Source organism: Micromonospora sp. R77, from assembly GCF_022747945.1.
In the GTDB taxonomy this organism is placed as follows: Bacteria; Actinomycetota; Actinomycetes; order Mycobacteriales; family Micromonosporaceae; genus Micromonospora.
Map to the genome: position 1 here is coordinate 5131403 of NZ_JALDST010000001.1, position 57671 is coordinate 5189073.

Consider the following 57671-nt stretch of genomic DNA (forward strand, 5'->3'; position numbering starts at 1 on the left):
ACCTGGCCCGGTTCAAGCGCGGCGTCGACCAGCGCTGGGGCGAGCTGGTCTACGACGGCCTCTGGTTCTCGCCGCTGAAGGACAGCCTGGACGCGTTCATCGACGACGCCCAGCGGCACGTCTCCGGCGAGGTGCGCCTCACCCTGCACGGCGGCCGGGCCACCGTCACCGGCCGGCGCTCCGAGGCCAGCCTGTACGACTTCGGCATGGCCACCTACGACACCGGAGACACCTTCGACCAGTCGCTGGCCAAGGGCTTCGTGCAGCTGTGGGGCCTGCCCAGCAAGATGGCCGCCGCTCGGGACGCCCGGTTGGGTGGCCACTGACCATGGGCACCACAATGGGCGGGGTGGACGACAAGAGCCTGACCGAGAACAGTGCCGCCGCCAACCGGACGAGCCTCTGGGGCGGCCGGTTCGCCGGCGGCCCCGCCGAGGCCCTCGCGCGGCTGTCGGTGAGCGTGCAGTTCGACTGGCGCCTCGCCCCGTACGACATCGCCGGCTCCCGGGCGCACGCCCGGGTGCTCGCGGGCGCCGGCCTGCTCGACCCCGAGGAGTTGGGGCGGATCCTGGCCGCGCTGGACGACCTGGAGGCGGCCTGCGCCTCCGGGCAGTTCCGGCCGACCATCGACGACGAGGACGTGCACACCGCCCTGGAGCGGGGCCTGCTGGAGCGGCTCGGCAGCCTCGGCGGCAAGCTGCGCGCCGGCCGGTCCCGCAACGACCAGGTCGCCACCGACCTGCGGCTCTATCTGCGGGACCACGCCCGGGGGGTGGCCGTCCGGCTGGTCGAGCTGGCCGAGGCGCTGGTCGAGCAGGCCGAACGGCACGTGGACACCGCCGCGCCCGGCATGACCCACCTGCAGCACGCCCAGCCGGTCACCTTCGGGCACTGGCTGCTGGCCCACGTGCAGCCGTTGCTGCGTGACCTGGAGCGGCTGCGGGACTGGGACGAGCGGGCGGCGGTCAGCCCGCTCGGTGCGGGCGCGCTGGCCGGTTCCGGGCTGCCGCTCGACCCGGTGGCGGTGGCCCGGGAGCTGGGCTTCCGCACCTCCTTCGCCAACTCGATGGACGCGGTGGCCGACCGGGACTTCGTCGCGGAGTTCCTCTTCGCCACCGCGCTGATCGGGGTGCACCTGTCCCGCCTCGGCGAGGAGGTGGTGCTCTGGACGTCGCACGAGTTCGGCTGGGTCGAGCTGGACGACGCCTTCGCCACCGGCTCGTCGATCATGCCGCAGAAGAAGAACGCGGACATCGCCGAGCTGGCCCGGGGCAAGTCCGGCCGCCTCGTGGGCGGACTGATGAGCGTGCTCACCATGCTCAAGGGCCTGCCGATGACCTACGACCGGGACATGCAGGAGGACAAGGAGCCGGCCTTCGACGCGGTCGACACCCTGGAGCTGCTGCTGCCGGCCCTGGCCGGGATGATCTCCACGATGACCGTCCGGGTGGACCGGCTCGTCGCCGCCGCGCCGGTCGGCTTCTCGCTCGCCACCGAGGTCGCCGACTGGCTGGTCCGCCGGGGGGTGCCGTTCCGCGACGCGCACGAGATCACCGGCAAGCTGGTCGCGCTCTGCGTGGCCCGCGACTGCGCCCTGGACGAGGTCTCCGACGCCGACCTGGCCACGGTGAGCGAGCACCTCGACCCGTCGGTGCGGGACGTGCTCTCGGTCCGCTCGGCGCTCGCCGCCCGGACCACGCCCGGCTCCACCGGGCCCGGCCCGGTCGCCGACCAGCTCGCGGCCGCCGCGGACCGGCTGGCCGGCTGGCGGGACTGGGCCACCGAGCGGGTCGTCCCGCGCTGAGCGCGTCGGGCCGGCGCGGGGGAGAGCCATCCGCGCCGGCCCTCAGGCCGTCGGCCGCTCGCGTTTCGGCAGCTTCGCCACCACCGCGTCGTACGACCCGTCGACGGCGTCGATCAGCTCGTCGTCGTCGATCGCGCCGTCGAGCCGCAGCGAGTTCCAGCCGGACCGGCCGAGGTACGCCAACGGCTTCGCGTCGGCCGGGAACCGGTGCAGCCACTCGTCGGCGACGTCCCGGTTCGGGCCGCACTTGACGCCCACCCGTGGCTCACCGTCGAGGGAGCCGAGGAACGCGAAGATCCGGCTGCCCACCTTCACCACCTCGTCGCCCTCCCAGGGCCGGTCCAGCCACGCCCCCGGCTTGTCCAGGCAGTACGCCCGCACCTCCGCCCGCCGCACAACCGCCTCCCCACCCCGCCGGCAGCCCCACGGCCTCGCCGATCTTGGACTTGTGGTGCCAGTTTCGTCAGTGATGTCCGCTTCGCGCGGCACCGCAACTCCTTGATCGCCGCGGGCTCGAGGGTCGCGGGGTCGCGGGGTCGCGGGGTCGCGCGGTCAGTCGGCGGTGCCGGTGCGGACGGCGAGGCGTTCGTAGCGCTGGCGGGCCGCCTGGGCGCTGCCCAGGCCCAGGCCGAAGGCGATCGCCTGCCAGGTCATGCCGCGCCCCCGTGCCGCCTGCAGCAGCCCCGCCTCCAGCGCGTCCACCTCGGCGCGGACGTGCGGGATCAGGGTCAGTGCGGCCATCAGGTCCGCCTGGTCGACCGGCTCCTCGCCGGGCGCCAGCTCCGCGCCGCCGGCCAGCGCCATCACCAGCGTCGCCGACTCGTACGCGTCCGGCACGTCCGGGTGCGCGTAACGGCGGCGTCGGGCGTCGCTGCCCGCGTGCCGTTCGGCGATCCGCAGCAGCGCCGCGTAGTTGCGGTGCGCCCGCGCCTGGGCAGCATCCGGAGCGGTGAACGGGTCGTTGTCCAAGGTGACCATGCGCTCCATCAGAACGCTTTGAACGACATTTTGTCAACACCCCGTTGAAAGCAAATCCTGCTCGTGCTCCGGCCGCCGGTTAGGGTCGGACCATGACCACCGTCGACCCGGCCACCGACGCCGAACTGGCCGACCTGCTCGCCGGCCAGGTGGTGCCCGCCGCGCGGGGCCTGCTCGGCTGCACCCTGACCGCCAACGACGTGACCGTCCGGATCACCGAGACCGAGGCGTACGCGGGCACGGCCGGTGACCCGGCCTCGCACGCCCACCGGGGGCGCACGCCCCGCAACGCGGTGATGTTCGGGCCGGCCGGGCACGCCTACGTCTACTTCACCTACGGCATGCACTGGTGCGTGAACGTGGTGACCGGCCCCGACGGCGAGGCGTCGGCGGTGCTGCTGCGCGCCGGTGCGGTGGTCGACGGGCTCGACGTCGCGCGGGCCCGGCGCCCGCCGTACGCCGGGACGTGGACCTGGCGCGCGGCCCGGCCCGGCTCTGCGCCACGCTCGGCATCGACCGCGCGGCCTACGGTGCCGACCTGCTGGCGGACGGTCCGGTACGGCTGCGCCCCGCTCCCGCCCCGGTGCCCAACCCGGCGGTCGAGGCCGGCCCCCGGGTGGGCGTGACCGGCGCGCACGACGTGCCGTGGCGGTTCTGGATCGCCGGCGACCCCACGGTGAGCGCCTACCGCCGGCACGTGCCCCGCACCCGGCGCCGACCGACCGCCCCGACGGAATAGTTGACTCGTCAAGTATGTTGTGGCGGGCGACCCGGACGCACCGGTCCGGGGAGTCACCCGAGGAGCGCGTCATGCAGTTCGGAGTCTTCACCGTCGGCGACGTCACGGTCGACCCGACCACCGGTCGGGCACCGACCGAGCATGAGCGGATCAAGGCCACGGTGGCCATCGCGCTCAAGGCCGAGGAGGTCGGCCTCGACGTGTTCGCCACCGGCGAGCACCACAACCCGCCCTTCGTGCCCTCGTCGCCCACCACGCTGCTCGGTCACCTCGCCGCGCGGACCGAGCGGCTGCTGCTGTCCACCTCGACCACGCTGATCACCACCAACGACCCGGTGAAGATCGCCGAGGACTACGCGACGCTCCAGCACCTGGCCGACGGCCGGGTCGACCTGATGCTGGGTCGCGGCAACACCGGGCCGGTCTACCCGTGGTTCGGCCAGGACATCCGCACCGGCATCCCGCTCGCCATCGAGAACTACGACCTGCTGCACCGGCTGTGGCGCGAGGACGTGGTGGACTGGAAGGGGCGCTTCCGCACCCCGCTGCAGTCGTTCACCTCGACGCCGCGACCGCTCGACGGCGTGCCCCCGTTCGTCTGGCACGGCTCCATCCGCAGCCCGGAGATCGCCGAGCAGGCCGCCTACTACGGCGACGGCTTCTTCGCCAACCACATCTTCTGGCCCAAGGAGCACACCGAGCGGATGGTCGGCCTCTACCGGGAGCGCTTCGCCCACTACGGGCACGGCACGCCGGAGCAGGCCATCGTCGGGCTCGGCGGGCAGGTCTTCGTCCGGCGCAACTCGCAGGACGCGGTCCGCGAGTTCCGGCCGTACTTCGACAACGCCCCGGTCTACGGGCACGGGCCGTCGCTGGAGGAGTTCAGCCGGGAGACCCCGCTGACCGTCGGCAGCCCGCAGCAGGTCATCGACCGCACGCTCGGCTTCCGCGAGTACGTCGGTGACTACCAGCGCCAGCTGTTCCTCGTGGACCACGCGGGCCTGCCGCTGAAGACCGTGCTGGAGCAGCTCGACCTGCTCGGCGAGGAGGTGATCCCGGTGCTGCGCAAGGAGTTCGACGCGAGACGACCGGCCGACGTGCCGGTGGCACCGACCCACGCGTCGCTGGTCGCCGCCCGGGAGGCGAGCCTGACCGGCGCGAAGGAGGAGCGATGACCCGCCGTACCCTCGCCGTGGTCTCGGCCGGTCTCGGCCAGCCCTCGTCGACCCGGCTGCTGGCCGACCGGCTCGCCGCGGCCACCCGCGACGAGCTGGTCCGGCGCGGCGCCGAGGTGGAGATCCGCCCGGTGGAGCTACGCGAGCACGCCCACGACGTGGTGAACCACCTGCTGACCGGATTCCCGTCGGCGGCGCTGCGGGAGGCGCTGGACACGGTGGCCGGCGCGGACGGCGTCATCGCCGTCACGCCGATCTTCAACGCCTCCTACAACGGCCTGTTCAAGTCCTTCTTCGACGTGCTGGACCCGGGTGCCCTCGGCGACCGGCCGGTGCTCATCGGCGCGACCGGCGGCACCGCCCGGCACTCCCTGGCGCTGGACCACGCGCTCCGGCCGATGTTCGGCTACCTGCGGGCGGTGGTCGTGCCCACGGCGGTGTTCGCCGCGCCGGAGGACTGGTCCGGCGAGGGCGCCGACGGCGCGCTGCGGGCCCGCATCCGCCGGGCCGGCGTCGAGCTGGCCGACCAGGTGGACCGGCGTCCGGCCGCCACCGGCCCGGCCGACCCGTTCGCCCTCACCACCACCTTCACCGACCTGCTCGCCGGTCGCGACCCGGCCTGACCGGGCCGCCCCGACACCCCGGCCCGCCGGCCGTTCCGCACCGGAGCGGCCGGCGGACCGCGCTCCGGCCCCGACCACCGATCCGGTACGCCCGGCGCCGCCGGCGGCCCGTGCTCGGTCGCCGGACGGTGCTCAGCCGGCCGGCTCGTGCGGGTGGGCGACCAGCACCGGGCAGTGCGCGTGCTGCACCACGGCCTGGCTGACCGAGCCGAGCAGCAGCCCGGCGAAGCCGCCCGGCCCCGCGAGCCGATCACCACCAGCGCCGCCTGCCCGCTCGCGGAGATCAGCTCCTGTTCCGGCTTCGCCGCCCGAGCCGTCCGTTCCTCGACGGCCAGCCCCGGGTGGTCGGAGCGGATCCGGGACGCCGTGCCGGCGAGCAGGTCGGCCGCCTCGGCGTGCCCGGCCGCCCCGGACTCGGCCACCTCGTCGGGCACCCCGTGCCCGTCCTCGGTGGGCAGGACGTGCACCAGCACCAGGGGAGTGCCGCGGCGGACCGCCTCGTCGGCGGCGAGCCGCGCGGCGAGCGCCGCCGACTCCGAACCGTCCACCCCGGCCAGCACCGGGCCGCCGACCGGGATCGGCTGCTCGGCGGGGCGGACCACCAGCGCCGGACAGTGCGCGTGCAGCGCCACCTGGGTGCTGACCGAGCCGAGCAGCAGCCCGGCGAAGCCGCCCACCCCCCGGCTGCCCACCACCACCAGGTCGGCCCGGCGGGACTCCTCCACCAGGGCGGCACCCGGGCCGCCGGCCACCTGACGCACCTGGACGGTCAGCCCGGGATGCCGCTCCACCAGGTCGGCGGCGGTCTGTTCGAGCATCTTCTGCGCCTCCTCGGTGGGCGCCGGCACCCCGAGGTCGTACGGGTTGAGCGGCACGCCGTAGCCGAGCGGGTGCAGGTAGCCGTGCACCAGGTGCAGCGGGCGGGAGCGCCGGTGCGCCGCCTGTGCCGCGTGCTCCGCGGCGACCAGGCTGGCCGGCGATCCGTCGACGCCCACCACGACAGGTCGGTTCATCAGACAACTCCCAGAGGTCGGTCAGGTCATTGTGGACGCCACCGCCGCCTCCGCCCCGCATTTGCGCCGCCACCGCCCGCCGGCCGCCTCCGCGAACTCCGGACACGGCCGTCCGCGTCGGCCTTCGGGCAGGTGGCCGACGCGGACGGGTGGGCAGGGGCAACGGTCAGGAGTCGCCGCCGTCCTTGCGGTGCCGGACGATGACCAGCGGGCTGCGGGCGTGGTGCAGGACCGCGTGGCTCACCGAGCCGAGCAGCAACCCGCCGAGGGCGCCCCGGCCGTGCGCGCCGACCACGGTCAGCTGCGCGTCGGTGGACTCCTCGACCAGCACCCGGGCCGGCGCGCCGGGCACCAGCCGGTGCCGTACGGGTACCTCGGGGTAGCGCTCGGACCAGCCGGAGAGGGACTCGACGAGCACCCGCTCCTCCTCGCCGCGCAGTTCCGCCACGTCGTACACCAGGGGCACGATGTCGCCGGGGCCGACCGGCGCCGGATAGAGCCAGGCGTGCACCGCGACCAGGGTGGTGCCGCGCTGTGCGGCCTCGGCGAAGGCGAACCCGATCGCCTCGTGCGACAGTGGCGAGCCGTCCACGCCCACCACCACCGGGCCGTCGGCGCGTGCCTCACCGCGTACCACCAGCACCGGGCAGTCGGCCCGGGCGGTCACCTGGATCGCCACCGAACCCACCAGCAGGTCGGCGAAGCCACCCAGTCCCCGGTGCCCGAGCACCAGCAGGGCGGCGTCCCGGCTCTCCCGGCGCAGCACGGCGGCCGGGGCGCCGTCGACCAGCTCACCGGTCACCGCCAGCTCGGCGGAGACCTTGCGGGCCTCGTCGACCGCCTCGTCGAGCAGGCTCTCGGCCTGCGGCCGGAGGCCGGAGTCGGGCAGGCCGCCGGGCACCGGCCCGAGCGGCGTGCCGAGCAACGGCCAGCTGAAGGCGTGCACCACCCGCAGCGGCCGGTGCCGGGCCGCCGCCTCCGCGCGGCCACCCGCACCGCGTCCAGAGCTGAGGGGGAACCGTCCACGCCCACCACGACGGGGCACCGGATCTGCTGGTCATGACGTCCTCCTTCTGGTTCCGTCTCCAGCCTGCGCCGGGGCCGCCGAACCGGGCAGGGCCGGCGGTCCCGGCGGTGCCGGGACCATCGTCCCGTCCTCAGCGCCACCGCCGGGTCAGTCGCAGCACGAGCCCGGGCAGCGCCGCGACGACCGCGCAGGCCAGCAGCTCCACCGCGCCGAGCGGGGCGGTGCCGAGCAGTGCCCGCAGCGGGCCGACGAGCACCCCGCCGACCTGGAGCAGCGCGGAGAGCGCCACCGCCACCAGCAGACCGGGGTTGCCCCGGCAGGCGTTCGCGGGGCGGCGGGCGCGGACCGCCAGGGCCACCCCGAGCTGGGCCAGCCCGAGCACCAGGAAGACCACCGACTGCCACGGCCGGTCGGCGTGCGCGGCGACCACCCCGGCGCCGAGCGTCACCGCGGCGATCAGGCCGCCGGTGAGCAGCACGTCCCGCCCCAGACCCGCGCCGAGCACCGACTCCTGCGGGGAGCGGGGCGGGCGGCGCAACGTGCCCGGCTCCGCCGGTTCCGCGCCGAGTGCCACCCCGGGCACTCCGTGGGTGAGCAGGTTGATCCAGAGGATCTGCGCCGGCAGCAGCGGCAGCGCCAGCCCGAACAGCGGGCCGGCCAGCATCACCACGATCTCCGCGACCCCACCGGCCAGGGCGTAACGCAGGAACCGGCGGATGTTGTCGTAGATCCGCCGCCCCTCGCCGATCGCGGCGGCCACCACGGCCAGGTCGTCGTCGACCAGCACCAGGTCGGCGGCCTGCCGGGCCACCTCGGTGCCGCCGCCCATCGCCACCCCGATGTCGGCGCGGCGCAGGGCCGGGGCGTCGTTGACGCCGTCGCCGGTCATCGCCACCACGTGCCCCCGGGCCTGGAGCCCGGCGACGATGTCCAGCTTCTGGTCCGGCTGGGTGCGGGCGAACACCCGGGCCGCCGGGTCCGCGCCGGCCGGGTCGCCGTCGTCGCCCCGGACCACCGGGTCGCCGTCGCGCCACAGGCCGAGCTGGCCGCCGATCGCGGCGGCGGTGGCCAGGTGGTCACCGGTGACCAGGAGCAGGCGTACGCCGGCCCGGTCGAAGCTGTCGGCGAGCTCGGCGGCCCCGGCGCGCAGCGGGTCGCCCACCGCGACCAGGCCCACCGGGCGCAGCCCCACCGGCGCGGCCGGGTCGGGTGCGGTGCCCACCAGCCCACCGGCCACGGCGAGCACCCGCAGCCCTTCCGCCGCCAGCCAGTGCGCCGGCTCGGTCAGCTCCGCCAGTTCCACGGCGGGCGCGTCGACCAGCGGTGCGACCAGCACGTTCTCCGGCGCGCCCTTGCAGACCACCAGCCAGCCCTGGTCGCAGCCGCGGTGCACCGTGGTCATCCGTCGGGTGTCCTGGTCGAACAGGGTGCTCGGCGACCCGGGGCCAGGCCGCGCGGGTGGCGTCCGGGTCCAGGCCGCACCGGGCCGCGAAGGCCACCAACGCCGCCTCCAGCGGGTCGCCGACGGCGGTCCACTCCGGCCGCCGGTCGTCCGGCGGCGCCAGCGCGGCGTCGTTGCAGAGCAGTCCGGCCCGCGCCAGGCGGCGCAGCTCGTCGGGTACGACGACCCGCTCGCCCCGCTGCCGCACCACGCCCTCGGGGGCGTAGCCGGTGCCGGTGACCGTGTAGCCGGCGCCGTCGACGGTGACCGCCCGCTGCACCGCCATCCGCCCCTGGGTGAGGGTGCCGGTCTTGTCCGACGCGATCACCGTCACCGAGCCGAGCGTCTCCACCGCGTGCAGCCGGCGGGGGATGGCCCGGGACCGGGCCATCCGCCGGGCGCCCAGCGCCAGGGCCAGGGTCACCACGGCGGGCAGCGACTCGGGCACCGCCGCCACCACCAGGCTGACCGCGGTGACCGCCATCTGCACCACCGGCCGCCCGCCGGCCACCCCGACGACGAAGACCAGCCCGGACAGCAGCACCGCCGCCAGCCCGAGGACCCGACCGAGGCCGGCCAGCCGGCGCTGCAGCGGGGTGGGGCCGGGCCGGGTCCCGGCGACCAGGCCGCTGATCCGGCCCAGCGCGCTGGCCGGACCGGTGCGCAGCACCACCCCGGTGCCCCGGCCGATGGCGACCACCGTGCCGGCGGAGAGTTCCTCGCCGGCGTCCCCTGCCACCGGCACCGCCTCGCCGGTCAGCGCCGACTCGTCCAGCCGCAGCCGGTTGGCCTCCGTCAGCAGCAGGTCCGCCGGTACGACGTCGCCCGCCTCGACCCGGACCAGGTCGTCGCGGACCACCTCGGCGGCGGGCAGGATCACGTCCTGTCCGTCGCGGACCACCCGGGCGGTCGGCGCGGCGAGCTGGTCCAGCGCCGCGATCGCCCGGTCGGCGCGCAGCTCCTGCACCACCCCGATGGCGGTGTTCACGGCGACCACCAGCAGGATCACCGCGGTGTCCGGATGGTCGCCGAGCACCGTGGTGACCACGGCGGCGGCGAGCAGCAGCGCGACCAGCGGGTCGGTGAGCTGGTGCAGGACCCGGACGGCCAGGTGCCGGCGGGGCGGCGCGGCGACCTGGTTCGGCCCCTCGGTACGCAGGCGCGCCTGCGCGGTGGCCGTGCTGAGGCCGGTCGCCGGTACCTCGACCACCCGGTCGGCGGTGTCCCCGGGGCGGCCGATCGTCGTACCGACTGTGCCCACCGCTGGCCTCCGTCCTGCGGGCGCGCGCCCGACGCGCACCGTCCCGCTCCACCGTCGTCCCCGGGAAGGCCAGGTGGCAGAGGCGTTGCGCCCGCGCGGCCCGGGACCATCGGCCCTGACGCCGGCGGCGGATCGGGAGTCGGATGGGACTCAGGACGATCGACAAGGAGGTCGGAGATGTCCACTTCCACCAAGTTCCGCGGCGGTGCCCTGGCGCCGTTCGACTGGACGAACCTGTCCTGGCTGCCGATGCTGGCGCCCACCATCCGGGTCGAGGACTACCTCGACGGCGACCGGTACGTCGTCCGCGCCGAACTGCCCGGCATCGACCCGACGAAGGACGTGCGGATCACCCGTACCGGCGACACCCTGCGGCTGGACGTGGTCCGCCGGGAGAGCCACACCGACAAGGTCCACTCCGAGTTCCACTACGGCTCCTTCTCCCGGCTGGTCCCGCTGCCGGCGGGAGTCCGGGAGGAGACCATCACCGCCCGGTACGCGAACGGCATCCTCGAGATCACCGCGACCGTCGGCCAGACCGAGCCGACCGCCCGCGAGATCCCGATCACCGTCGCGCCCGCCGTCAAGCCGGAACCGACTGCCAAGCCGGAACCGACTGCCAAGCCGGAACCGGCCGCCAAGCCGGAACCGACCGTCAAGGCGGCGCACGCCGGCCGGCGGTGACCCGACCCGAGGGGCCCGGCGGTACGCCGGGTCCCTCACCCGAGCACGGAGGCGCGAGTGCGATGACCCCGCTGGAGATGCTCCGCGTACATCCCTTCCTCGCCGGCCTGCCGCAGGAGTGGCTGCCCCGGCTGACCGGCTACGCCCGCCCGGTGGTCTGGCACCCCGGGCACCGGTTGTTCCGGGCCGGGCAGCCCGCGGAACGGTTCTGGCTGGTCCGCGGTGGCCAGGTGGCCCTCGATTTCCCGGTGCCCGGCCGGGGCGACGTGGGGATCGAGACGATCGGTGCGGGCGGCGTGCTCGGCTGGTCCTGGCTCTTCCCGCCGTACCGCTGGCAGTTCGGGGCGGTGGCCGTGCAGCGCAGCACCGCGGTGGAGTTCACCGCCGAGGGCGTACGCCGGATGATGGAGGCCGACGACCGGCTCGGCCGGCAGCTCACCACCCGGTTCATGAGCGTGGTGGTGGACCGGCTCCAGTCCTCCCGGGTCCGCCTGCTCGACCTGTACGGCTACCCGACCGCGCTGCCGCCGACCGGCTGACCGCCCGCCGCACCGCCGCCGGAGACCACCCCGGTCACCGGCGGCGGTTCAGTAGACGGTCAGTCCCCGTGCGGCGAACTGCCCGCGGACCCGGTCCAGCAGCTCGGCGCCCGGCGGCTCGGTCTCCGCCAGCGGGAACGTGATGCCCAACTCGGCGTACTTGTGTGCGCCCAACCGGTGGAACGGCAGCACCTCCACCCGTTGGACGGTGGCCAGCTCGGCGGCGAAGTCCGCCACCCCGGCCACGTTCGCCGCGTCGTCGGTGAGCCCGGGCACCAGCACGAACCGGATCCAGATCGGGACGCCCCGGTCGGCCAGCCGCCGGCCGAAGCGCAGCGTCGGGGCGACCTCGCCGGTCCGGGTCACCCGCCGGTACGTCGCCGGGTCCCGCGACTTGACGTCCAGCAGCACCAGGTCGGTGGCGTCCAGCAGCGCGTCGTCGGCGCGGACGCCGAGGAAGCCGGACGTGTCCAGCGCGGTGTGCAGCCCGAGGTCGTGGCAGCGGCGCAGCACCTCGCCGGTGAAGCGCGGTTGCAGCAGCGGTTCGCCCCCGCTGATCGTGACCCCGCCGCCGGCCACCGTGATGAACCGGCGGTACTTCGCCACCTCCGCCATCAGCTCGTCCACCGTACGGTGCCGGCCGCTGCGCCGGTACCAGGTGTCCGGGCTGTGGCAGAAGCGGCAGCGCAGCGGGCAGCCGGCGAGGAACGCCACGAACCGGGTGCCGGGCCCGTCCACCCCGACCGACAGGTCGTACGAGTGGACGGCCCCGGTCAGCGGCGTGCCGGTGCGCCCGGGCCGGACCGGCCCGGGCGTCGGCGTGTTCACAGCGACCCGTGGAACGTCCGGGACACCACGTCCCGCTGCTGTTCCGGGGTGAGGCGGACGAAGTTCACCGCGTACCCGGAGACCCGGACGGTGAGCTGCGGGTAGCGCTCCGGGTGGGCCATCGCGTCGACCAGGGTGGCCCGGTCGAGCACGTTGACGTTGAGGTGGAAACCGCCGGCGTCGGTGTAGCCGTCGAGCACCCCGGCCAGGTTGTCGATCCGCTCCTGCCGGGTGCGCCCCAGCCCGTCGGGGGTGACCGTGCCGGTCAGCGAGATGCCGTCCCGGGCGGCGGCGTACGGCAGCTTCGCCACCGACAGCGCGGCGGCGACCAGCCCGTGGGTGTCCCGGCCGTTCATCGGGTTCGCCCCGGGCGCGAAGGGCTCGCCGGCCCGCCGGCCGTCCGGGGTGTTGCCGGTGTGCCGGCCGTAGACCACGTTGGAGGTGATGGTCAGCACCGACATGGTCAGCTCGGCGCCGCGGTAGGTGGGCTGCCGGCGCAGCTTCGCGGCGAACGTCCCGGTCAGCCACACCGCGATCTCATCGGCCCGGTCGTCGTTGTTGCCGTACCTCGGAGGTTCCCCGTCGACCAGGTAGTCCACCGCCAGCCCGGTCTCGTCGCGCAGCACCTTGACGGTGCCGTAGCGGATCGCGGCGAGGCTGTCCACGGCGACGGAGAGCCCGGCGACGCCGGTGGCCATGAACCGGTGCACCGGGTGGTCGTGCAGCGCCATCTCCAGCCGCTCGTACGCGTACCGGTCGTGCTGGTGGTGGATCACGTTCAGCGCGTCCACGTACGTCTCGGCCAACCAGTCCAGCGTCCGGTCGTACGCGGCCAGCACCTGGTCGTAGTCGAGGACCTCGCCGTCGACGGGCGGGGTCGCCGGGGCGACCTGCTCGCCGGTCAGCTCGTCCCGTCCGCCGTTGACGGCGTAGAGCAGCGCCTTGGCCAGGTTCGCCCGCGCCCCGAAGAACTGCATGTCCTTGCCGACCCGCATGGCCGACACGCAGCAGGCGATCGCGGTGTCGTCGTCGTACGCGGGGCGGATCAGGTCGTCGTTCTCGTACTGGATGGCGCTGGTGTCCAGGGACACCTGGGCGCAGAACTTCTTGAACCCGTCGGGCAGCCGCGGCGACCAGAGCACGGTCAGGTTCGGCTCCGGCGCGGGGCCGAGGTTGTAGAGGGTCTGCAGGTAGCGGAAGCTGGTCCGGGTGACCAGCGGCCGGCCGTCCGCGCCGATGCCGCCGAGCGCCTCGGTGACCCAGGTCGGGTCGCCGGAGAAGAGCTGGTCGTACTCGGGGGTGCGGAGGAACCGGATGATCCGCAGCTTGATCACGAAGTCGTCGACCAGTTCCTGGGCGGTCATCTCGGTCAGCCGTCCCTCGGCGAGGTCCCGCCGCAGATAGACGTCGACGAAGTTCGCGGTGCGGCCGAGCGACATGGCCGCGCCGTTCTGTTCCTTGGTGGCGGCCAGGTAGGCGAAGTAGAGCCACTGGATGGCCTGCTGGCCGGTGGCGGCGGGGCGGGAGATGTCGTACCCGTACGAGGCGGCCATCTGCTTAAGCTCGCCCAGCGCGCGGATCTGCTCGGCCAACTCCTCCCGGTCCCGGATCACGTCGTCGGTGGACGGCCGGTCGTTTAGCGCGGCCTTGTGCGCCTTCCGCTCGGCGACCAGCCGGTCCACGCCGTAGAGCGCGACCCGCCGGTAGTCGCCGATGATCCGGCCCCGCCCGTACGCGTCGGGCAGCCCGGTGATGACGTGCGAGCGCCGCGCGGCGAGCACGTCGGCCGGGTACGCGTCGAAGACCGCGTCGTTGTGCGTCTTCCGGTAGCTGGTGAAGATCCGGTGCACGGTCGGGTCGGGGGTGTAGCCGTACGCCGCGAGCGAGGTCTCCACCATCCGCAGCCCGCCGGCCGGCATGATCGCCCGGCGCAGCGGCGCGTCGGTCTGCAGGCCGACGATCAGCTCCCGCTCCCGGTCGAGGTAGCCGGGGGCGTGCACGGTGATGGTGGACGGGGTGGCCGCGTCCACGTCGTACACGCCCTTGCGGCGTTCCTCGACGAACATCGCCCCCAACCGCCCCCACACCTCGAGGGTGCGGCAGGTCGGCCCGGTCAGGAACGCGGCGTCGCCGGTGTACGGCTCGTGGTGGCGCCGCAGGAAGTCGGCCACGTCGATCGTCTCGCGCCAGGGACCGTCGGTGAAGCCTCGCCACGGGTCCAGGACGTGCTGGTTGCCGGTCATGATCTGCTCCTGTCGAGCCGGTTCACCTTCCACCCCGAGCCTTCCGCGCCGCCGGGTGGCCGGGCAGAGCCGCAGGGACCGACGGGGCCGGGACTTCCGCCCCTGTCGACGGGCCGGTCGGCCCGCGCCCAGGACGGCTACCGGGCGCCGACCCCGGTGCAGGGGTCGACGCCCGGGGCGCGGCGGGTCAGCGTGCGGCGACCAGCCGCCGGGCCCGCAGCAGCCGCGCCCACCAGGGCCGGTCGGCGGGCCGCAGGGTCGGCGGGCGTACGCCGCGCAGGCTCACCCAGCCGCCCGGTCCCATGGTCACCGCGCCGATCGCCGGCGGCCGGCGGCGGGCCGTCACCGCGACGGCGGCGGTGAGCACGGCCACCGCGAACGCCCCGGCGGCCGCCGCGACGAGCTGGTCGGGGTCGACCACCCGCCGGTAGCGGACCCCCCTGCGAGAGGACGAACGCGCCGATCGGCCGGCCGGCGTGGGTCACCGGCACCAGCGCGGCGGGTGGCGTGCCGGGCAGTTCCAGCACCGGTCCGATCGGGGCGACCGGCTCGGCTGCGGTCGGGGCGGGGGCCGGCGCGGACGCCGGTCGGGGCAGGGGTGGGCCGACCGGGGCGAGTCCGGTGGGGTTGAAGATCGCGGTCATCGCAACTGCCCTCCTAACGGGAGTCGGACGTGCCGGTGGTGGAAGCGACGGCGGCCCGCCCGGCGGCCAGCCGGGCGATCGGCACCCGGTACGGCGAGCAGGAGACGTAGTCCAGGCCGGCATCGGCGAAGAACGCCACCGAGTCCGGGTCGCCGCCGTGTTCCCCGCACACCCCGACGGTCAGCCCGGGGCGGGTGGCCCGGCCCTCCTGGACGGCCAGCCGGATCAACCGGCCGACGCCCCGCGCGTCGATCGTCTCGAACGGCGACACCGGGAAGATGCCGCGCTCCAGGTAGGTGCTGAAGAACGAGCCCTCCACGTCGTCGCGGGAGAACGCCCACGCGGTCTGGGTGAGGTCGTTGGTGCCGAACGAGAAGAAGTGCGCCTCGGCGGCGATCTCCCCGGCGGTCAGCGCCGCCCGGGGCACCTCGATCATCGTGCCGATCGGGATCTCCGGCGCCCCGTCGACGGTGGCGAGGACGCGTTCCGCCTCGTCCCGCACCGCAACCAGTTCCCGCACGTCACCGACGAGCGGGACCATGATCTCCGGTCGGGGGTCGCCGCCGGCCCGGATCCGCTGCGCCGCCGCCTCGGCGACCGCCCGGACCTGCATGGCGAACAGTCCGGGCACCACCAGGCCGAGCCGCACCCCGCGCAGCCCCAGCATCGGGTTGGCCTCGTGCATCCGGCGCACCGCCGCCAGCAGCGTCGCGTCCCGGCCGGGGTCCTGACCGAGCGCCTCGGCGCGGGCCACCCGGGCGGTCAGCTCCTCAAGCGGCGGCAGGAACTCGTGCAGCGGCGGGTCGAGCAGCCGAATCGTCACCGGCAGCCCGTCCATCGCGGCGAGGATGCCGACGAAGTCGGTCCGCTGCAACGGCAGCAGCGCGTCCAGCGCGGCGGTCAGCTCGTCCGGACCGTCGGCCAGGATCAGCCGCTCCACCAGCTCCCGCCGTTCGCCGAGGAACATGTGCTCGGTGCGGCACAGCCCGATGCCGGTGGCACCGAACCGGTACGCCCGCCGGGCGTCGTCGGGGGTGTCCGCGTTCGCCCGGACCCCCAGCTTGCGCACCTGGTCGGCGTGACCGAGCAGCCGGTGCACGGCGGCGACCAGCGGGTCCGCCTCTCCGCTCAGCTCGCCGGCCAGGTAGCGGGCCACCGGGGAGGGCTGCACCGGCACCTCGCCGGGATAGATCCGGCCGGTGGTCCCGTCGATCGAGATGACGTCGCCGGCCCGGACCACCCGGTCGCCGACGGTGAACTCGCCGCGGTCGGGGTCGATGTCGAGCGCGTCCGCGCCGCAGACGCAGGTCCGGCCCATGCCCCGGGCCACCACGGCGGCGTGCGAGGTCTTCCCGCCGCGCGAGGTGAGCACCCCCTGCGCGGCGATCATGCCGGGCAGGTCGTCCGGGTTGGTCTCCCGGCGGACCAGGATCACCGGGTCGGTGGCCGCCGCGGCGGCGGCCGAGTCGAAGACCACCCGCCCGACGGCGGCACCCGGCGAGGCGGCGACCCCGACCGCGAGCGGCGCCGGCGCGGCGGCCGGGTCGAAGGCGGGGAACATCAGCTGCGCGAGCTGCCCGCCGGTGACCCGCAGCAGCGCCTCGTCGAGCGTGATCAGTCCCTCGTCGACCAGCTGCGCGGCGATCACGAACGCCGCCGCGGCGGTGCGCTTGCCGACCCGGGTCTGCAGCATCCACAGCTTCCCGCGTTCGATGGTGAACTCGATGTCGCACAGGTCGCGGTAGTGCCGCTCCAGGATGGCCATGATCTCCAGCAGCCGGCGGAAGCTGGCCGGGTCGAGGTGTTCCAGCTCGGGCAGCGGGACGGTGTTGCGGATGCCGGCCACCACGTCCTCGCCCTGGGCGTCGGCCAGGTAGTCGCCGTACACGCCGGGCACGCCGGTGGCCGGGTCGCGGGTGAAGGCGACCCCGGTGCCGGAGTCCGGGCCCAGGTTGCCGAAGACCATCGCCATCACGTTCACCGCGGTGCCCAGGTCGTCCGGGATGTGCTCCTGCCGCCGGTACAGCCGGGCCCGCTCGGAGTTCCACGACTCGAAGACCGCCCGCACCGCCAGGAAGAGCTGTTCGTGCGGGGCCTGCGGGAAGTCGTGCCCGACGTGCCGGGCAAAGATCTTCTTGTACGTCTCGACCAGGTCCCGCAGCTGCCCGGCGCTCGGCCCGCCGGCCCCCGCCGTGGCCCGCAGGGCGGCCAGTTCCCGCTCGAACTCGTCGCTCGGCATCCCGTACACCGTCCGGCCGAACATCTGGATCAGCCGCCGGTACGAGTCCCAGGCGAACCGCTCGTCGCCGAGACGCGCGGCCAGCCCGCCGACGGTGGCGTCGTTGAGCCCGATGTCGAGGATCGTCTCCATCATCCCCGGCATCGAGTAGCGCCCGCCGGAGCGGACCGCCAGCAGCAGCGGGTCGTACGGGTCGCCGAGCCGCCGGTCCAGCCGGACCTCGACCTCCCGCAGGTGCGCGTTCACCTCCTCGAAGAGCCCGGCCGGCGGTGACCCGGTGGCCAGGAACGCCCGGCAGGCGTCTGTGCTGACGGTGAAGCCGGGCGGGACGGGCAGCCCCAGCCGGGTCATCTCGGCCAGGTTCGCACCCTTGCCGCCGAGCAGGTCCGCCCTGCTCCGGTCACCCTCGATGAAGTCGTAGACGTACCTGGGCATGGTCCCGGCCCTCCACTGTCGCTACCGCTCGACCCCCCGTCCCCTTGTTGGTAGCAACCGGCGGGCACCGACCGGCAGGGCCGGACGGGACACCGCCCGGGCCAGAGGTCCCGATCGTGTCGGTGCCGCCGCGTATCCTCCCGCCGTGACCAGTGAGCTGCGGCTGCGCCCGGTACGCGACGACGACCTGCCCGCCTTCTTCGCCCACCAGCAGGACCCGGAGGCGAACTGGATGGCCGCCTTCGGTCCCGCCGACCCGGCCGACCGGGCCGCCTTCGACGCGCACTGGGCGCGGATCCGCGCCGACCCGCGCATCGTCAACCGCACCGCCGAGGTCGACGGCGCGGCGGTCGGTTACGTAGCGGCCTTCCCGGTCGACGACCAGACCGAGGTCAGCTACTGGATCGACCCGCGCCGTTGGGGGCGCGGCCACGCCACCGCCGCCCTGGCCGCGCTGCTGCGCGAGCTGCCGCCCGGGCCGGTGCACGCCCGCGCCGCCAAGGACAACCGCGCCTCCCTCGCCGTGCTGCGCAAGTGTGGCTTCGTCGTGGTCGGCGAGGACTCCGGATACGCCGCCGGCCGCGGCACCGAGGTGCAGGAGTGGGTGCTCCGGCGGCCCGCCGAGCCGGCTGACCAGCGCGACCACTAGTCTCCCCGGGGTGAACTGGCTGGAACTCGTCGGCTGGGCCGGCTCCGCGCTGCTGGTCTGGTCCCTGCTGCAGACGCGCATCCTGCGGCTGCGCGCGCTCAACCTGGTCGGCTGCCTGATCCTGATCGGCTACAACGCCGCCGTGCACGTCTGGCCGATGGTCGGGCTCAACGTGGTGCTCGCCGTGATCAACGTCTGGTACCTGCGCGGCATGCTGGCCACCCGGCACGACGAGGAGACCTACCAGGTCGTCGAGGTGGGCACCGACGACGCCTTCCTCGCCCACACCCTGCGGGTGCACGCGGCCGACATCGCCCGCTTCAACCCGGACTTCCGCTGGGAGCCCGCCGACGGGCACCGGTCGGCGTTCCTGGTGGTCCGCGCCGACGAGGTGGTGGGGGTGGTGGTGTCGCACGCCGAGGCCGGCGGCATCGCCCAGATCGACCTGGACTACGTCACCCAGCGGTTCCGCGACTTCACCCCCGGCGAGTTCGTCTACCGGCGCAGCAGCCTCTTCACCGACCGCGGATTCCGCCGGGTGGTGAGCCCGCCCGGCATGGTCGCCCCCTACTACCACCGGCTGGGTTTCCGCCCGGAGGGCGACGCGTACGTGCTCGACCTGCCCGCGTCGGCCTGACACTCGGGGAGGATTGCGCGACCCGTCGACGGGGCACAGAGGGGCCTACGCCGACCGGGTCCCCCGGTCGGCGCGTCAGCCGGTCAGCCGGTCGGCCGGCGCGGGTCGCGTGAGGGAGAGAACCGGGCGTGCAGAGCTACTGGAGCCAACTGGCCCTGGTCGGAGTCCTGGTCATCGTCAACGCGGTCTTCGCGGGCAGCGAGATGGCGCTGGTCTCGTTGCGGGACAGCCAACTGCAGCGGCTGGAACGCACCAGCCGGGCCGGCCGCACCCTCGCCCGGCTCGCCAAGGACCCGAACCGGTTCCTCGCCACCATCCAGATCGGCATCACCCTCGCCGGCTTCCTCGCCTCCGCCGCGGCGGCGGTGTCGCTGGCCAAGCCGCTGGTCCCGCTGCTCGGGTTCTTCGGCGAAGCCGCCGAGACGGTCGCCATCGTGGCGGTGACCCTGGTGCTGACCTTCGTCACGCTGGTCTTCGGCGAGCTGGCCCCGAAGCGGATCGCCATGCAGTCCGCCGAGCGGTGGGCGCTCATGGTGGCCAAGCCGCTGGACCTGCTGGCCACCTTCACCCGACCCGCCGTCTGGGCCCTGGGCGCCACCAGCGACCTGGTGGTACGCCTGGTCGGGCTCAACCCGAAGCACGAGCCGGAGGAGATCGGCCCGGACGAGCTGCGCGACATCGTCGCCGGCAACCACGGCTTCACCAAGGAACAGCGGACCATCATCGCCGGCGCAGTGGAGATCGCCGACCGGCAGCTGCGGGCGGTGCTCGTACCCCGGTTGCAGGTCTTCACGCTCGACAGCGGGACCACCGCGGAGGCCGCCCGGCTGGTGCTGGCCGCCACCGGCCACTCCCGGGCCCCGGTGGTCCGGCACGGCGGCCTGGACGAGGCGGTCGGCGTGATCCACCTGCGTGACCTGGTCGGCGTGCCCGACGACCGGCCGGTCGACGAGATCGCCCGCCCGCCCATGCTGCTGCCCGACTCGCTGCCGGTGGTCGACGCGCTGCGCCAGTTCAAGGCCGAGCGGCAGCACATCGCCCTGGTGGTCGACGAGCGCGGCGCGGTCGACGGGATCGTCACCCTGGAGGACATCCTGGAGGAGATCGTCGGCGAGATCTACGACGAGACCGACCGGGACCTCAGCTCGGTACGCACCGACCCCGACGGCACGCTGGTGCTGCCGGGCACCTTCCCCGTGCACGACCTGCCGAACCTGCGGATGGAGCTGCCCGGCCGGCCGACCGGCGACTACACCACCATCGCCGGGCTGGTGCTCACCTGCCTCGGGCACATCCCCACGGTGCCGGGGGAGAGCGTCACCGTCGACGGCTGGGAGCTGGCCGTGGCCGGCATCGACCACCACGCCATCACCGAGGTACGGGCCCGCCGCGCCGCCACGGCCGAGGAGACCGCCGACACCGACCTGCCGGTGCTGGACGAGGCCCGCAGCTGACCGCAGCCCGGACGCGACCGATCGCGCTCCGGGCTCAGTCCCGGTCCGGGCGCGGCGTGCCGAACGGGAACCCCGGCACCGGGGGATGCAGCCGCACCTGGTCGGCGGGGAGCTGATGGGTGCTGCGCCCCAGCAGCCGCGCCGTCGCCCGCAGCAGCCACGGTCCCGCCGGGTGCAGCTCGGGGCCGATCAGCCGGCCGGTGGCCCGGGTCCACCAGTGACCGGCGACGATCACGTCGGTCAGCCGGAACCGCTGCGGCGGGTAACCGCCCCGCACCACCACGTCCACGACCCGGCCGAGTCGCCGGCCGTGCAGGTCGTACGCGGTCTTCCCGAGCAGCTCACCCGCTCGCACGGTCGGCCCCCGGTATCCGGTCGATCAGGTGCCGGCGCAGCCACGACTCCACCGGCGACGGCGGCAGCTCGGCCGTACCCACCCGCAGCCGCACCACGCTGTCCACCCGGTCGACGAGGGCGAGCGGGATCCGTACCGGCGGCAGGGGCGGGTCGTCGACGAACCGGTCGGCGACGGCGACCAGCAGCCGCCCGAGCCGGCCACCGATCCGCTGGCCGAGCGCCCCCTGCCCGGTGAGCAGGCAGGCCACGTACGGGAAACCCGCGGCGTCGACGGCGAACTCGATGTCGTCGACCCGGCCGACCAGCCGACCGTCCCGGTCGATGATCTGCCGGTCGAGCAGCCGCCTGCCGAGCTGGACCCTCACCGCCCCATCCCCGTCACGATCGCCAGCGGGATCGCGGCCACCGAGGCGGCCACGATGAACAGCAGGAACACCGCCCCGAGCAGGTTGTTCCACCGCCCGTTCACCCGGTCGCCCAGATAGGTGCGGTCGTTCGCCACCACCAGGATCGGCAGGTACGTCAGCGGCAGCACCACCGCGCTGAGCACCAGCATGTACTCGGTGAGCGCCACCGGGTCGATGGTGGTCATCAGCAGCAGCACCCCGGCCAGCACGCTGACCAGCAGGACGCTGTGGAACCGGGCCGCCTCCCGCGGGCTGACCCGCTTGCCCCACTGCCAGCCGAAGTACTGCGCCGCCGCGTACGCCGCCGAGAGGCCGGTCTCCAGCGCGGCGCCGAAGGTCACCGCGAAGAACGCCAGCACCGCCACCACCAGCCCGACCCCGCCGAAGGCCAGCACCACCGGCCGCGCGACCTGGTCGAGGGTCTGCAGCGACGTCCCGCCCGGGTGGTAGACCACCGCCGCGGTGGCGATCAGCGACAGCGCCAGGAACCCGCCCACCGGGAAACCGATCAGCACGTTGGACCGCGCGTCGGCGAGGTCGGCGGCGCTCCAGTTCTCCTCCACCCCACCGGAGGAGAAGAAGAACACCTCGTACGGGCTGACGGTCGAGGCGAAGAGCGCCACCGCGACGAACCAGTAGGCCCCCCAGCCGTGCCCGGCGGTGCTGACCAGCAGCGCCTGCTGCCCGAGCCGCCCCCAGTCGGTGGGCAGCGCGAACAGCGCGACCGCGAAGACCAGCAGCGCCAGCCCGGCCAGGCCGAAGACCCGTTCCATCAGCTCGAAGCGCATCCGCCACAGCACCAGCCAGACCGCGAGCGCGGCGACGGGCACCCAGAGCAGATAGCTCACCCCCGACGCGAGCTGCAGCGCCAGCGCCACCCCGCCCAGCTCCGCGGCCAGGGTGATCACCGTGACCAGGTAGGAGGCGACCAGGTTGAGCAGCGCCAGCCGTGGCCCCAGCCGCTCCCGGACCAGGTCGAACACCGCCCGGCCGCTCACCGCCGCGATCCGTCCGGCCATTTCCGCGTACGCGCAGATGCCGAGCACCCCGACCAGCAGCACCCAGGCGTGGGCCATCCCGAAGCGGGCCCCGGCCTGGCTCGCCGCCACCAGGTCGCCGATGTCGACGAAGCCACCGATGGCGGAGAGCACGCCCAGCGTGACGGCGAGCAGCTTCCTCACGTCGGCGGCGGCGGATCGGGCGGTGTCATCGACGCGACGATATCGGCGCGGACGTACCCTTTTCTGGCGAATCTCGTCTCTGGCCGGCCGGGCGGTCCGCGGACCCGGCGGTCCGCCCGGCCGGCCCGTCACGCGGCCCCGGCCGTCACCTCGCGGCGTACCGGCTGCCAGCCGGCGACCGGGCCGGCGGACTCAGGCGTCGGTGAGGTTCTGCAACCGGACCTGGCCGCGCGCGACCAGCCGGCCGGCCTCGTCCGTGATCTCCACCTGCCAGAGCTGCTGGCTGCGCCCCTGGTGCACCGGCGTGCCCACCGCGGTCAGCTCGCCCTCGCGGACCGCCCGCAGGAAGTCCGTCTGGTTGGCCACGCCGACCACCTGGCCCTTGTCGCCCAGCCACAGCGCGCCACCGACGCTGGCCGCCGTCTCCACCACCGAGCAGTAGACCCCGCCGTGCTGGATGCCGAACGGCTGGTGCAGCTCCGGGCGGACCCGCCAGCGGATGACCACCTTCTCCCCGCTGACCTCGTCGAACTCCAGGCCGAGCAGGGCGACGAAGCCCCCGGTCAGATCCGGCTTCTGCACGGCAGTCCCTCCTCGCGGTGTGCGGAGCGCCAGCCTAGTCGCCCCGCCGTCGGCAAACCCGGTACGGTGCCGGCCCCGCCATGGGGGACAATCGGTGACCGTGACCGACAGCAACCTCCCGCACGGGCGGGACTCCCTGACCGACGACCTGCGGTGGCGGGGCCTGATCCAGGACTCGACCGGCTTCGACGAGCTGCGTGAGCTGCTCGACGGCGGGAGCGCCACCTTCTATGTGGGCTTCGACCCGACCGCGCCCAGCCTGCACGTCGGCCACCTCATGCAGGTCACCACGGCCCGCCGGCTCCAGCTCGCCGGGCACCGGCCGCTGCTGCTGGTCGGCGGGGCCACCGGCCAGATCGGCGACCCGAAGGAGAGCGCCGAGCGGACCCTCAACCCGCCCGAGGTGGTCGCGGGCTGGGTCCAGCGGATCCGGGAGCAGCTCTCGCCGTTCGTGTCGTACACCGGGGAGCACGCGGCCCGCCTGGTCAACAACCTGGACTGGACCGGCGAGATGTCGGTGGTGGAGTTCCTGCGCGACGTCGGCAAGCACTTCCCGGTCAACAAGATGCTGGCCCGTGAAGTGGTCAAGGCGCGGCTGGAGACCGGGATCAGCTTCACCGAGTTCAGCTACCAGCTGCTCCAGGCCAACGACTTCTTCGAGCTGCACCGCCGGCACGGCTGCCAGCTCCAGTACGGCGGCTCCGACCAGTGGGGCAACATCACCGCCGGCGTGGACTATGTCCGCCGCCGGGGCGCGGGGCCCGTCCAGGCGTTCGTGACGCCGCTGGTCACCAAGGCCGACGGTACGAAGTTCGGCAAGACCGAGGGGGGCGCGGTCTGGCTCGACCCCGAGATGACCAGCCCGTACGCCTTCTACCAGTTCTGGGTCAACGCCGACGATCGGGACGTCAGCCGCTACCTGCGCTACTTCAGCTTCCGGTCGCGCGAGGAACTGGAGGCGCTGGAGAAGGAGACCGCGGAGCGCCCGGCCGCCCGGTCCGCCCAGCGGGCCCTCGCTGAGGAGCTGACCACGCTGGTGCACGGGGAGCGGGAGATGGCCCAGGCGGTCGCCGCCAGCCAGGCCCTTTTCGGTCGGGGTTCGCTGGACGAGCTGGCGCCGGCGACCCTGCGGGCCGCGCTCACCGAGGCGGGCCTGGTCCACCTGACCGAGCTGCCCGATGTCGCCGGGCTGCTCAAGGAGTCGGGACTGGTGCCGAGCATGAAGGAGGCCCGCCGGGTGATCGCCGAGGGCGGTGCCTACGTGAACAACACCCGGGTCACCGAGGCCGACGCGACCGTCGCGCCGGCGGACCTGCTGCACGGCCGCTACCTGGTGTTGCGTCGGGGCAAGCGCTCCTTCGCCGGCGTCGAGCTGCAGGGCTGACCCGGCAGGAGCCGGTGTGACGCGGGACGCCCCCGGGGAATTTGACGATCAACTCCCCGGGGGCGTAACTTTCTCTCTGCCAGCGCGGAACGGACGAAACAGGGCGAAAGTCCTGCCAGGCCGGAGCGCAGGGAATGATCCTCGGGTCCGATGGTGTCGACTGTCGGACTCGGACCGGGCGGTGCCCCGGATCCGCCGGAAGGGCGGATTTGGTGAGGCGGAGCCGACCGGGTATGGTTCATCGCCGGTAGGGAACCGGGCGAGCCTGCGGGAAACCGCAGCGGCCGGCCTGCCGGAAGCCACGAGGGAGAGCGGCGGGAGCCGGTCGAATTGTGGTGCCTGGAATTGGGTGGAAGTGGTGCGGATCGCTGCAGAGCGGTTTGACTCGGCGGAAACCTCCGGGTAACGTAGTAAAAGTGCCCGGCGCGAGAGCGGCGGACGCGGATGGACGAAATGCCCCGGGTGTTGGGCTCCACGGTGTGGGGTTCGCGGCGGTGTGTGGTTGTTCTTTGAGAACTCAACAGGGTGCTTGATAAGCCAGTGCCAATTGTTTTATACCCCGCACTGGTCAGGCTTTGGTCTGGCTGGTGGGGATTCCTTTGGCAACACTTTTGTTGTCGGGACAGTTTTTCAACAAGTTTTTGTTGGAGAGTTTGATCCTGGCTCAGGACGAACGCTGGCGGCGTGCTTAACACATGCAAGTCGAGCGGAAAGGCCCTTCGGGGTACTCGAGCGGCGAACGGGTGAGTAACACGTGAGCAACCTGCCCTAGGCTTTGGGATAACCCTCGGAAACGGGGGCTAATACCGAATACGACCTTTGGACGCATGTCTTTTGGTGGAAAGTTTTTCGGCCTGGGATGGGCTCGCGGCCTATCAGCTTGTTGGTGGGGTGATGGCCTACCAAGGCGACGACGGGTAGCCGGCCTGAGAGGGCGACCGGCCACACTGGGACTGAGACACGGCCCAGACTCCTACGGGAGGCAGCAGTGGGGAATATTGCACAATGGGCGGAAGCCTGATGCAGCGACGCCGCGTGAGGGATGACGGCCTTCGGGTTGTAAACCTCTTTCAGCAGGGACGAAGCGTAAGTGACGGTACCTGCAGAAGAAGCGCCGGCCAACTACGTGCCAGCAGCCGCGGTAAGACGTAGGGCGCGAGCGTTGTCCGGATTTATTGGGCGTAAAGAGCTCGTAGGCGGCTTGTCGCGTCGACTGTGAAAACCCGCGGCTCAACCGCGGGCCTGCAGTCGATACGGGCAGGCTAGAGTTCGGTAGGGGAGACTGGAATTCCTGGTGTAGCGGTGAAATGCGCAGATATCAGGAGGAACACCGGTGGCGAAGGCGGGTCTCTGGGCCGATACTGACGCTGAGGAGCGAAAGCGTGGGGAGCGAACAGGATTAGATACCCTGGTAGTCCACGCTGTAAACGTTGGGCGCTAGGTGTGGGGGGCCTCTCCGGTTCCCTGTGCCGCAGCTAACGCATTAAGCGCCCCGCCTGGGGAGTACGGCCGCAAGGCTAAAACTCAAAGGAATTGACGGGGGCCCGCACAAGCGGCGGAGCATGCGGATTAATTCGATGCAACGCGAAGAACCTTACCTGGGTTTGACATGGCCGCAAAACCTCCAGAGATGGGGGGTCCTTCGGGGGCGGTCACAGGTGGTGCATGGCTGTCGTCAGCTCGTGTCGTGAGATGTTGGGTTAAGTCCCGCAACGAGCGCAACCCTCGTTCGATGTTGCCAGCGCGTTATGGCGGGGACTCATCGAAGACTGCCGGGGTCAACTCGGAGGAAGGTGGGGATGACGTCAAGTCATCATGCCCCTTATGTCCAGGGCTTCACGCATGCTACAATGGCCGGTACAATGGGCTGCGATACCGTGAGGTGGAGCGAATCCCAAAAAGCCGGTCTCAGTTCGGATCGGGGTCTGCAACTCGACCCCGTGAAGTCGGAGTCGCTAGTAATCGCAGATCAGCAACGCTGCGGTGAATACGTTCCCGGGCCTTGTACACACCGCCCGTCACGTCACGAAAGTCGGCAACACCCGAAGCCGGTGGCCCAACCCTTGTGGAGGGAGCCGTCGAAGGTGGGGCTGGCGATTGGGACGAAGTCGTAACAAGGTAGCCGTACCGGAAGGTGCGGCTGGATCACCTCCTTTCTAAGGAGCACCATCCGTCGAAAGACGGCATGGAGCCCGCACCGTCCGAATGCGATGGTGGGGTGCTCGAATGGCGGAGACACTGGTCAGTCAGGCGCCGGCAACGGCCGGGACTTCCTAGTACAGCTGCTCTTCGGGGTGGTGGGAACGGGTTGGTCCTGGTGCGGCTGGTGACTGGCGTAGAGCACCCTGTTGGGTCCTGAAAGAACAACTTTTGGTTGTTTCTTTCGGAGACTGCTGCGGAGCCCGATGGTGGGTTTCGGGAGTCTGCCAGGCATGGCCTGGTTTCTCATACCGCCGGCGGTGACGTCGGGCTGGTGGGAGACTGTCGGGTTGTGGGTTGGTCGTTTGTTGAGAATTGCACAGTGGACGCGAGCATCTTTGTGGTCAAGTTGTCAAGGGCGAACGGTGGATGCCTTGGCACCAGGAGCCGATGAAGGACGTGGGAGGCCGCGATAGGCCTGGGGGAGCTGTCAACCAAGCTGTGATCCCAGGGTGTCCGAATGGGGGAACCCGGCACCAGTCATGTGGTGTCACCTGCACCTGAACACATAGGGTGTATGGGGGGAACGCGGGGAAGTGAAACATCTCAGTACCCGTAGGAAGAGAAAACAAATAGTGATTCCGTGAGTAGTGGCGAGCGAAAGCGGATTGAGGCTAAACCGGCTGCGTGTGATACCTGTCAGGGGTTGCGTGGTCGGGGTTGTGGGACCCTGCGAAACGAGCTGACACTCGTTTGAGGAGTTACAAAGTCAGTGGCTAGCGGAACAGTCTGGAATGGCTGACCGTAGACGGTGAGAGTCCGGTACGTGAAAGTTGCTGATCTTCTGTGGGTGTTCCCGAGTAGCGGCGGACCCCTGAAATCTGCCGTGAATCTGCCAGGACCACCTGGTAAGCCTAAATACTTCCTGGTGACCGATAGCGGACGAGTACCGTGAGGGAATGGTGAAAAGTACCCCGGGAGGGGAGTGAAATAGTACCTGAAACCGTTCGCCTACAATCCGTCGGAGCCTTGCGGGGTGACGGCGTGCCTTTTGAAGAATGAGCCTGCGAGTTAGTGGCATGTGGCGAGGTTAACCCGTGTGGGGGAGCCGTAGCGAAAGCGAGTCTGAATAGGGCGCTCTGTAGTCGCATGCTCTAGACCCGAAGCGGAGTGATCTAGCCATGGGCAGGCTGAAGCGCGGGTAAGACCGCGTGGAGGGCCGAACCCACCAACGTTGAAAAGTTGGGGGATGACCTGTGGTTAGGGGTGAAAGGCCAATCAAACTCCGTGATAGCTGGTTCTCCCCGAAATGCATTTAGGTGCAGCGTCGCGTGTTTCTTGCCGGAGGTAGAGCACTGGATGGTCTAGGGGGCCCACAAGCTTACCGAAATCAGCCAAACTCCGAATGCCGGTAAGTGAGAGCGCGGCAGTGAGACTGCGGGGGATAAGCTTCGTAGTCGAGAGGGAAACAGCCCAGATCACCAGCTAAGGCCCCTAAGCGTGTGCTAAGTGGAAAAGGATGTGGGGTCGCATAGACAACCAGGAGGTTGGCTTAGAAGCAGCCACCCTTTAAAGAGTGCGTAATAGCTCACTGGTCAAGTGGTTCCGCGCCGACAATGTAGCGGGGCTCAAGCACACCGCCGAAGCTGTGGCATTCACATTTCAACCTCGCGGCGCCTTGATGTGCCGTGCAGGTGTGTGGATGGGTAGGGGAGCGTCGTGCCGGGGGTGAAGCAACGGGGTGACCTAGTTGTGGACGCGGCACGAGTGAGAATGCAGGCATGAGTAGCGAAAGAAGGGTGAGAAACCCTTCCGCCGGATGACCAAGGGTTCCAGGGCCAGGCTAATCCGCCCTGGGTGAGTCGGGACCTAAGGCGAGGCCGAGAGGCGTAGTCGATGGACAACGGGTTGATATTCCCGTACCCGCGAAAGAGCGTCCCTGATGAACCTCGTTGTGCTAACCACCCGAACCGCCGGCGGTCTTCGGACCAAAGGTGGGGAGCGTGGGAACCTGGCGGGTAGTAGTCAAGCGATGGGGTGACGCAGGAAGGTAGCTGAGCCCGGCCGGTGGTTGTGCCGGGGTAAGCGTGTAGGCCGTACCGTAGGCAAATCCGCGGTGCATGTAGGCTGAGACGTGATGCCGAGCCGATTCAGGTGAAGTCAGTGATCCTATGCTGCCGAGAAAAGCCTCTAGCGAGTTCTTAGCGGCCCGTACCCCAAACCGACACAGGTGGTCAGGTAGAGAATACCGAGGCGATCGGGCGAACTGTGGTTAAGGAACTCGGCAAATTGCCCCCGTAACTTAGGGAGAAGGGGGGCCGGAGACGTGAAGCCCCGCGCGGGTGGAGCGTTGTATGGCCGCAGAGAGCAGGGGGAAGCGACTGTTTACTAAAAACACAGGTCCATGCGAAGAAGTAATTCGATGTATATGGACTGACGCCTGCCCGGTGCTGGAACGTTAAGGGGACCTGTTAGCTCTCACGAGCGAAGCGGAGAACTTAAGCGCCAGTAAACGGCGGTGGTAACTATAACCATCCTAAGGTAGCGAAATTCCTTGTCGGGTAAGTTCCGACCTGCACGAATGGCGTAACGACTTCCCCACTGTCTCAACCACAGGCCCGGCGAAATTGCATTACGAGTAAAGATGCTCGTTACGCGCGGCAGGACGGAAAGACCCCGGGACCTTTACTATAGCTTGACATTGGTATCCGAATTAGCTTGTGTAGGATAGGTGGGAGCCGGTGAAGTCCATACGCCAGTATGGGTGGAGGCAATCTTGAAATACCACTCTGGTTGATTTGGGTATCTAACTTCGGACCGTTATCCGGTTCAGGGACAGTGTCTGGTGGGTAGTTTAACTGGGGCGGTTGCCTCCTAAAGGGTAACGGAGGCGCCCAAAGGTTCCCTCAGCCTGGTTGGCAATCAGGTGTTGAGTGCAAGTACACAAGGGAGCTTGACTGTGAGACTGACAGGTCGAGCAGGGACGAAAGTCGGGACTAGTGATCCGGCACTTGCGAGTGGAAGCGGTGTCGCTCAACGGATAAAAGGTACCCCGGGGATAACAGGCTGATCTTCCCCAAGAGTCCATATCGACGGGATGGTTTGGCACCTCGATGTCGGCTCGTCGCATCCTGGGGCTGTAGCAGGTCCCAAGGGTTGGGCTGTTCGCCCATTAAAGCGGTACGCGAGCTGGGTTTAGAACGTCGTGAGACAGTTCGGTCCCTATCCGCCGTGCGCGTAGGATACTTGAGAAGGGCTGTCCCTAGTACGAGAGGACCGGGACGGACGAACCTCTGGTGTGCCAGTTGTCCCGCCAGGGGCACGGCTGGTTAGCTACGTTCGGAAGGGATAACCGCTGAAAGCATCTAAGCGGGAAGCTCGCTTCAAGATGAGGTATCCCACCCACTTTGGTGGGGTAAGGCCCCCAGCTAGACGACTGGGTTGATAGGCCGGAAATGTAAGCCCGGTAACGGGTTCAGTTGACCGGTACTAATAGGCCGAGGACTTGACTACGAAGCTGCTACGCGTCCACTGTGCAACTCTGAACAAGCGAACACCCGTGAGTCAGCCCGGTGTGTTTTGACATGTTCATAGAGTTACGGCGGTCATGGCGGAGGGGAAACGCCCGGTTACATTCCGAACCCGGAAGCTAAGCCCTCCAGCGCCGATGGTACTGCACTCGGGAGGGTGTGGGAGAGTAGGACACCGCCGGACAATCTTCCAGTCGAGGGCCGCCCCATTTGGGTCGGCCCTCGACTGCGTTAGCGTCTTAGGGACGCAATCAGGAAGGATGTACCTGTGAGTTCAGAACCGCAGGGCGGAGATCGTCCGCGCCGTTACGAGGATCGGGCCGACCGTCAGCAGGGGCGCGGTGACGCCCGCCGGGACGACCGTCCCCCGTACCGTGGCAGCCGCGACGACCGCTCCGGTGGTGAGCGCGGCGGCTCCGCCGGCGACCGCCGCGAGGGCGGGTTCCGCCCCGGCGGTGCCCGCGAGGGTGGTTTCCGCGGCGGTGACCGCCGCGAGGGTGGTTTCCGGTCCGGACCCCGTGAGGGCGGCTTCCGCCGGGACGACCGCGACAGCGGGTCCCGGGGCGGCGAGCGCCGCGAGGGCGGCTTCCGGTCCGGCCCGCGCGACGGCGGCGCCGGTGGCGACCGCCGTGAGGGTGGTTTCCGGTCCGGTCCGCGTGAGGGTGGCTTCCGCGGTGGTGACAACCGCGAGGGTGGCTTCCGGGGCGGCGACCGCCGCGAGGGTGGTTTCCGGGGTGGGGACAGCCGTGAGGGTGGTTTCCGGTCGGGCCCGCGTGAGGGTGGCTTCCGCGGTGGGGACAACCGCGAGGGCGGTTTCCGGGGCGGCGAGCGCCGTGAGGGCGGCTTCCGCTCCGGTCCCCGCGAGGGCGGTGCGCCCGGCGCTGACCGCCGTGAGGGTGGCTTCCGGGGCGGCGACCGTCGCGAGGGTGGTTTCCGGTCGGGCCCGCGTGAGGGCGGTTTCCGTCGTGACGGTGACGCGCCCCGTGAGGGCGGCTACCGGGGCGGCGACCGTCGCGAAGGCGGCTTCCAGGGCGGCGACCGTCGTGAGGGTGGCTACCGCGGTGGCCAGGACCGGCCGCGTACCGAGCGGGACGGCGAGCGGCGCGGCTACGGCGACCGGCAGGGCTCCGACGACCGTGGTCGCCAGGGCGGCTACGGTGCCGGCCCGCGCGGGAACGACCGACGGGACCGGCCCGAGGGCGGCGAGGGTGACCGCCCGACCGGTCCGGTGCTGCCGGACGAGATCGTCGCGACCGACCTGGACACGGCCGTCCGGGCCGAGCTGCTCTCGCTGAACAAGCCGGTGGCCGAGAAGGTCGCCCGGCACCTGGTCGCCACCGGTCAGCTGATCGACGAGGACCCGGAGCTGGCGCTGGAGCACGCGCTGGCGGCTCGCCGGCTGGCCTCGCGGATCGCGGCGGTGCGGGAGGCGGTCGGACTGGCCGCGTACCACGCGGGCGAGTGGCAGCAGGCGATCGCCGAGCTGCGCACGTACCACCGGATGACCGGGTTGCAGAGCCACCTGGCGGTGCTGGCCGACTGCGAGCGCGCGCTGGGCCGTCCGGAGCGGGCGATCGACCTGTTCCGCGGCGCCGACCGGGCGAAGCTCGACAAGGCCGTGGCGATCGAGCTGTTGATCGTCGCCGCCGGCGCCCGGGGTGACCTCGGCCAGAAGGACGCGGCCGTGGCGATGCTCCAGGTTCCCGAGCTGACCAACGACTCGTCCGAGCCGTGGGCCGCGCGGCTGCGCTACGCGTACGCCGACGCGCTGCTGGCGGTGGGCCGGCGCGAGGAGGCGCGGGAGTGGTTCTCCCGGGCCGCCGACGTGGACGCCGAGGGTGAGACGGACGCGCCCGAGCGGCTGCTCGAACTCGACGGCGTCGTTATCGAGGGCGACGACGAGGACGAGGAACTCCCGGTGGAGGAGGCGACCGCGGGACCGGGCACGCCCGGCGCGGTGCCGGCCCACCCGGACGCCGCGCGCACCGGCGGTGACAGCGACCTTGACGACACCGACTCCGACCTCGACGACGAGGACGACGACCAGGACGTTGACGACGACGACCTCGACGACGAGGAAGACGACCTCGATGACGAGGAAGACGACCTCGATGACGACGACGACCTCGACACGGACGCCCGTGCCGACGACGTCGACGACGTCAACGAGGACGACGACCTGGCCGACGAGGACGAGCGGGACGACGTCGACGGCGACGAGCCCGGCGACCGGGACGGCGACGACCTCGCCGACGACGAGCTGACCGACGACCGGGCGGTGTCGCCGGCCGAGGCCACCGACGGGTCGGGTCGGGACGGGGCGACGGCTGCCGACCACGGCGACCGGTCGGCTCCCGAGGCGGAGGCCGGACAGCGGTGAGCGCGCGCGCCGGGGAACGGCTGGTCGACGGGTACACCCTGGTCGTCTTCGACCTGGACGGGGTGATCTATCTGATCGACCGGCCGATCCCCGGCGCGGTCGAGGCGGTCGGCCGGCTGCACGCGGAGGGCCGGGCGGTGGCGTACGCCACCAACAACGCCTCGCGCCGCTCCAGCGAGGTCGCCGAGCTGCTCACCGGCATGGGTGTGCCGGCCCGGCCGGAGGAGGTGCTCACCTCGGCCGCTGCCGCCGCGCAGCTGCTGCGCGACGCGCTTCCCGCGGGTGCCCCGGTGCTCGTGGTCGGCGCGGAGGCGCTGCGCGCCGAGATCAGCGCCGTCGGGCTGCGCCCGGTCACCCTGGCCGACGAGGAACCGGCCGCGGTGGTCCAGGGGTACGGGCCGCAGGTCGGCTGGGTCGACCTGGCCGAGGCGTCGGTGGCGGTCCGCGCCGGTGCGCCCTGGTACGCCACGAACACCGACCGGACCCTGCCCAGTGGCCGGGGACCGCTGCCCGGCAACGGGTCCCTGGTGGCGGTGCTGCGTACCGCCCTTGACCGGGAGCCGGACGTGGTGGTCGGCAAGCCGGAACCGGCGCTCTTCGCCACCGCCGCCCGTCGGGCCGACGGGGGACGCACCCTGGTGGTCGGTGACCGACTGGACACCGACATCGAGGGCGCCCGGCGGGCCGGACTGGACAGCCTGCTCGTGCTCACCGGCGTCAGCGACGTACCCGAGCTGCTGGCCGCGCCGCAGGCCCGCCGCCCCACGTACGTCGCGCTGGACCTGGCGGGGCTCTTCGACCCGGCGGCCGTCGTCGCGGTGCCCGGTGACCCCGACCGCGACGGTTGGTCGGTCACGGTGACCGACGGCGAGCTGGTGCTCGACGGCGCCGGCCGGCCGCTGGACGCCCTGGCCGCGCTCTGCGCGGTGGCCTGGGCGGCGTCGGCCGGCCCGGTGGTGCGGGCGGTGTCGCCGCAGGCGGCGGAGGCGCTCACGGCGCTGGGCCTGCCGGCCTGACGCCGGCTCAGAGCAGCTTGCGGAGCTTCATCAGGTCGAACGGGTTGGCCTTGATGGCGACCCGGCGCGAGGTGACCGCCCGGCCGACGTCGAGCTGACCGTGCACCAGGGCGACCAGGTCGTCGCTGGTGGTGCTCAGCGCGATCTTCGCCTTCGGGTCGTCGCCGTCGGTCAGGTCGACCAGTCGCCCGCCGGCGATCCGGCCGTGGAACGCGGTGTCCAGGTCGGTGATCCGGCAGGCCAGCGTCCGGTCGAGATCGATCTTGCCCTGCATCTCGGCGTGCCGGTCCAGCCGGGCGGCCAGATCCCGCAACGCCTGCCGGCACTCGTCCACGCTGGCCACATCGTCTCCTCGTCGCACGCCACGCCGTTCCCCGGCACCGTACCGCAATGGGCCGTCGGGGGCGCCCGGTAGCGTGAGACCCGCAACCACCGCCCCGCGGAAGGACTCAGGCATGCAGGACGCGTGGCGCGCCTACCTGGAGCTGGCCATGGGCCTGACGGAGGCGCCCCGGAAGAAGGCACAGGACGCCGTGCGCCGCGTGGTGGGCCAGGGCGGCGTGACCGCCGCCCAGCTCCAGGCGTTGGCCGAGGAGCTGCTCTCCACCGGCGCGGCGAACCGGGAGGCGCTGACCAAGCTGGTCCGGTTCGAGGTGGACCGGGCCCTCGGCGCGGTCGGGCTGGCCACCGCCGACGAGGTGGCCGAGCTGACCCGCCGGGTGCACGAGCTGGAACGGCAGCTGCGCGAGGCCAAGTCGGCCGGCACGACCGCGCTGGCCACCGGGCCGGTCTCCGCCGCGCGGGCGACCCCGTCGACGGGTCGGGCGTCGGCCACCGGGCCGGTCTCCGCGGCGCCCACGGTGCCGGCGCCGGCCCCCACCGCCGCGGTGGCGAAGAAAGCCGTGGCCAAGAAGACCGTGGCGAAGAAGGCGATCGCGAAGAAGCCGCCGGCCACCGTGTCCCGCACCCCGACCGAGGGGTCCCCGGCCACGCCGTCCCGGCCGGTGAAGAAGGCGGCGCCGCGCCGGCAGTCGCCCGGTGGTGACGGGTGAGCACGCCGTTCCGTCCCGGCCCGCCGCCCGGCGCGCGTCCCGGCCCGCCCGTCGGTCCGCGCCCCGGTCCGCCGTCGGGCGCCCGGCCCGGCCCGCCGCCGTCAATCGAGGACGTCGAGGACGCCCGGCACCCCGCGGTGGACGCCGCCGTCCAAGCCATGATCAACGCCGCCGCGCTGTCGCCGGCGGACCAGATCGCCCAGTACGAGGCGGCGTACGACACGCTGCGCGAGACCCTGGCCACCATCGACCAGGCCTGACCGAGTCGGAGAACCACCCATGGCACGTCGCAACCGGCTGGACGCCGAACTCGTCCGCCGCGGTCTGGCCCGCTCCCGTGAGCAGGCCGCCGCGCTGGTGGAGGCCGGCCGGGTCCAGCTGCGCGGGGTGCCGGCCCGCAAGTCCGCCGCGATGGTCGACCCCGCGGACCCACTCCTGGTCACCGGCGAGGACCCGGTCTCCGAGTACGTCTCCCGGGGCGGCCACAAGCTGGCCGGCGCGCTCGCCGCGTTCGCCCCGGACGGCCTCACCGTCGCCGGCCGGCGCTGCCTCGACGCGGGCGCCTCCACCGGCGGCTTCACCGACGTGCTGCTGCGGGCCGACGCGGCGGAGGTGGTGGCCGTCGACGTCGGCTACGGGCAGCTGGCCTGGCCGTTGCGCACCGACGAGCGGGTCCGGGTCTTCGAGCGCACCAACGTGCGTACCCTCACCCCCGAGGTCATCGGCGGCGAGGTCGACCTGACCGTGGCCGATCTCTCCTTCATCTCGCTGCGGCTGGTGCTGTCGGCCCTGGCCGGCTGCACCCGGGCCGACGGCGACCTGGCGCTGATGGTCAAGCCCCAGTTCGAGGTGGGCAAGGAGCGGGTCGGCGCGGGCGGGGTGGTCCGCGACCCGGCGCTGCGGGCCGAGGCGGTGCTCGACGTGGCCGCCGCCGCGGCGGGGCTCGGTCTGGGCCTGGCCGACGTCGCGGCCAGTCCGCTGCCGGGGCCCAGCGGCAACGTCGAGTTCTTCGTATGGTTACGCCGGGACGCGCCGGCGGCGGACCCGGAGCGGGTACGCGCCGTGGTGGCCGCCGGACCGGCCGGCTTCCCGCCCCCGGCCGACGCGCCGGACACCCCGACGTCCACGAGTGAGGAGGCCGCCCGGTGAGCGCGAGGAGTGCAGCGGAGCGGAGCCCCGCAGTCGCGAACGGAAGGTCGGTCCGGTGAGCGCGAGGAGTGCAGCGGAGCGGACTGCCCTGCTGGTGACGCACACGGGTCGTCGCCGCAGCACCGAGCACGCCCGGGCGGTGGCGGCGGACCTGATCGCCGCCGGCTTCGAGGTGCGGGTGGTGGCCGAGGAGGCCGACGATTTGGACCTGCCCGGCGTGGTGCCGGTGACCGGCCCGCAGGCCGCCGAGGGCGCGGAGATCGTCTTCGCGCTGGGCGGCGACGGCACGTTCCTGCGCGCCGCCGAGCTGGCCCGGCCGGCGAAGGCCCCACTGCTCGGCATCAACCTGGGCAAGGTCGGTTTCCTCGCCGAGGCGGAGATCGACGACCTGGACGTGGCGGTGCGCGACGTGGTGCACCGTAACTACACGGTGGACGAACGGCTCACCCTCGACGTGACCGCCGAGTTCGACGGTGGTCCGACCATCGAGTCGTGGGCGCTCAACGAGATCAGCGTCGAGAAGGGCGAGCGGGCCCAGATGCTGGAGCTCCTCGTCGACGTCGACGGCCGCCCGCTGTCCCGGTACGGCTGCGACGGCGTGGTCTGCGCCACCCCGACCGGCTCCACCGCGTATGCGTTCTCCGGCGGGGGACCGGTGGTCTGGCCGGAGGTGGAGGCGCTGCTGCTGGTGCCGATCAGCGCCCACGCGTTGTTCAGCCGGCCGCTGGTCACGGCGCCGACCTCGACCTTCGTCATCACCGTCGACCCGTTCACCACGCTGGCGGTGCTCTGCTGCGACGGTCGGCGGGTCTACGACCTGCCGCCGGGCGCCAAGGTCACGGTGCGTCGGGGGACGCTGCCGGTGCGGATCGTCCGGCTGCGGGCCCGGCCGTTCACCGACCGGTTGGTGGCCAAGTTCGACCTGCCGGTGCAGGGCTGGCGGGGCAGCCGCAGGTGAGCGGCGTCTCGCCGGCCGCCCGGCGCGGCTGATCAGCGGGGCCGACGGCGGCGAGGTCACCGCACCCCGGCCGCGCCGGCTGGTCAACTGTCGGGGGCCGCGTCTACTGTCGGGTGCTGTGCTGGAAGAGCTGCGCATCACCGGACTGGGCGTCATCGAGGACACCACGCTGCCGTTGGCCGGCGGGATGAACGTCATCACCGGCGAGACCGGTGCGGGCAAGACGATGGTGGTGACCGGCCTGGGCCTGCTCTTCGGCGGCCGGGCCGACGCCGGCCGGGTGCGCGCCCAGCCGGGCCGCGCGATGGTGGAGGGGCGGTTGCGCCTCACCGGCCGGGTGGCCGACACGGTGCACGCCCGAATCACCGACGCCGGCGGCGAGCCCGACGAGGACGGCTCGCTGCTGCTGAGCCGCACGGTGACGGTGGAGGGCCGCTCCCGGGCGCACCTGGGCGGTCGGAGCATGCCGGTGTCGATGCTCGGCGAGGTGGGCGAGCAGGCGGTGGCCGTGCACGGCCAGTCCGACCAGCTGCGGCTGCTGCGCCCGGCGGAGCAGCGGGCCGCGCTGGACCGGTTCGCCGGTCCGACGCACGAGAAGCTGCTCGACGCGCTGCGCGAGGCGTACACCCGGTGGCGGACGGTGGTCGACGACCTGGCCGACCGGCGGCGCAACGCCCGCGAGCGCAACCAGGAGGCCGACCTGCTCCGGCTGGGCCTCGACGAGATCACCCGGGTCGACCCGCAGCCCGGTGAGGACGACGAGCTGAAGGCCGAGGCGCAGCGCCTGGAGCACGCCGAGGGGCTGCGCACGGCGGCGCAGCTGGCCCAGCAGTGCGTGGCCGGCGGGGTGGAGGCGGCCGACGAGACCCCCGACGCGACGGTGCTGCTGGGCACGGCCCGCCGCACCCTGGAGGCGCAGGCCGGCACCGACCCGGCGCTGGGCGAGCTGGCTGGCCGGCTGGAGGAGGCGGCGACGCTGGTCGCCGACGTCTCCGCCGAGCTGTCGACCTATCTGGCCGCGCTGGACGCCGACCCGGCCCGGTTGCAGGTCATCTACGAGCGGCGGGCCGCGCTGCGCGCGTTGACCCGCAAGTACGCCGACGACGTGGACGGCGTGATCGCCTGGGGCGAGCGGGCCCGCACCCGACTGTCCGACCTGGACACGTCCGACGAGCTGCTGGACGAGCTGGACCGGGAGGCGTCCCGGCTGGCCGGCGAGGTGGCGGAGCTGGCCGGGCGGGTGTCGGCGTCCCGGCGGGAGGCGGCGGTCCGCTTCGCCGAGCAGGTCACCGTCGAGCTGGCCGGGCTGGCCATGCCGCACGCCCGGATCGAGGTGGCGGTGCTGCCCCGCCCGGTCGGCCGGACCGAGCCGAGCCTGTCGGTCAACGGGGTCGAGTCGGGCGTCGGACCGGACGGCGCCGACGAGGTGGAGCTGCGGCTGCTGGCGCATCCGGGCGCACCGTCGCTGCCGCTGCAGCGGGGCGCCTCCGGCGGTGAGCTGTCCCGGGTGATGCTCGCCATCGAGGTGGTCTTCGCCGGCTCCGGCGGCCCGCCCACCCTGGTCTTCGACGAGGTCGACGCGGGCGTCGGCGGGCAGGCCGCGGTGGAGATCGGCCGCCGGCTGGCCCGGCTGGCCCGCAGCCACCAGGTGCTCGTCGTCACGCACCTGCCGCAGGTGGCCGCCTTCGCCGACCGGCACCTGGTGGTGGCGAAGGACACCGGGGGAGCGGTGACCACCAGCGGGGTGCGGGTGGTGGAGGACACCGAGCGGGCCCGGGAGCTGGCCCGGATGCTCGCGGGTTTGCCGGACTCCGATCTGGGTATCGCCCATGCCGAAGAACTCCTGGCCGTTGCGGCCAAGGAAAGGCGACCGTGACGTCGGGTTTGTGAGCGCAAGCACACCGGCATGCGCTCCGGTGTGCTTCCCTGGGTAGGCGGCCCTGCTCAGGCATGTCGCGACAGCAAAACCTGCCTCACATGCCAGGATGGTCACGATGCGTCTACCCACCTTGCGCCGGAACCGGAGCGCGGAACCGGGCTCAGTCCTCGGCACCGCGCGTCTCGACCGCCGGACGAAACGGCTGGTCGGCCGGCTCCGGCCCGGCGACATCGCGATCATCGACCACGTCGACCTGGACCGGGTGGCGGCCGATTCGCTGGTGGCCGTCGGGGTCGCCGCGGTGCTCAACGCCAAGCCGTCGGTCTCCGGGCGTTACCCGAACCTCGGGCCGGAGGTGTTGATCGCGGCGGGCATTCCGCTCCTGGACGACCTCGGTGAGGGGGTCTTCGAGCAGATCCGTGAGGGCGACCTGATCCGGATCGAGGGCAACACCGTCTTCGTCGGCGAGGAGCCGGTGGCGCACGGCGCGCTGCAGGACGCCGAGACGGTGGCGAAGTCGATGGCCGACGCCCGGGAGGGGCTGTCGGTCCAGTTGGAGGCGTTCGCCGCCAACACCATGGACTACCTCAAGCAGGAGCGGGAGCTGCTGCTCGACGGCGTCGGCGTGCCCGAGATCGAGACCCAGGTCCAGGGCCGGCACTGCCTGATCGTCGTCCGGGGTTACGACTACAAGGCCGACCTGGACGTGCTGCGCCCGTACATCCGGGAGTTCAAGCCGGTGCTGATCGGCGTGGACGGCGGCGCGGACGCCCTGGTCGAGGCGGGTTACACCCCTGACATGATCATCGGTGACATGGATTCGGTCACCGACGACGTGCTGCGCTGCGGTGCTGAGGTGATCGTCCACGCCTATCCGGACGGGCGGGCGCCCGGGCTGGCCCGGGTCAACGGCCTCGGCGTGCCGGCCATCACCTTCCCGGCTGCGGCGACCAGCGAGGACCTGGCCATGCTGCTGGCCGACGAGAAGGGCGCCTCGCTCCTGGTGGCCGTCGGCACCCACGCCACCCTGGTCGAGTTCCTCGACAAGGGGCGCGGCGGCATGGCGTCGACGTTCCTCACCCGGCTGAAGGTGGGCGGCAAGCTGGTCGACGCCAAGGGCGTGAGCCGGCTCTACCGGCAGAGCATCTCCGGTTCGTCGCTGCTGCTGCTGGTCCTCTCGGCGGTGGCCGCGATGGCCTCCGCGGTGGCGGTCTCCACCGTCGGGAAGGCGTATTTGGGCGTGGTCTCCGAATGGTGGGACAATTTCGTGTTCCAGCTCGGCCAGCTCTTCTAGCTCCCCGACGATCAAGAGGCTGCAAGCGTGATCAACTTCCGCTACCACGTGGTGTCCCTCACCGCGGTCTTCCTGGCGTTGGCGATCGGCCTGGTGGTCGGCACCGCCGCCCTCAACGGGCCCGTCGCCGACTCGCTCAAGGAGAACGTCAACGCGCTGCGCAAGGACAACCAGCAGATGCGCCAGTCGGTCAACAGCATGCAGAAGGAACTCGAACTGGAGGAGGACTTCGCGGCCGAGATGGCGCAGGTCGTCCTCCCCGGCAAGCTCGCCGGCCGGCGGGTGCTGGTGCTCGACCTGCCCAGCGGTCGCAAGCACACCGAGGGCGTGGTGAAGATGCTGGAGCAGGCCGGGGCGAACATCACCGGCCAGGTCGACCTCCAGGACAAGTTCATCAACCCGGACAGCAACAACAACCTGCTCGAGCTGGCCGTCACCGCCGCCCGCCCGAGCAGCGCGCCCCCCTCCGGCCTGCCCGGCAACGGCCACGGGGTGGAGACCTCCAGCGCCCTGCTCGCCAGCGTCCTGCTCGACCGGGCCGCAGGCAGCCCTCCGGTCACCGACGCCGACCGCAAGGCGGTGCTGTCGGCGTACACGAGCTCCGGTTATCTGAGCGCGGAGGGCAAGGTCAGCGGCGCGGCCGAGGCGGTCGTCCTGGTCAGCGGGCAGCCGTACGTCGACAAGGACTCCGCGAAGGAGGACGAGTCGGTGGTCAAGGTCGCCGAGCAGTTCGACCGGGCCGGGGCGATCGTGGTGGCCGGCAACGGCTCGTCCGGCGGCAACGTGGTCGCCGTCGTCCGGGGCGACCCGGTGCTCTCGCAGACCATCTCCACCGTCGACAACGCCAACACCGTGCAGGGCCAGCTCGTCACCGCGCTCGCCCTGGTGCAGCAGCTCACCGAGAAGAAGGCCGGCCAGTACGGTGTCGGCGACAACGCCGCGGCGCTGCTGCCTAAACTGCCCCAGTGAGCGCCGGACCGCTGTCCGGTCTGCGCCGCACCGCGTACGGCATCCGGATCGGAGGGGTCGCGTGACCAGGTGGGGTCGACTGCTGGCCGTCGGCGCGGGGGCGGTCGCCGCCCGCTACGTGCTGCGGGAGGTGCGTACCTCCCCGTTCGCACCGGCGCTGGAACGCACCAACTTCCGCGGCCGGACGGTGACCCTCGCGGCCGGCCCGGCGCTGGCGGTCGGCGCCACGGCGGGTGCGCTCGGCGCGGCAGCGCCCTCGGCCGGGGCCGCCGCCCTGGTGGCCGGGGTCGGCGCGGGCGCGGTCGGACTGTACGACGACGTGGTCGGCGCTCGACCCGAACAGAAGACCGCCAAGGGCTTCGCCGGGCACCTCGCCGCGCTGCGCGAGGGTCGGGTCACCGCCGGGCTGGTGAAGATCGTCGGCGTGGGGGCGGCCGGGCTGTGCGGCGGCGCTGCTCGCCGCCGACCCCGTCGCCGCCCACCCCCGCCGGCAGCGGTACGGGGTCCTCGGCCGCGGGGTCGACGTGCTGCTCGGTGCCGGCGTGGTCGCCGGCACGGCGAACCTGCTCAACCTCCTCGACCTGCGCCCCGGCCGGGCGCTGAAGTCCGGCATGCTGCTCGGCGCGCCGCTGGCCGCCGGTCCGTGCGGGGGAGTGGCGGTCGGGGCGGTCGGCGCCGCCGCCGGGCTGATCGGCGAGGACCTCGGTGAGCGGGTGATGGTGGGGGACAGCGGTGCCAACGCCCTCGGCGCGCTGCTGGGGGTGAGCCTCGCCGCCCGTACCGGTCCGCTGGGCCGGGCCGGTGTCCTCGCCGTGCTCGCCGCGCTCACCGCGGCCAGCGAGAAGGTCAGCTTCACCCAGGTCATCCAGCGGACCCCGGGGCTGCGGGAACTCGACGCGCTGGGTCGGCTCGCCGACTGACGTGACGAAGGCACCCCTCGCCGGAACCGGCCGCGTGGCCGGAGCGGCCGCGCTCATCGCCGTGCTCACCGTGGTCAGCCGGCTCGCCGGGTTCGGCCGTACCGCCGTCTTCACCTGGACGCTCGCCGAAACCGACCTCGGCGGCACGTACGTGGTGGCGAACAACCTGCCGAACTTCGTCTTCGAGATCGTGGCCGGCGGGGCGCTGGCCAGCCTCGTCGTACCGCTGCTGGCCGGTGCGGTGGAGGCCGGTGACCGGCGGAGCGTGGCCGCCACGACCGGCGCGCTGCTGACCTGGACGCTGAGCCTGCTGATCCCCCTCGCGGTGCTGGTGGCGGTGCTCGCCGACCCGCTGATCGGGCTGCTCGGTGGCGGCCTCACCGACGTCCAGCAGCAGGTCGGGGCCCGGATGCTGCGGCTGTTCGCGCCGCAGCTGCCGCTCTACGGGGTGGGCATCGTGCTGACCGGGGTGCTCCAGGCGCACCGCCGTTTCGCCTGGCCGGTGATCGCCCCGCTGCTGTCCAGCGTCACGGTGATCGTGGTCTACCTGGCCTTCACCGCGACGGAGGGGAAACTGGCCACCGTCGGCCGGGTGAGCCCCGCCGGTGAGCTGCTGCTGTCGGGCGGCACCACCCTCGGCGTGGTGGTGCTGTCGCTCTCGCTGTTGATCCCGCTGCGCCGGCTGCGGTTACGGCTGCGGCCCGGCTACCGGTTCCCCGCCGACGCCCGCGCCCGGGTCGGCGCCCTCGCCGTCGCCGGGGTGGTGACGGTCACCGCCCAGCAGATCGCCCTGATCGTCCTCCTGCAGCAGGTCACCTTCGGTTCCCGGTCCAACCCGGGTGTCTACAACCTGGCCCAGACGATCTACTTCCTGCCGTGGTCGGTGCTGGCGGTGCCGCTGGCCGTGGCCGCGTACCCGACCCTCGCCGCGGCGCACGCGGGCGGCGACGAACGCGCCTACCGGGACACCCTCGCCCCGGCCGTGCGCGGGGTGGTGCTGTTCAGCCTGCTCGGTGCCGCCGCGCTGGTCGGCGTCGCCATCCCGGTCGGGCACTTCTTCTTCGCCCCTGCGGTGGCCGGCAGTGCCGCCGCAGCCATCGCGGGTTTCGCGCCCGGCCTGCTCGGCTACGGCCTGTTCGCCGTGCTCACCCGCGCCCTGTACGCCCGGGGGGAGACCCGGGCGGCCACCGGCGCCACGGCGGTCGGCTGGCTCACCGTGCCCGCGGCGGCGGTGCTGCTGGGACAGGTGCTGCCGCTCACCGACCGGGTGTTCGCGGTCGCCCTCGCCACCTCCCTCGGCATGCTGGTGCTGTGTCCTGCTGCTCGCCGCGGTGCGGCGGTCGGCGGGGGCCTGCCGCGCTGGCCGGGGTCGGCCGGGCCGGGGGCCGCCGGTCTGCTCGCCGCCGTCGTCGCCGGGTCCGGCGGGGCGGTCACGTCGTGGTGGCTGGTCGCGCTGGGCGACGGGACCCCGACGACAGCGCAGGCCCTGCAGGGCATGCTGTCCGGGGCCGTGGTGGGCGTCCTGTTCCTCGCCGTCGCCTGGCTGGCGGACGCGCGGGACCTCCGCCCGCCGTCGCCGCCGTCGCGTCGCCGGCTCGGCCGCCCGCGCCCGCCCGCGCCGACCGACGGCCCAGCAGGACCACCGCCCCCCGGACCGGTGACGGCAAGGAGACGGTGTCTCCGTGAGGGTGAGGAGTGAGCCGGGTTTGCGAGCCCCGCAGTCCCGAACGAGGGTCGGCTTTGTGAGGGTGAGGAGTGAGCCGGGTTTGCGAGCCCCGCAGTCCCGAACGAGGGTCGGCTTTGTGAGGGTGAGGAGTGAGCCGGGTTTGCGAGCCCCGCAGTCCCGAACGGAAGGTGAGTCCCGATGACGACGGCATGGCCGGGCCCCGTGGCCCTGGTGCTCGCCTCCAGCACCGGCGGGGTGGGGCAGCACGTCCGCTCGCTGGTCCGGGGTCTCACCGCCGCCGGCACGGCGGTGCTGGTCTGCGGCCCGGCGGCCACCGAGGAACAGTTCGACTTCACCGGCGTCGGTGCGCGTTTCGTCCCGGTGGAGATCCCGGCCAGCCCCACCCCGGCCGACGCGCGGGCCGTGACCGCGCTGCGTCGGACGCTCGCCGAGCACCCGGTCCGGGTGGTCCACGCGCACGGGCTGCGCGCCGGCCTGGTCGCCGTGCTCGCCGCCCGGCCGCCCCGCTCGTGGTCACCTGGCACAACGCGGTGCTCGCCGGCGGGCTGCGCGGTCAGGTCTCCCGGCTGGTCGAGCGGGTCGTCGCCCGCAACGTCCGGGTCGCCCGGGTGCCTGCCGACCTGGTGCAGCGGGCCGCCGAGTTGGGCGCTGCCGACGCCCGGCTGGCGCCGGTCGCCGCGCCGGTGCTGCCCGCGCCGCGCCGCCGCCGGGCCGCCGTCCGCGCCGAGCAGGCGTCGCCGCCGACCGGCCGCTGATCCTCTCGGTGGGCCGGCTGCACCCCCAGAAGAGGTACGACGTGCTGGTCGACGCCGCCGCCCGGTGGCGTACCCGGAGCCCGGCCTGTCGTGGTGATCGCCGGCAGCGGGCCCGCGTACCTGCAACTGGCTGCCCGATCTCGGCCGCGCGGGCGCCGGTGACCCTGCTGGGGCACCGCACCGACGTGGCGGACCTGCTGGCCGGCGCCGACCTGGCGGTGGTGACCAGCGACTGGGAGGCCCGGCAGCTGTTCGCGCAGGAGGCGCTGCTGCGGGCCGGCGTACCGCCATGGTGGCGACCGCGGTGGGTGGCTGCCGGAGCTGGTCGACGACGCCGCGGTGCTGGTGCCGCCGGGTGACGTCGACGCGGTCGACGCGGCGGTGCGGGGCCTGCTGGACGACGAGAGGCCCGCCGGCCGACCTGGCCCGGCGGGCGATCGCCCCGGCCGCGACCTGGCCCACCGAGACGGACACGGTCGCCACCCTGGCCGCGCTCTACGCCGAGCTGGCCCCGACCTCGGTCACCGCCGCACCGGACACGACCGCCACCGGGCCCGACGCCGCCGACCCGGAACCGGGACGTCCCTGATGCTGCGCAGACTGACCCCCGTCCTGCTGACGCTGGTCGTGGTGGTGCTCGGCATCACCGCGCTGGCGGCCCGACCCGACCGCGGGCCGGCCGGGCGCAGCGCCGACTTCGTGGTGCTCGCCGGGGTGGCCGGGCTGCGCTGGGAGGACGTCGACCCGCAGGGCACACCCACGCTGTGGCGGATGGCCGGACAGGGGTCGATCGGCTCGCTCTCGGTACGGTCGGCGCACCGGCCGACCTGCCCGGTGGACGGCTGGCTGACCCTCGGCGCGGGCAACTTCGCCGCCTGGAACGGCAGCCGCCGCAGCGGCTGCCCACCCACCGCGGTCACCGTGGAACAGCCGGACGGCATCGGCGCGAACCTGCCCGACCAGGAGGGTGTGGTCCGCTACAACCAGGACCGGCTCTCCTGGGGGACGATGCCCGGCTCGTTGTCGGAGTCGGTGCGCTGCTCGGTGGCCGTGGGCCCCAACGCGGCGGTCGCCGCCGCCCGCCCGTTCGGCCGGGTCGACCGGTACGCGCCGGTCCTGCCCACCGACCCGGCGCCGCTGCTCGGCTCCTGCGTGCTGAGCATCGTCGACCTGGGCACCGTCGACGGGACGGACCCGGCGACCTGGGCGCCCAGGCGCGGCGGGCCGACGCCCAGCTCGCCCGGGTGCTCGCCGCCCGGCCACCCCGCTCGCTGGTGCTGGTCGCGGGTGTCTCCGACACCGACCCGTCGTCCCGGCTGCACGTGGCGATCGCCGACGGTCCCGGCTGGGAGCGGGGTTGGCTCACCTCGCCGAGCACCGGTCGGGAGGGCTACCTGCAACTGGTCGACCTCGCGCCGACCCGCCCTGGCGGCGCTCGGCCGGCCGATGCCCGAGCGGCTCTTCCCTGGCCGGCCCGCGCTCTCGGTCGACGGCCGGCCGGCGGACTTGCGGACCGCCATCGACGAGCCGGCCGGCGCGGACCGAGGCGGGGGCGCAGCGGCGGGTGGCCGGCTGGTTCTTCGCGCTTGCTCGCGGCCGCCCAGGTGGCGCTCTCGATCGCGGTGCTGCCGCTGCTGCGCCGGGCCCGCCGGCACGCCGGTCCGCACGGTCCCGAGCCGGTCTCCCGCCGGATCGTGGCGAGCGTGGAGCTGCTGCTGGTCGCCGCCGCCCTGGCGGTGCCGGCCGCCCTGCTGGCCGATGCCGTGCCGTGGTGGCGGTGGCCCCACGCGGGGTGGTGGTTCGCCGCGGTGACGGCCCTGCTGGTGGCCGGCGGCACGGCGGTGGTGCGGTTCGCCCCCGGCCACGAGCGGACCCTGGGGCCGCTCGGCGTGGTCGCCGGGCTGGCCGCCCTGGTGGTCGGTGCGGACGTGCTCACCGGGGCGCGGTTGCAGCTCAACGGCGTGGTCGGCTACTCGGCCCTCGAGGGCGGCCGGTACGCCGGGCTCGGCACGGTCGGCCTCGGCGTGTTCATCGCCGGAGCGTTGCTGTGCGCCGGCTGGCTGGCCCAGCGGGTCCGGCGGGGCTGGCGACCGGCGGTGATGGTGGCCGTCGGCGGTGCGGCCGTGGTGGTGGTCGGCAGCCCCTATCTGGGCGCGGACTCGATCGGCGCGATCGCGTTGACCGCCGGGGTGAGCGTCGCCGCGGCGATCAGCACCGGCGGCTGGCTCACCGTGAGCCGGCTGGCCTGGGCGACCATGGCCGGGCTGGCGGTCACCGTCGGCTTCGCCGTGGTGGATCTGCGGCGACCGGCCACCGAGCGGGGCAGCCTCGGCCGGTTCCTCGCCGCCGTCGGGGACGGCACCGGCGGGCTCACCGTGCACCGCTCCAGCACCGCCAACGTGGAGACCCTGGTCAACAGCCCGCTCACCTTGCTGCCCTGGCCGGCGCGGCCCTGGTCTGGTTCGCCCTGCTGCAGCCGTGGGGCGGGCTGTTGCGGCTCTTCGGCATCTACCCGGCGATCCGGGCGGCGATGGCGGGCACCGTGGTCGCCGCCGCCGTCGGCGGGTTGCTCGGCGGGTCGGCGCTGGACGTGGCCGGCGCGGCCGGCTCTGGTGGTGCCGATGGCGCGCGGCCGCGCTGCGGGTGCTCGATCCACCGACCGCACCCTGCCTGGTGCGGGACGGCCCGGTGACGAGGGCACGGCCGGCGCGGCGGGCGGGCCCACCGACGGTGACGGTCCCGGGGGCGGCCGTGCGCCGGTCGACGGACGCACCGGGCCGCCCGACGCCGGACGACCCGAGCCGGGAAGGCCGACGCCGGACGGGCCGACGGCGGACGGGACTCGGCCCGGCCCGACGGCCCCGACGGTCTGCGCACCCGGCGGCGCCGGGGCCGCCGACCGTCGGCGCGGGCCTGGTCCGGTGCCGGCCCAGCCCGGCCCGGCATCGACCGACGTCGTCACCGGCTGATCCGGCACCCGACCCGACGTGCGCCGACGGTGGTGCGCTCGGCGGGGCCGGTGATGGTGTTACCGTGGAATCCCGTGGATCGCGTGATCACTTGGCTGATCGGCACGGCGGTTCGCACGACCGCTACGGACGACACGGGAGCAGGCGTTGGCCCCTTCAGCACGGACGACCAGGCACATTTTCGTCACCGGGGGCGTCGCCTCCTCGCTGGGCAAGGGCCTCACCGCCTCCAGCCTCGGCAACCTGCTGACCGCGCGCGGGCTGCGCGTGGTGATGCAGAAGCTCGACCCGTACCTCAACGTCGACCCGGGGACGATGAACCCGTTCCAGCACGGTGAGGTCTTCGTCACCGAGGACGGCGCCGAGACCGACCTCGACGTCGGGCACTACGAGCGGTTCCTCGACCGGGCGCTCTCCGGCAAGGCCAACGTCACCACCGGCCAGATCTACTCCGACGTGATCGCCAAGGAGCGGCGCGGCGAATACCTGGGCGACACCGTCCAGGTCATCCCGCACATCACCAACGAGATCAAGGCCCGGATCCTGGGCATGGCCGACCCGGACACCGAGGGCCAGGTGCCGGACGTGGTGATCACCGAGGTCGGCGGCACGGTCGGCGACATCGAGTCGCTGCCGTTCCTGGAGGCGATCCGCCAGGTCCGTCACGACCTGGGCCGGGACAACTGCTTCTATCTGCACGTCTCGCTGGTGCCCTACCTCGCGCCGTCGGGTGAGCTGAAGACCAAGCCCACCCAGCACTCGGTGGCGCAGCTGCGCAACATCGGAATCCAGCCCGACGCGATCGTGCTGCGCTGCGACCGGGAGATCCCGGAGAAGCTCAAGGAGAAGCTCTCGCTCTACTGCGACGTGGACCGGGAGGCCGTGGTGGCCGCCCCGGACGCGCCGAGCATCTACGACATCCCGAAGGTGCTGCACCGCGAGGGCCTCGACGCGTACGTGGTGCGCCGGCTCGGCCTGTCGTTCCGGGACGTCGACTGGACCAGCTGGGACGACCTGCTGGAGCGGGTGCACCAGCCGCACCACACCGTCACCGTCGCGGTGGTCGGCAAGTACGTCGACCTGCCCGACGCGTACCTGTCGGTCAGTGAGGCGATCCGGGCGGCCGGGTTCGGCCACCGGGCCCGGGTGCAGCTCAAGTGGGTGCCCAGCGACGACTGCGTCACCCCGGCCGGGGCGGCGAACGCCCTGGCCGGCGTGGACGGCATCCTCATCCCGGGCGGCTTCGGCGTCCGCGGCATCGAGGGCAAGATCGGCACCGCCCGGTACGCCCGGGAGAACGGCATCCCGCTGCTCGGCCTCTGCCTCGGCCTGCAGTGCATGACCATCGAGGTGGCCCGCCACCTCGCCGGCCTCGACGGGGCGAACTCGCTGGAGTTCGACGAGGAGGCCACCCACCCGGTCATCGCCACCATGGCCGACCAGGAGGACATCGTCGCCGGCAAGGGCGACCTGGGCGGCACCATGCGGCTCGGGGCGTACCCGGCGAAGCTGGCCGAGGGCTCGATCGTCGCCGAGGCGTACGGCAGCACCGAGGTCAGCGAGCGGCACCGGCACCGGTACGAGGTGAACAACGCCTACCGGGACCAGCTCACCAAGGCCGGCCTGCACATCTCCGGCACCTCCCCGGACGGTCGGCTGGTCGAGTTCATCGAGCTGGACCGCGAGCTGCACCCGTTCTTCGTGGCCACCCAGGCGCACCCGGAGCTGAAGAGCCGGCCGACCCGGCCGCACCCGCTCTTCGCCGGCTTCGTCAAGGCCGCCATCGCGTACTCCGAGGCCGACCAGCTCCCGGTCGACCTGGACGCGGCGCAGGCCCCGGCGGCGAAGAAGGCCGGCCGCAACGGCGGCACCCCGGCGGCGAAGGCGGCCTCCGGCTCGTGAGCGCGAGGAGTGAGCCGGTCCTGCGAGCCCCGCAGTCGCGAACGAAGGAGGCCCTGTGAGCGCCGTCGAGCACCGGTACGAGGTGACCGCCCACCGCGAGGTCTGGACCGGCCGGATCTTCTCGGTGGTCAGCGACGACGTGACCATGCCCGGCGGCGGCACCGCGCCCCGCGACTACGTGAAGCACGTGGGCGCGGTGGCCGTGGTGGCGCTGGACGACGCCGGTCAGGTGGTGCTGATCCGTCAGTACCGGCATCCGGTGGGCCGGCACCTGTGGGAGCTGCCGGCCGGGTTGATGGACGTCAGCGGCGAGGACCTGGCCGAGGCGGCGGCCCGGGAGTTGGCCGAGGAGGCCGATCTGACCGCCGGCAGCGTCGACGTGCTGGTCGACCTGCACAGCTCGCCCGGCTTCTCCGACGAGGTGGTCCGGGTCTTCCTCGCCCGGGACCTGGCGGACGTGCCGGCGGAGCAGCGGCACGAGCGGCACGAGGAAGAGGCCGACCTGCAGGTCGTCCGGGTCGACCTCGACGAGGCGGTCCGGATGGTCCTGGCGGGCGAGATCACCAACGCCTCCTGCGTGGCCGGGCTGCTCGCCGCCGCCCGGGCCCGCGACACCGGCTTCACCGAGCTGCGCCGCCCGGCCGCGCCGCTGCCGCGCTGAGCACACGTACTGGACAGGACAGGGCCGCGCGGTCTGCACCGCGCGGCCCTGGTCGTTCCCGGGCGGAGGTCAGTCCCGCAGCGGGCGGCCCTGCCCGTCGACCCCGCCGTTGACGAGGATCAGGATGCCGTCGATGGTGCCCCAGATGGCGCCGATGCCGCAGGTCACCAGGGTCACCACGAGCTGGATCACGCCGGTCTTGGTGTCGCCCATGTAGAACCGGCCGACGCCGAAGCCGCCGAGGAGGATCTGGAGGATGCCCGCGACGACCTTGCTCTTGTCCGAGACGCCGCCGGGGTACTGCTGGTAAGGGTTGGTCATGGGGCGACACCCTAGTGATCCACTCGCGTCCTGTCCGCACCGCCTCGCGGACGGTGGGACGATGGGTGGCGAACACTGTCCTGACGGCTGAGGCGGTCTCCACCGCCGACCCGGTTCACGCCTGACACTTCGTCAGGACCGCCGGGCACCGGGTGGCACTGTGCTGGCTCCCGGCGGATGCGCGCGCGCCTAGACTGCCGCCGGCGGGACCGGTGGACCGCGCCGGCAATGGGGCCGGTGCGGCACCGAGAAGTCGGGGGTGGGCAGCCCCGAAGAGAGGTGTCTGCATCGTGAAGGTCGGAATCCCACGCGAGGTCAAGAACCACGAGTACCGCGTGGCGATCACGCCCGCGGGCGTCAACGAGTTCACCCGCCACGGCCACGAGGTCTTCGTCGAGGCCGGCGCGGGGGTCGGCTCCAGCATCACCGACGAGGAGTTCGCCGCCGCCGGCGCGAAGATCCTGGGCACCGCCGACGAGGTGTGGGACACCGCCGACCTGGTGCTCAAGGTCAAGGAGCCGATCGCCGAGGAGTACCACCGGATGCGCGAGGGGCAGGTGCTCTTCACCTACCTGCACCTGGCCGCCTCGAAGGAGTGCACCGACGCGCTGATCGACCGCAAGGTCACCGGCATCGCGTACGAGACGGTCGAGCTGCCCGACCGGTCGCTGCCGCTGCTCGCCCCGATGTCCGAGGTGGCCGGCCGGCTCGCCCCGCAGGTGGGCGCCTTCTACATGATGCGTACCGGCGGTGGCCGGGGCGTGCTGCCGGGCGGGGTGTCCGGCGTGTACGCGGCGAAGACCGTGGTGATCGGCGCGGGCGTGTCCGGCCTGAACGCCGCCGCCATCGCGCTGGGCCTGCAGTCCGAGGTGCTGCTGCTGGACAAGAACGTGGCCCGGCTGCGGCAGGCCGACGCGATCTACCGGGGCCACCTGCAGACGGTCGCCTCCAACGCGTACGAGATCGAGCGGGCCGTGCTGGACGCGGACCTGGTCATCGGCGCGGTGCTGGTGCCCGGCGCGAAGGCCCCGACGCTGATCTCCAACGAGCTGGTCTCCCGGATGAAGCCGGGCAGCGTGCTCGTCGACATCGCCATCGACCAGGGCGGCTGCTTCGAGGACTCGCGTCCCACCACGCACGCCGACCCGGTCTACAAGGTCCACGACTCGATCTTCTACTGCGTGGCGAACATGCCCGGCGCGGTGCCGAACACCAGCACCTACGCCCTGACCAACGTCACCCTGCCGTACGCCCTGGAGCTGGCCAACAACGGCTGGCAGGAGGCGCTGCGCCGCGACCCGGCGCTCGCCCTGGGTCTGAACACCCACGCCGGCCAGGTCGTCTACGGCCCGGTCGCCGAGGCGCACGGCATGGCCACCCTGCCGCTGGACGAGGTCCTGGGCTGAGGAACGACAGCCCGAAGGGGAACAGCCTGACCGCTGCTGCGCGCAGGGCCGGCGCGGGCGAACAGCCCGCGCCGGCCCTGCGTCGTGCCGTCCGCGGCTACCTCGACCACCTCACCGTCGAACGGGGACTGTCGGCGAACACGCTCGTCTCGTACCGCCGCGACCTGGACCGCTACCTGACCACCCTGGCCGCCGCCGGCGTGGATGACCTGGCCGCCGTCGACGCGGGCACGGTGGAGTCGCACCTGGCCCGGCTGCGGGCCGGCGACGCCGACCATCCGCCGCTGGCGGTGTCGTCGGCGGCCCGCGCGGCGAGCGCGGTGCGCGGGCTGCACCGCTTCGCGCTGCGCGAGGGACTGGCCGGCGTCGACCCCAGCCGCGACGTCCGCCCGCCCACCCCGCCGCGCCGGCTGCCCCGGGCGCTGCCGGTCTCCGACGTGGTCCGGCTGCTCGACACGGCCGGCGCGGTGACCGCGACCGGCGAGGGCGCGCCCCTCGCGCTGCGCGACCGGGCGCTGCTGGAGTTCCTGTACGGCACCGGCGCGCGGATCTCCGAGGCGGTCGGTCTCGCCGTCGACGACCTGGACACCGACGCCGGCGCGGTGCTGCTGCGCGGTAGGGCGGCCGGACCCGCCTGGTGCCGATCGGCGGGTACGGGGTGGACGCGCTGCGCGCCTGGCTGGTGCGGGGCCGCCCCGGCCTGGTGGCGGCCGGCCGGGGCACCCCGGCGGTCTTCGTGAACGCCCGGGGCGGGGCGCTGACCCGGCAGGGCGCATGGACCATCCTGCGCCGGGCCGCCGAACGGGCCGGCCTGCCGGTGCACGGGGCGGGGGCGGTCTCCCCGCACACCCTGCGTCACTCGTACGCCACCCACCTGCTCGACGGTGGTGCGGACGTGCGGGTGGTGCAGGAACTGCTCGGCCACGCCTCGGTGACCACCACCCAGGTGTACACGTTGGTCACCGTGGAGCGGCTGCGCGAGGTGTACGCCACCGCCCACCCGAGGGCCCGTGGCTGACCCCGTCGTCCCGCGCTGACCGGCCGGGACGCCCGACACGCCGACCGGCTACCGAACGCGCTGCTGGCGCGTGGCGTACAGTCGGCATCGGCGCGGACCTCCTGGGGCGACGAACCGGGGTGCGGTGTCGACGGCGGTGACGGTGGGAGCGCAGCGGCGCCGCGAGGGACGTCGGACGGCTCCGGCGCCGGGTGGTCGTCGGGAGGGGGCAGACGAGGACATGGCTGGCAACGGTGACCGTGCCGACGCCTGGACGTCGGAGCTCCGCGAGCAGCAGGCGTCGCTCGGCGCCGACCTGGGTCCGGCCGACCCGGCCGCGTACACGATGCGCAAGCCGATCCCCGAGCCGATGCCGACCGACCGGCACGGCCCCGCGCGGATCATCGCGATGGCCAACCAGAAGGGCGGCGTCGGCAAGACCACCACGACCATCAACCTGGGTGCCGCGCTCGCCGAGTACGGCCGCAAGGTGCTGCTGGTCGACTTCGACCCGCAGGGCGCGCTCTCGGTCGGGCTGGGCGTCAACCCGCACAACCTCGACCTGTCGGTCTACAACCTGCTCATGCAGGACGACGTCACCGCCGAGGACGTCCTGATCAAGACCGACGTGGCCGGGCTGCACCTGCTGCCGGCCAACATCGACCTCTCCGCCGCCGAGATCCAGCTGGTCAACGAGGTCGCCCGCGAGATGGCCCTCGCCCGGGTGCTGCGCACCATCCGCAAGGAGTACGACTACATCCTCATCGACTGCCAGCCGTCGCTCGGCCTGCTGGCGATCAACGCGCTGACCGTCGCGCACGGCGTGCTCATCCCGCTGGAGTGCGAGTTCTTCAGCCTGCGCGGCGTGGCCCTGCTGCTGGACACCATCGACAAGGTCCGCGAGCGGCTCAACTTCGACCTCGAACTCGAAGGCATCCTCGCCACCATGTACGACAGCCGCACCACGCACTGCCGGCAGGTGCTCCAGCGGGTGGTGGAGGCGTTCGGCGACAAGGTCTACCAGACGGTGATCACCAAGACCGTCAAGTTCCCCGAGTCGACCGTCGCGGGCGCCCCGATCACCACGCTCGACCCGGCCTCCTCCGGGGCGCGCAACTACCGCCAGCTCGCCCGTGAGGTGATCGCCGCCCAGGCGGAGCGGTAGGTCGCACGCCGCATGTCCGCAGCGTGGACTACGGTTTCCCGGTGACCGCGCCGCCCCTCGACCCGCCCGCCGCCGATCCGGGGGTCGCCGCCGAGCTGGCCGCCGAGGTCGACGGGGTGCTGCCCGCCACGGAGCCCACCGAGACCGGTGGCTTCACCGTCCGGCTGGCGAACTTCACCGGCCCGTTCGACCTGTTGCTCCAGCTCATCAGCAAGCACAAGCTCGACGTCACCGAGGTGGCCCTGCACAAGGTCACCGACGAGTTCATCGCGTACATCCGGGCCATGGGCGACCAGTGGGACCTGGACGAGACGAGCGAGTTCCTGCTGATCGCCGCCACCCTGCTCGACCTGAAGGCGGCCCGGCTGCTGCCCGCCGCCGAGGTGGAGGACGAGGAGGACCTGGCCCTGCTGGAGGCGCGGGACCTGCTCTTCGCCCGGCTGTTGCAGTACAAGGCGTACAAGGAGGCGGCGGCGCACCTGGCCGAGCTGGAGGCGGTCGGCGGCCGGCGCTATCCCCGAATGGTCGCCCTGGAACCCCGGTACGCCGAGGCGCTGCCCGACCTGGTCCTCGGCATCGGCCCGGAGCGGCTGCTCAAGCTGGCGCTGCGGGCGATGACCCCGAAGCCGGTGCCCGAGGTCTCCATCGCGCACGTGCACATGGTCCGGGTCAGCGTCCGCGAGCACGCCGCCATCCTCACCGAGCGGCTGCGCCGCGCCGGCACCGCCACCTTCTCGCTGCTCTGCGCCGACTGCGAGATCACCCTGGAGGTGGTGGCGCGCTTCCTCGCCCTGCTGGAGCTCTACCGGGAGGGTCTGGTCGCCTTCCTCCAGGAGCAGGCGCTGGAGGAGCTGACCGTACGCTGGACCGGCCCCGCCGAGGGCGACACCGACCTGCACGTCGACGAGTACGCCGGCTCCCCGGAACCCACCGACCCCACCCCGGCTGATCCCACGCCGCGCCCGCTGGCGGACGAGCCCGCACCGACACAGGAGTGACCCCGATGAGCGACGAGGAGCGCCGCGACTCGCTGGCCGACCAGGCCGCCGCCTGGGTCCCGCCGTGGGAGCGCCCCGCCCCACCGAAGCCCGCGCCGATTCCGGCCGACGCCCCACCCGACCCCGACCCCGACCCCGAGCCGACGCCGGCCGACGCCGCCCCGACGCCCGCCGAGCAGTCCCGGCCGGAGATCTTGGACACCTCCCGTCCGCAGGGAACGGGAACTCTCCAAGATCGCGACATGGCGGGAGGTCTCGGGGCCGGAGCAACCGCGGGAGGGCCGGCAGCTTCCACGATCTCCGGGGAGAACGGGGCGGGGGGCGTGACCGGGAAGCGGGGGAGGCGGCGGGTGGCTCCCGCGCCGGAGCCGGCGCCGGAGCTGGACGACGCGGAGCTGCGCGGCGCGCTGGAGGCCATCCTGCTGGTGGTGGACGAGCCGGTCAGCGAGCTGACCCTGGCCCAGGTCCTCGAGCAGCGGCCCGAGCGGGTCGGTCCGATGCTGGACGAGATCGCCGCCGGCTACACCGCCGCCGGGCACGGTTTCGAGCTGCGCCGGGCGGCGGGTGGCTGGCGTCTCTACACCCGGCCGGAATACGCCGGCTACGTCGAGCGGTTCGTGTTGGACGGGCAGTCCGTACGACTGACCCAGGCCGCGCTGGAGACCCTCGCGGTGATCGCCTACAAGCAGCCGGTGACCCGATCGCGGATCTCCGCCATCCGGGGTGTCAACTGCGACGGGGTGATCCGTACCCTGGTCCTCCGCGGCTTGGTGGAGGAGTGCGGCGCCGAACCGGACAGCGGGGCGTTCCTCTACCGGACCACCACCATGTTCCTGGAGAAGCTGGGCCTGAACTCGGTGGCCGACCTGCCGCCGCTCGCCCCGTTCCTCCCCGACGACGTAGAAGAGCTTGCCGATGCCACGCGATGACCGCACCGTCTCCACCGAAGCGCCCGAGGGTGAACGCCTGCAGAAGGTGATGGCCGCCGCCGGCGTCGGCTCCCGCCGCGCCTGCGAGGACCTGATCTTCCGCCGCCGGGTGACCGTGAACGGCCGGGTCGCCAAGCTGGGCGACAAGGTCGACCCCACCACCGCCGTGATCCACGTGGACGGGGAACGGCTCCAGGTCGACACCCGCCTGGTCTACCTGGCGATGAACAAGCCCCGCGGGGTGGTCTCCACGATGGCCGACGAGAAGGGCCGCACCGCGCTCGCGGACTTCCTGGGCAACCGGGTCGAGCAGCGGGTCTATCACGTCGGGCGGCTCGACGCGGACAGCGAGGGGCTGCTGCTGCTCACCAACGACGGCACCCTCGCCCACCGGCTCATGCACCCGTCGTACGAGGTGCTGAAGACCTACCTGTGCGAGGTGGCCGGGCCGATCCCGCGCAACCTCGGCAAGCGGCTGGCGGCCGGGGTGGAGCTGGAGGACGGCCCGGTGAAGGTCGACTCCTTCAAGGTGGTGGACACCCTGGGCAAGACCGCCCAGGTGGAGCTGAGCCTGCACGAAGGGCGCAAGCACATCGTCCGGCGGCTGCTGGCCGAGGTGGGGCACCCGGTGTCCCGGCTGGTGCGTACCTCGATCGGGCCGATCCGGCTGGGCGACCTGCGCGCCGGGCGCACCCGGCGGCTGACCAACGCGGAGGTCGCCGCCCTGTTCGCGGCGGTCGAAGACTGACCGGCGTCGTTCCGGGTACCGCTGACGGTAGGCTTCCACGCGGCCGGTGACGGCTCTCCGGTCGTGGCGCGGGTCGCGCCCGGCCACGCCCCGCGCCGCCGGAGAGGGCGGGCGCGGGCATCATTGACGAGGAACATCCGCTCAACGGCGCCGCAGGAAACGGCGACCCGCGAGATACGGGCTGAGGAGGCACACGGTGGGGCAGAACGAACGGACCGGGCGGTGCGTGGTGGCAGTGGACGGGCCATCCGGTTCGGGTAAGTCCACCGTCTCGCGGCGGCTCGCCGGCAGCCTGGACGCCCGCTACCTGGACACCGGCGCGATGTACCGGGCCATCACCTGGGCGGTGCTGCGCTCCGGCGTCGATCTCACCGACGCCGCGTCGGTGGCCAAGGTCGCCGGCGAGGTCGACCTGCGCATCGGCACCGACCCCCAGGGGTACGGCGTGACCGCCGACGGCGTGAACGTCGACCGGGAGATCCGGGGTCCCGAGGTGACCGGTGCGGTCTCCGCCGTGGCCGCCGTACCGGCGGTCCGGGAGCTGCTCGTCGCCCGGCAGCGGGAGATGATCGCGCACGCCGGCCGGATCGTGGTCGAGGGCCGCGACATCGGTTCGGTGGTGGCGCCCGACGCCGACCTGAAGGTCTATCTGACCGCCTCCGAGGCGGCCCGCGCCCGGCGGCGCAGCGCCGAGGACGCGGCCGACGTGTCGGCCACCGCCGCCGACCTGGCGCGGCGGGACAAGCTGGACTCGACCCGGAAGGTCAACCCGTTGCAGCAGGCCCCCGACGCCGTCGAGCTGGACACCACCGAGCTCGGCATCGACGAGGTCGTCGCCCGGCTCCGTGAGCTGCTCACCGAGCGGGGCGTGGCATGAGCGAGCAGAGCGGCTGGGTGGAGCTGCGGGACCCGGACCTCGACGTCGAGGAGCAGTCCGGTCCGCAGCCGGTGGTAGCCGTGGTCGGCCGTCCCAACGTCGGCAAGTCGACCCTGGTCAACCGGATCATCGGCCGCCGGCAGGCGGTCGTCGAGGACGTCCCCGGCGTGACCCGGGACCGCGTCCCGTACGACGCGCAGTGGAACGGCCGTGCGTTCACGGTGGTCGACACCGGCGGTTGGGAGCCCGACGCCAAGGACCGGGCCGCCGCCATCGCGGCGCAGGCCGAGGCGGCGGTGGCGACGGCCGACGTGGTGCTCTTCGTGGTCGACGCGATGGTCGGTTCGACCGATGTGGACGAAGCCGCGGTGAAGATGCTGCGACGCAGCGCCAAGCCGGTGATCCTGGTGGCGAACAAGACCGACAACACCTCCATCGAGATGGAGGCGACCGCGCTCTGGTCGCTCGGCCTCGGCGAGCCGTACCCGGTCTCCGCCCTGCACGGCCGGGGCTCCGGCGAGCTGCTCGACGCCATCCTGGACGCGCTGCCCGAGGCGCCGAAGATCGTGGAGAACCGACCGCGCGGCCCGCGCCGGGTGGCCCTGGTGGGCCGCCCCAACGTCGGCAAGTCCAGCCTGCTCAACCG

Annotated in this window: 45 protein-coding genes, 3 rRNA genes and 8 pseudogenes (2 of these 56 running past the window's edge); 40 read left to right on the top strand and 16 right to left on the bottom strand. The window is 72.8% G+C overall.

Annotation, left to right across the window (positions count from 1 at the left end; all coding sequences use genetic code 11):
• Window positions 1-326: the final stretch of an argininosuccinate synthase gene (locus MRQ36_RS24185; protein ID WP_242798979.1), read on the top strand. It extends 880 nt beyond the left edge of the window; the window shows 326 of its 1206 coding nt (coding positions 881-1206); the start codon falls outside the window, past its left edge; the stop codon is at window positions 324-326.
• Between the two features lie 14 nt (window positions 327-340).
• Entirely contained in the window at window positions 341-1804 is a 1464-nt protein-coding gene (argH, locus tag MRQ36_RS24190; RefSeq protein WP_242801337.1) for an argininosuccinate lyase, read from the top strand.
• Between the two features lie 42 nt (window positions 1805-1846).
• Here argH and MRQ36_RS24195 read toward each other — a convergent pair whose 3' ends face one another.
• A complete protein-coding gene (locus tag MRQ36_RS24195) occupies window positions 1847-2200 on the bottom strand; it encodes an MmcQ/YjbR family DNA-binding protein (RefSeq protein ID WP_242798981.1) in 354 nt (117 codons plus the stop codon).
• A 156-nt stretch (window positions 2201-2356) separates the two neighbouring features.
• The gene (locus tag MRQ36_RS24200) at window positions 2357-2782 is read right to left on the bottom strand and encodes a DNA-binding protein (RefSeq protein ID WP_242798983.1); all 426 of its coding nucleotides are present in this window, start codon (window positions 2780-2782) and stop codon (window positions 2357-2359) included.
• Window positions 2783-2874: 92 nt separating this feature from the next.
• On the opposite strand from MRQ36_RS24200, the pseudogene MRQ36_RS24205 reads away from it, so the two are divergent.
• The 3 genes and pseudogenes from MRQ36_RS24205 (at window position 2875) to MRQ36_RS24215 (ending at window position 5319) form a co-directional block, all read left to right on the top strand.
• Window positions 2875-3521, top strand: a pseudogene (locus MRQ36_RS24205) (DNA-3-methyladenine glycosylase).
• Between the two features lie 71 nt (window positions 3522-3592).
• A complete protein-coding gene (locus tag MRQ36_RS24210) occupies window positions 3593-4696 on the top strand; it encodes an LLM class flavin-dependent oxidoreductase (RefSeq protein WP_242798985.1) in 1104 nt (367 codons plus the stop codon).
• Entirely contained in the window at window positions 4693-5319 is a 627-nt protein-coding gene (locus MRQ36_RS24215; protein WP_242798987.1) for an FMN reductase, read from the top strand. Before MRQ36_RS24210 ends, MRQ36_RS24215 begins: the two co-directional genes overlap by 4 nt.
• A gap of 132 nt (window positions 5320-5451) precedes the next feature.
• Here the strand turns inward: MRQ36_RS24215 and MRQ36_RS24220 are convergent.
• The 4 genes and pseudogenes from MRQ36_RS24220 to MRQ36_RS24235 all read right to left on the bottom strand — a co-directional run bounded on the left by MRQ36_RS24220 (window position 5452) and on the right by MRQ36_RS24235 (window position 10061).
• Window positions 5452-6332, bottom strand: a pseudogene (locus MRQ36_RS24220) (universal stress protein).
• Between the two features lie 166 nt (window positions 6333-6498).
• A pseudogene (locus tag MRQ36_RS24225) lies at window positions 6499-7393 on the bottom strand (universal stress protein).
• Window positions 7394-7489: 96 nt separating this feature from the next.
• The gene (locus MRQ36_RS24230) at window positions 7490-8551 is read right to left on the bottom strand and encodes an HAD-IC family P-type ATPase (protein ID WP_242801339.1); all 1062 of its coding nucleotides are present in this window, start codon (window positions 8549-8551) and stop codon (window positions 7490-7492) included.
• Entirely contained in the window at window positions 8436-10061 is a 1626-nt protein-coding gene (locus MRQ36_RS24235; RefSeq protein ID WP_242798989.1) for an HAD-IC family P-type ATPase, read from the bottom strand. The genes MRQ36_RS24230 and MRQ36_RS24235 overlap by 116 nt, the downstream gene beginning before the upstream one ends.
• A 177-nt stretch (window positions 10062-10238) precedes the next feature.
• On the opposite strand from MRQ36_RS24235, the gene MRQ36_RS24240 reads away from it, so the two are divergent.
• A complete protein-coding gene (locus MRQ36_RS24240; protein WP_242798991.1) occupies window positions 10239-10745 on the top strand; it encodes an Hsp20/alpha crystallin family protein in 507 nt (168 codons plus the stop codon).
• A gap of 62 nt (window positions 10746-10807) precedes the next feature.
• Entirely contained in the window at window positions 10808-11284 is a 477-nt protein-coding gene (locus MRQ36_RS24245) for a cyclic nucleotide-binding domain-containing protein (RefSeq protein ID WP_242798993.1), read from the top strand.
• A 48-nt stretch (window positions 11285-11332) separates the two neighbouring features.
• Here the strand turns inward: MRQ36_RS24245 and pflA are convergent, their stop codons facing one another.
• The 4 genes from pflA to ppdK form a co-directional block, all read right to left on the bottom strand.
• Window positions 11333-12112, bottom strand: coding sequence for a pyruvate formate-lyase-activating protein (gene pflA / locus MRQ36_RS24250; protein ID WP_242798995.1), 780 nt, complete (start codon window positions 12110-12112; stop codon window positions 11333-11335).
• Entirely contained in the window at window positions 12109-14355 is a 2247-nt protein-coding gene (pflB, locus tag MRQ36_RS24255) for a formate C-acetyltransferase (RefSeq protein ID WP_242798997.1), read from the bottom strand. Before pflB ends, pflA begins: the two co-directional genes overlap by 4 nt.
• A gap of 187 nt (window positions 14356-14542) precedes the next feature.
• Complete coding sequence (locus tag MRQ36_RS24260) at window positions 14543-14776, bottom strand: hypothetical protein (protein ID WP_242798999.1); 234 nt, start codon at window positions 14774-14776, stop codon at window positions 14543-14545.
• Window positions 14777-15012: 236 nt separating this feature from the next.
• On the bottom strand, window positions 15013-17673 hold the full coding sequence (ppdK, locus tag MRQ36_RS24265) for a pyruvate, phosphate dikinase (protein ID WP_242799001.1): 2661 nt from the start codon (window positions 17671-17673) through the stop codon (window positions 15013-15015).
• A 145-nt stretch (window positions 17674-17818) separates the two neighbouring features.
• Between ppdK and MRQ36_RS24270 the strand changes: the two genes are divergently transcribed.
• The 3 genes from MRQ36_RS24270 (at window position 17819) to MRQ36_RS24280 (ending at window position 20413) form a co-directional block, all read left to right on the top strand.
• Window positions 17819-18322, top strand: a complete 504-nt coding sequence (locus tag MRQ36_RS24270; protein ID WP_242799003.1) for a GNAT family N-acetyltransferase — start codon at window positions 17819-17821, stop codon at window positions 18320-18322.
• Between the two features lie 10 nt (window positions 18323-18332).
• Window positions 18333-18959, top strand: coding sequence for a YgjV family protein (locus MRQ36_RS24275; protein WP_242799005.1), 627 nt, complete (start codon window positions 18333-18335; stop codon window positions 18957-18959).
• Between the two features lie 128 nt (window positions 18960-19087).
• On the top strand, window positions 19088-20413 hold the full coding sequence (locus MRQ36_RS24280) for a hemolysin family protein (protein WP_242799007.1): 1326 nt from the start codon (window positions 19088-19090) through the stop codon (window positions 20411-20413).
• A gap of 34 nt (window positions 20414-20447) precedes the next feature.
• On the opposite strand, the gene MRQ36_RS24285 is transcribed toward MRQ36_RS24280, so the two are convergent.
• The 4 genes from MRQ36_RS24285 to MRQ36_RS24300 all read right to left on the bottom strand — a co-directional run bounded on the left by MRQ36_RS24285 (window position 20448) and on the right by MRQ36_RS24300 (window position 22940).
• Window positions 20448-20768, bottom strand: a complete 321-nt coding sequence (locus MRQ36_RS24285) for a PRC-barrel domain containing protein (RefSeq protein ID WP_242799009.1) — start codon at window positions 20766-20768, stop codon at window positions 20448-20450.
• Complete coding sequence (locus MRQ36_RS24290; protein ID WP_242799011.1) at window positions 20755-21135, bottom strand: hypothetical protein; 381 nt, start codon at window positions 21133-21135, stop codon at window positions 20755-20757. Before MRQ36_RS24290 ends, MRQ36_RS24285 begins: the two co-directional genes overlap by 14 nt.
• The gene (locus MRQ36_RS24295; protein WP_242799013.1) at window positions 21132-22358 is read right to left on the bottom strand and encodes an NRAMP family divalent metal transporter; all 1227 of its coding nucleotides are present in this window, start codon (window positions 22356-22358) and stop codon (window positions 21132-21134) included. The genes MRQ36_RS24290 and MRQ36_RS24295 overlap by 4 nt, the downstream gene beginning before the upstream one ends.
• Before the next feature lie 192 nt (window positions 22359-22550).
• Window positions 22551-22940 (bottom strand): PaaI family thioesterase, encoded by a 390-nt coding sequence (locus MRQ36_RS24300; protein WP_242799015.1) that lies wholly within the window; start codon window positions 22938-22940, stop codon window positions 22551-22553.
• Between the two features lie 100 nt (window positions 22941-23040).
• On the opposite strand from MRQ36_RS24300, the gene tyrS reads away from it, so the two are divergent.
• From tyrS to MRQ36_RS24330, 6 genes are all read left to right on the top strand, one after another.
• Window positions 23041-24324, top strand: a complete 1284-nt coding sequence (gene tyrS / locus MRQ36_RS24305; protein WP_242799017.1) for a tyrosine--tRNA ligase — start codon at window positions 23041-23043, stop codon at window positions 24322-24324.
• A gap of 641 nt (window positions 24325-24965) precedes the next feature.
• A 16S ribosomal RNA gene (locus tag MRQ36_RS24310) occupies window positions 24966-26480 on the top strand.
• A 385-nt stretch (window positions 26481-26865) separates the two neighbouring features.
• Window positions 26866-29976, top strand: a 23S ribosomal RNA gene (locus tag MRQ36_RS24315).
• Between the two features lie 84 nt (window positions 29977-30060).
• Window positions 30061-30177: ribosomal RNA gene (gene rrf / locus MRQ36_RS24320) — 5S ribosomal RNA — on the top strand.
• Together the 16S, 23S and 5S rRNA genes form the textbook arrangement of a ribosomal RNA operon.
• A 1098-nt stretch (window positions 30178-31275) precedes the next feature.
• On the top strand, window positions 31276-32373 hold the full coding sequence (locus MRQ36_RS24325; protein WP_242801341.1) for a lipopolysaccharide assembly protein LapB: 1098 nt from the start codon (window positions 31276-31278) through the stop codon (window positions 32371-32373).
• Entirely contained in the window at window positions 32370-33389 is a 1020-nt protein-coding gene (locus MRQ36_RS24330; RefSeq protein ID WP_242799019.1) for an HAD-IIA family hydrolase, read from the top strand. Before MRQ36_RS24325 ends, MRQ36_RS24330 begins: the two co-directional genes overlap by 4 nt.
• Window positions 33390-33396: 7 nt before the next feature.
• Here the strand turns inward: MRQ36_RS24330 and MRQ36_RS24335 are convergent, their stop codons facing one another.
• A complete protein-coding gene (locus MRQ36_RS24335) occupies window positions 33397-33732 on the bottom strand; it encodes an SCP2 sterol-binding domain-containing protein (protein WP_242799021.1) in 336 nt (111 codons plus the stop codon).
• 112 nt (window positions 33733-33844) lie between these two features.
• Between MRQ36_RS24335 and MRQ36_RS24340 the strand changes: the two genes are divergently transcribed.
• From MRQ36_RS24340 to MRQ36_RS24415, 16 genes and pseudogenes are all read left to right on the top strand, one after another.
• Window positions 33845-34441 (top strand): phasin family protein, encoded by a 597-nt coding sequence (locus MRQ36_RS24340; protein WP_242799023.1) that lies wholly within the window; start codon window positions 33845-33847, stop codon window positions 34439-34441.
• On the top strand, window positions 34438-34701 hold the full coding sequence (locus MRQ36_RS33455; RefSeq protein ID WP_278187593.1) for a hypothetical protein: 264 nt from the start codon (window positions 34438-34440) through the stop codon (window positions 34699-34701). The genes MRQ36_RS24340 and MRQ36_RS33455 overlap by 4 nt, the downstream gene beginning before the upstream one ends.
• Before the next feature lie 19 nt (window positions 34702-34720).
• Window positions 34721-35590, top strand: coding sequence for a TlyA family RNA methyltransferase (locus tag MRQ36_RS24350; protein ID WP_242799025.1), 870 nt, complete (start codon window positions 34721-34723; stop codon window positions 35588-35590).
• 55 nt (window positions 35591-35645) lie between these two features.
• Entirely contained in the window at window positions 35646-36548 is a 903-nt protein-coding gene (locus MRQ36_RS24355) for an NAD kinase (RefSeq protein WP_242799027.1), read from the top strand.
• Between the two features lie 118 nt (window positions 36549-36666).
• A complete protein-coding gene (gene recN / locus MRQ36_RS24360; RefSeq protein WP_242799029.1) occupies window positions 36667-38424 on the top strand; it encodes a DNA repair protein RecN in 1758 nt (585 codons plus the stop codon).
• A 118-nt stretch (window positions 38425-38542) separates the two neighbouring features.
• Window positions 38543-39721, top strand: a complete 1179-nt coding sequence (gene steA / locus MRQ36_RS24365) for a putative cytokinetic ring protein SteA (RefSeq protein WP_242799031.1) — start codon at window positions 38543-38545, stop codon at window positions 39719-39721.
• A gap of 27 nt (window positions 39722-39748) precedes the next feature.
• Window positions 39749-40690: a copper transporter gene (locus MRQ36_RS24370; RefSeq protein ID WP_242799033.1), complete on the top strand. Its 942-nt coding sequence runs from the start codon at window positions 39749-39751 to the stop codon at window positions 40688-40690.
• Between the two features lie 61 nt (window positions 40691-40751).
• Window positions 40752-41610 (top strand): annotated as a pseudogene (locus MRQ36_RS24375) (hypothetical protein).
• 1 nt (window position 41611) lies between these two features.
• Window positions 41612-43296, top strand: a pseudogene (gene murJ, locus MRQ36_RS24380) (murein biosynthesis integral membrane protein MurJ).
• Between the two features lie 178 nt (window positions 43297-43474).
• Window positions 43475-43738 (top strand): annotated as a pseudogene (locus tag MRQ36_RS34050) (glycosyltransferase); the annotation flags it as partial.
• Window positions 43739-43806: 68 nt separating this feature from the next.
• Complete coding sequence (locus MRQ36_RS34055; protein WP_242801550.1) at window positions 43807-44052, top strand: hypothetical protein; 246 nt, start codon at window positions 43807-43809, stop codon at window positions 44050-44052.
• A gap of 8 nt (window positions 44053-44060) precedes the next feature.
• Window positions 44061-44411: a glycosyltransferase gene (locus MRQ36_RS24395; protein ID WP_242799037.1), complete on the top strand. Its 351-nt coding sequence runs from the start codon at window positions 44061-44063 to the stop codon at window positions 44409-44411.
• A complete protein-coding gene (locus tag MRQ36_RS24400; RefSeq protein WP_242799039.1) occupies window positions 44408-44641 on the top strand; it encodes a hypothetical protein in 234 nt (77 codons plus the stop codon). The genes MRQ36_RS24395 and MRQ36_RS24400 overlap by 4 nt, the downstream gene beginning before the upstream one ends.
• Window positions 44641-47021: pseudogene (locus MRQ36_RS24405) on the top strand (hypothetical protein). Before MRQ36_RS24400 ends, MRQ36_RS24405 begins: the two are co-directional and overlap by 1 nt.
• Window positions 47022-47168: 147 nt before the next feature.
• Window positions 47169-48923 carry a CTP synthase gene (locus tag MRQ36_RS24410; protein ID WP_242799041.1) on the top strand — a complete coding sequence of 585 codons (1755 nt, stop codon included), beginning with the start codon at window positions 47169-47171 and terminating at the stop codon, window positions 48921-48923.
• Between the two features lie 55 nt (window positions 48924-48978).
• Window positions 48979-49584, top strand: a complete 606-nt coding sequence (locus MRQ36_RS24415; RefSeq protein ID WP_242799043.1) for an NUDIX domain-containing protein — start codon at window positions 48979-48981, stop codon at window positions 49582-49584.
• A gap of 69 nt (window positions 49585-49653) precedes the next feature.
• On the opposite strand, the gene MRQ36_RS24420 is transcribed toward MRQ36_RS24415, so the two are convergent.
• Complete coding sequence (locus MRQ36_RS24420; RefSeq protein ID WP_242799045.1) at window positions 49654-49905, bottom strand: TM2 domain-containing protein; 252 nt, start codon at window positions 49903-49905, stop codon at window positions 49654-49656.
• A gap of 290 nt (window positions 49906-50195) precedes the next feature.
• On the opposite strand from MRQ36_RS24420, the gene ald reads away from it, so the two are divergent.
• The 8 genes and pseudogenes from ald to der all read left to right on the top strand — a co-directional run.
• Window positions 50196-51311, top strand: a complete 1116-nt coding sequence (gene ald / locus MRQ36_RS24425; RefSeq protein WP_242799047.1) for an alanine dehydrogenase — start codon at window positions 50196-50198, stop codon at window positions 51309-51311.
• Window positions 51312-51337: 26 nt separating this feature from the next.
• Window positions 51338-52329: pseudogene (locus MRQ36_RS24430) on the top strand (site-specific tyrosine recombinase XerD).
• 220 nt (window positions 52330-52549) lie between these two features.
• Window positions 52550-53473 carry a ParA family protein gene (locus MRQ36_RS24435; RefSeq protein WP_088971037.1) on the top strand — a complete coding sequence of 308 codons (924 nt, stop codon included), beginning with the start codon at window positions 52550-52552 and terminating at the stop codon, window positions 53471-53473.
• 23 nt (window positions 53474-53496) lie between these two features.
• Window positions 53497-54471 (top strand): ScpA family protein, encoded by a 975-nt coding sequence (locus MRQ36_RS24440; protein ID WP_242799049.1) that lies wholly within the window; start codon window positions 53497-53499, stop codon window positions 54469-54471.
• A 5-nt stretch (window positions 54472-54476) separates the two neighbouring features.
• Window positions 54477-55400 carry an SMC-Scp complex subunit ScpB gene (gene scpB / locus MRQ36_RS24445; RefSeq protein WP_242799051.1) on the top strand — a complete coding sequence of 308 codons (924 nt, stop codon included), beginning with the start codon at window positions 54477-54479 and terminating at the stop codon, window positions 55398-55400.
• Window positions 55387-56148 (top strand): pseudouridine synthase, encoded by a 762-nt coding sequence (locus MRQ36_RS24450; protein WP_242799053.1) that lies wholly within the window; start codon window positions 55387-55389, stop codon window positions 56146-56148. The genes scpB and MRQ36_RS24450 overlap by 14 nt, the downstream gene beginning before the upstream one ends.
• Before the next feature lie 196 nt (window positions 56149-56344).
• The gene (cmk, locus tag MRQ36_RS24455) at window positions 56345-57025 is read left to right on the top strand and encodes a (d)CMP kinase (protein WP_242799055.1); all 681 of its coding nucleotides are present in this window, start codon (window positions 56345-56347) and stop codon (window positions 57023-57025) included.
• On the top strand, window positions 57022-57671 hold the beginning of the coding sequence (gene der, locus MRQ36_RS24460) for a ribosome biogenesis GTPase Der (protein ID WP_242799057.1). Its footprint extends 754 nt past the window's final position; the window shows 650 of its 1404 coding nt (coding positions 1-650); the start codon lies at window positions 57022-57024; its stop codon lies off the right edge, out of view. The genes cmk and der overlap by 4 nt, the downstream gene beginning before the upstream one ends.

Bases quoted from the DNA above. Each gene is read 5' to 3' on its own strand.
- argH (WP_242801337.1), top strand. From the start codon at position 341: ATGGGCGGGGTGGACGACAAGAGCCTGACCGAGAACAGTGCCGCCGCC.
- MRQ36_RS24200 (WP_242798983.1), bottom strand. From the start codon at position 2,782: ATGGTCACCTTGGACAACGACCCGTTCACCGCTCCGGATGCTGCCCAG.
- MRQ36_RS24210 (WP_242798985.1), top strand. From the start codon at position 3,593: ATGCAGTTCGGAGTCTTCACCGTCGGCGACGTCACGGTCGACCCGACC.
- MRQ36_RS24215 (WP_242798987.1), top strand. From the start codon at position 4,693: ATGACCCGCCGTACCCTCGCCGTGGTCTCGGCCGGTCTCGGCCAGCCC.
- MRQ36_RS24240 (WP_242798991.1), top strand. From the start codon at position 10,239: ATGTCCACTTCCACCAAGTTCCGCGGCGGTGCCCTGGCGCCGTTCGAC.
- MRQ36_RS24245 (WP_242798993.1), top strand. From the start codon at position 10,808: ATGACCCCGCTGGAGATGCTCCGCGTACATCCCTTCCTCGCCGGCCTG.
- pflB (WP_242798997.1), bottom strand. From the start codon at position 14,355: ATGACCGGCAACCAGCACGTCCTGGACCCGTGGCGAGGCTTCACCGAC.
- ppdK (WP_242799001.1), bottom strand. From the start codon at position 17,673: ATGCCCAGGTACGTCTACGACTTCATCGAGGGTGACCGGAGCAGGGCG.
- MRQ36_RS24340 (WP_242799023.1), top strand. From the start codon at position 33,845: ATGCAGGACGCGTGGCGCGCCTACCTGGAGCTGGCCATGGGCCTGACG.
- MRQ36_RS24350 (WP_242799025.1), top strand. From the start codon at position 34,721: ATGGCACGTCGCAACCGGCTGGACGCCGAACTCGTCCGCCGCGGTCTG.
- steA (WP_242799031.1), top strand. From the start codon at position 38,543: ATGCGTCTACCCACCTTGCGCCGGAACCGGAGCGCGGAACCGGGCTCA.
- MRQ36_RS24420 (WP_242799045.1), bottom strand. From the start codon at position 49,905: ATGACCAACCCTTACCAGCAGTACCCCGGCGGCGTCTCGGACAAGAGC.
- MRQ36_RS24435 (WP_088971037.1), top strand. From the start codon at position 52,550: ATGGCTGGCAACGGTGACCGTGCCGACGCCTGGACGTCGGAGCTCCGC.
- scpB (WP_242799051.1), top strand. From the start codon at position 54,477: ATGAGCGACGAGGAGCGCCGCGACTCGCTGGCCGACCAGGCCGCCGCC.
- MRQ36_RS24450 (WP_242799053.1), top strand. From the start codon at position 55,387: ATGCCACGCGATGACCGCACCGTCTCCACCGAAGCGCCCGAGGGTGAA.